Here is a 57,671-nt window from a genome sequence, read left to right on the forward strand (position 1 = left end):
ATCCACCTCAGGGAACACCGTCCGCAAACTCTCATGACGACCCACCACATCCGCCAGCGCACACACCAACGCATCACGGTCCAACACACCCGACAACCGCAGCGACAACGTCATGTTGTACTGCGCAGCACCACGCTCCAGACGGTTCAGGAACCACAAACGGCGCTGCGCGAACGACAACGGCACCACCTCAGGACGCACCACCGGCACCAACGCCGACCGCGCAACCCCACCCGACTCCCGCACCCACACCGACAACCCCGCCACCGACGGAGCCTCGAACAACGCCCGAACCGGCAACTCCACACCCAGCACCGAACGCACCCGACTCACCAGACGAGTCGCCGACAACGAATGCCCACCCAGCTCGAAGAACCCGTCGTCGATACCAACCCGCGAAACCCCCAGCACCTCCGCGAACAACCCGCACAAAATCTCCTCCTGCGGACTCCGCGGACCACGCCCCACCCCACCCACACCAAACTCCGGCACAGGCAACGCAGCACGATCGAGCTTGCCGGTGGGCAGCAGCGGGAGGACGTCCAGGCCCACCATCGCGGTCGGCACCATGTGACCGGGCAGTTCCGCGGCGGCCGCACGCCGCAGGGCGTGCACGTCGGTCCGGTGTCCGGGTCGGGGCACGACGTAGGCGGCCAGACGGGAGTCGCCGGTGGCTTCATCCTCGTGGACGACGACGGTGGCCTGGGCGAGGCCGCCCAGCCGGCAGAGCGCCGATTCGATCTCGCCCGGCTCGATCCGGTAACCACGCACCTTCACCTGATCATCCGCACGCCCCAGGAACTCCAGATTCCCGTCCGCACGCCACCGCACCACATCACCCGTCCGGTACATCCGGACACCACCACCACCGAACGGATCAGCCACAAACCGCTCCGCCGTCAACCCCGGCCGACCCACATACCCACGAGCCACACCCGAACCCGCGACATACAACTCACCCGGCGTCCCCACCGGCACCGGCCGCAACCCACCGTCCAACACATACACCCGCGTGTCGCCGACGGGACGGCCGATGACGGGCTGCTCGCTGTCGGCAACGGATGCCACGACGGAGTCGACGGTGGTCTCGGTGGGTCCGTAGAAGTTGTGGCTGAGCGGAGCGGAGGCCCGCAACTGGTCCCAGAGGGACTGGGGAACGGCTTCGCCGCCCACCATGACCGCGGCCGGGGTGGTGCCACCAGCCGGCCGGGGGTCATTGAGGAGGTCCTGGGCGAGCAGAAGCCGGCCGTAGGAGGGGGTCACGTCGACGAGGTCGATGCCGTGGCGGGTGACGTAGCCGACAAGGGCCTCGGCGTCGCGGCGCACCACGTCCTCGACGAGGTGCAGTTCGTGGCCGGCGAGCATCCACAGCAAGGGCGGCCAGAGTGCATCGGAGGACAGTGCGGCGGTGTGCGTGATGCGGATCCGGTCCTTGCCCAGGGCGTCGGCGGCCGGGACGTACACCTGGCTCCGGTGGCTGGCGAACAGGCTGGCGAGCCCCCGGTGCGGCACGGCGACGCCCTTGGGCGCGCCGGTGGAGCCGGAGGTGTAGTGCACGTAGGCGATGTGCTCGGGGAGCACCGGGCTGGTCCGGTCGGCGTCCGCCGGGTCCTTTGCAGGGCGCCGGGCCACGTCCCGTACGACGGCCGGGTCGTCCAGCATGATCGTGGGTATCCCGGTCGGAGGCAGGGTGGCGGCCCGGTCCCGGGCCGTGAGCATCAGGACGGGCCGGGCGTCGCCCAGGAGGGTGGCGATGCGGTCCGCAGGGTCGTCGGGATCGAGCGGCAGGTAGGCCGCGCCCGTCTTCAGTACCGCGAACAGGGCGGCCAGGGCCTGCGGGGACCGCGGCAGGGCGAGGGCGACCACGTCCTCGGCACCGATCCGGCGGTCGAGGAGATGGTGGGCCAGCCGGTTGGCCTCGGCGTTGAACTCGGCGAAGTCGGCGACGGTGTCCGCGAAGACGACGGCGGCGCGGTCGGGGGTACGGGCGGCCTGATCCTGGAGGATCCCGACGACGGTGGTGTCCGGTGTCTCCTGAGCCGTGTCGTTGAAGGTGTCGAGCAGCATTCGGCGCTCGGCGTCGCCGAGGACGTCGACCCGGCCGGTGGGCAGGCCGGGCTCGGTGGCGAAGGCTTCGAGGATCCGCCGGTAGCGGGTCAGTACGATGCCGGCGGCGGTGTGGTCGAAGCGGTCCGGACGGTGTTCGAGTCGCAGTTCCAGGCGGTCTCCGGAGGCTGCGGCGATCAGGCCGAGCGCGTAGTGCGTGGCATCGCGGCCTTCAGCCCCCGTGATCCGTACGCCGCGCACCGACGTGCCGAGGGTGTCCCGGTCGACTGGGTAGTTCTCGTAGACGACCGACGTATCGAAGAGCTCCCCTACGCCCACCAGGCTCTGGATGTCGGCCAGGCCGAGGTACTGGTGGTCCATCAGAGCGGTCTGCTCGACGCGCACCCGGGTCAGCAGCGAGCCCAGGGGCTCCCCCGCCCGTAGCCGGATCCGTACCGGGATGGTGTTGATGAAGAGGCCGATCATGCTGTCGATGCCGGGGATCTCGGGCGGGCGCACCGAGACGGTGGAGCCGAAGACGACGTCCTCACACCCGGTGATCTTGCTCAGCAGCATCGCCCAGGCCGCCTGGAGCACGGTGCTGACGGTGGTGCCGTGGGCCCGGGCCTGCCGGCGCAGATCCTCGGCCAGGCCGTCCGGGACGTCCAGGGTGATCTGTTCGGCGGGCGCCGCGACATCGCCGGGGCCGGTGGCCGGTGCCACGCGCGTGGGCTCGTCCACCCCGTCGAGCGCCTGTCGCCACGCCTCCAGCGAGGTGCGCCGGTCCTGCCGGGCCAGCCAGGTGAGGAAGGCACGGTAGGGGGTGGCGGGCGGCAGGACCTCGCTGTCGGCGCCGTGCTCGTACAGGGTGAAGAGTTCACGCAGGACGAGCGGGCCCGACCACCCGTCCATGAGGATGTGGTGGTTGGTCAGGACGAGCCGGTGCAAATCCCGCTCCAGCCGGACGAGCGCCAGCCGGATCAACGGGGGCTTGGCGAGGTCGAAGCCGGCCCGGCGCTCGCGCTCGGTGATCCGTTCCAGTTCCGCGTCGCGCTCGGCCGGGTCGAGGCCCGAGAGGTCCGCCTCCTGCCAGCCGGGTTCGGACTGCCGGGGAACGAACTGAACGGACTTGCCCGAGGCGGTCGTCCGAAAGCCGGCGCGCAGCTGCGGGTGGCGGCGCAGCAGACCGTGGACCGCCGCGTGGAGACGGCCTGCGTCGAGGGGGCCGGTGAGGTCGATGCCGAGCTGGACCGTGTAGACGTCGCGCTCGTGACCGTCGTAGTGCGCGTGGAAGAGCAGACCCTCTTGCAGCGGTGAGAGCGGCAGTACGTCTTCGATCCCGGTACGGAGGTTGCGCGGGCGGTCACTCGTGGTCATGTTCTGTCCTCGGTCGGCTTCGGTCGGCGGCCTCGTCCACAACGGGAGGCGGTCTAGTCGGACATCGCGACCAGCACGCGCCGGTTCCCGGTGTACGGGCGGCGACCGTGGCCGACCAGGATGTTGTCGATGAGGAGCAGGTCCCCGGCGTGCCAGTCCACGTCGACGGCGTGCCGGAGACCGGTTTCCTGGACGTGGGTGATGTGCTCGGCGGGGATCGGGGTGCCGTCCGCGTACGACGCCGCCTGCGGCATCTCGTCCTCGGACATCAGCTCCATCAACAGGGCCGCGTCCTCACCCAGTCCGGCTATGTGGAACTGGTCGGCCTGGTTGAACCACACCTCGGTACGGGTGACCGGGTGGCGCAGGGTCGCGGGGCCGACCTGGCTGATCCACAGAGTGCCGTCGGACTTCCACTTCCAGTCGGCGCCGGTGCCTGCGAGGAAGGCTTCCACCTCGCCCCGGTCATCGGTCTCGAAGGTGTCCTGCCAGCTCTTGCCCAGTCCATGTCCGCCGCGCAGGTTCTGGGTGTAGCGGACGCCACCGGCGAACGCCTTCCTGACCTCGGGGTCGATGGACTCCAGCCACAGCTGACCGTCGACGACAGGGGTGGCGCCGCCGGAGGACGGGGCCCGGTCGCAGTAGAACAGCAGGCGTCCGGGCCACTGGTGGGCGTACGACATCTCGTTGTGCAGGGAGATCTGATACTCGGGCGGGTACTCGGTGGACGTGTAGACGTTCTCGCCCACGGCGGCGACCTTGGTCCGGGGGGAGTTGCCGTGGACGTAGGCCAGCCGCCGCGGCAGCAGGGCGTCGGCGACGGTGTCGTAGGTTCCCGTGGAGACTCCGAAGCCCCGGAAGACCAATGCCTTCTCCCTGACGATGAGTTCGTCGAGCCCGGCTCGCGCGATGTACTCGACGAGCCCGGCCGGGGTCGCTTCGGCACCGGTGTCCCAGGGAGTGAGCTCCAGCGGCCGCCAGTTCTCGGCAGTGTTCAACGTGCTGTCCTTCCAAGCCTTCGATGGTGATCGTGGAGCACTGGACGATGCTAGGCAGGGCCTTCCCGAGGGAGCTGGACGCTGCCTGTACGGCGAAAACTGCCGCTGCTGCGGCGGTGGTTGGCAGGCGTGGGCGGTCCTTGTGGCGCCGTCCGGCCCGCCTCAGCGTCCGGTGAACCGGGGTGTTCGGCCTTCCCGGAAGGCGGACACGGCTTCGGCCACATCCGCCGACTTCGCGGTGAGCACCTGCGCGACCGACTCCCTCTTGAGGGCGTCGGCCAGGCAGGACGCACCGGCGTTGGCGTGTACGACTGATTTGGTGACGGCGACGGCGACCGGGCTGTTGGCGGCGATGACCTCGGCCAGCGCCAGCGCCTCGGTCAGCAGTGCGGCGTCGGGGACCACCCGGTTCACCAGCTGCAGGGTGAACGCCTCGTCCGCACCGACGGTCCGGCCGGTGAGCAGGAGGTCGAGGGCGGGTCCGAGGCCGACGATCCGGGGCAGCAGCCAGGAGGCGCCCAGGTCGCCCCCGGAGAGCCCGATCCGCACGAAGGCGGCGCGGCACCTGGCACGCGAGGTGGCGACCCGGATGTCGGCGGAGAGTGCGAGGGACAGGCCCGCGCCGACGCACGGGCCGTCGACGGCGGCGATGACCGCCTGGGGCAGCTCATACAGGGCGGTGACGGCCGCGGCCTGCCGTTCCACGCGCTGTTGCAGCCGCAGCGGGGGCAGTGCCGTCATGTCGTCCACGCCGTCCAGGTCGAAGCCGGAGCAGAACGCCTCGTCGGCGCCCGCCAGGACGACTGCCCTGACGGAGTCGTCCTCAGCCAGCTGGCGGCACAGGCTCTCCAGTGCCGCCAGCATCTCGTCGGTGAGCGCGTTCTTGCGGTGCGGGCGGTTGAGCGTCACGAGCATGACGCCCGGACCCCGACGCTCGGTCAGGACCACCGGACCGCTCATGCCGTCCGCTCCGGGTGTCCGATGTGGTCCAGCCGGGCGGCCAGGTCGGCCACGAGCTCCGGCGCCAGGTCGTTGAGGTAGAAGTGGCCGCCCGCGAAGGGCCGCGAGGTGAAGTCCGCCGTGGTGTGCTCGGACCAGGCCCTTACGTCCTCCGCCGCGACGCCGGCGTCGCGGTCACCGTGGTAGGCCGTGACGGGGACTCCGGTCCGGCTGCCGGGCTCCGCCCGGTAGGTCTCGGCGATCCGGATGTCGGTCCGCAGCGCCGGCAGGACCACTGCTCTGAGTCCGGGGTCGGCCAGCACTCCACCTTCCATGCCGCCCAATGCGCTCAGTTCCGCCAACAGGCCGTCGTCGTCGAGCCGGTGGAGGTCCTTGGACTGCCGCGGTCGCGAGGGGGCCGGGCGGCCGGAGACGAACAGGTGGGCGGGAGGTGTGTGGTGGGACCGTTCCAGGCGCAGCGTGGCCTCGTAGGCGACGGCGGCCCCCAGACTGTGGCCGAAGAATGCCATCGGGCGGTCCAGGAACGGCGTAAGCGCGGTGGCGACCGCGTCGGCCATGGGCTCCATCGAGTCCACGCACGGCTCGGTGAACCGGTCGTGCCGGCCGGGGTACTGCACCGCGAGCAGTTCCACGTCGTCCGGGAGCAGCCCCGGCCAGGAGCGGAACGCGGCGGCCGATCCCCCGGCATGCGCGAAGCACACGAGGCGCAGCCGAGGCGAGGGAACGTGCCGGTACCGGCGAATCCACCCGCCGCACGAGGTGACTACCGGAATCGAGGAAGACATGTGACGCCTCTGCATTGGATACCTGCCGAGCGAATATGATGCAGCGGTCCGCCGAGGCGGGGCCGCTGGAAAAACTTACCCCCGCCCATCCGGTATTCAAGAGGCAGTTTCGCATATAGGCCGCATCCAGCCGGGTCGGTCGGAGACGACGTACGATCGGGCCCGTCGATTTCACAATTAACGGTTGGCGCGATGACTGCCCCTCTGCGAATGCCACATATCAATGTCGAATTTCTTCCGCATCTAAGCCCGCTCGCCGATCGCGTGGAGGGGCACACCCGTCAATTCGTCCGCAGGTTCGGCCTGGTCCCGGACGAGGTCTCCCGGCGGCACCACGAGGTCTCCCGGCTCGGGACCCTGATGGCCCGGGCCTATCCCTATGCCGAGTTCACCGAACTGGCTCTGGTCACCGACTGGATCAGCTGCATGCTGGTGCTCGACGACCAGTTCGACGAGACGCGGCTGGGCACCGAACCGGATCGGTTACGGGAGGTTTGCACCATGGTGCTCGGATGGCTGCCGCCCGAGGGCGTGCCGCCGATTCCGCACCCGCCCAGCGAGGACTCGTTCACCGCAGCTTTCCGGCCAGCTTTCCACGACCTGTGGGAACGCACCTGCGCGGACACCACTCCGGCCTGGCGGAAAAGGTTCACGGCGCATATCGCTGATTTCTTCGAGACGTGTGTCTGGGAAGCCGCCAATCGCTCGACGGGCCGGATTCCCGAGCTCGACGAATACCTGCGAATGCGGGGCTGCGCCCTGATGCCGTATCTCGACCTGGTGGAAGTCGCGCGGCACTGGGTGGTTCCCGAGGCGGTCTACGGCCTGCCGGAATTCGCCGAGATGAATCAGGCCCTGTCGGATGCAGACCTGTGGACGAACGATCTCTTCTCCTGCGAAAAGGAAGCGTTGCTGGGAGACCCGCACAACCTGGTGCTGGTCCACCGGCGAGCGCACGGCACGGATCTCCAGACCGCCGCCGACGCGGTCGCCGGCATGATCCAGGCCCGCGTCGACCGCTTCACCGAACTCGCCTCGGGCTGTTACGAGAACGCCCGGCGGGCCGGCGCCGATGACCCGATGCGCCCAGCCCTGGAACGCCATGTCGAGGGACTGCGCACTTGGCTGAGCGGACAGTTGCAGTGGCGCTTCGAGACGGACCGGTTCAACCCGGCCCGTCCGGAGGTCGTCAACGCCTCCGGCATCACACCGCTCTGACGCGCTGGAGGCCTTGGGACATGCAGAACCGCTATGCGACGCTCCGCTATCTGCAGACGCTGGACCCCGCATCCGATCATGAGCTGATCCACCGGATCTCCTCCGACCGCGAGTTCCCCTGGGACTACGGGCGCGGCCTGGAAGTCGCCATCTGGCGGACCTGCTGCGTGCCGGTCATATCCGAAATGCTCGATGGCACCGGAGAGTTCGCGCAGCGGGCGCAGAAGCGCTACGACGACACTCGCATCCTGCTCGGCGAGATGGTCAACGGCGGCTACGACTCCGAGCGAGGTCGGCAGGCGCTGCGTCAGATCAACCGTGCCCACAGTCATTTCGACATCGCGAACGAGGACATGCTGTATGTGCTATCCACCTTCGTCTTCGAGCCGATCCGCTGGATCGACCGCTGGTCCTGGCGCCGGGTCAGCACCGTGGAGAAGCTCGCCGCCTTCCACTTCTTCGTGGCTACCGGGAAGCGCATGAACATCAAGGAACTCCCCACGGACTACGACAAGTTCGAGCTCTTCAACCGGGAGTACGAGCAACGGATGTTCCGGCCGACCGCCAGCAACCACCGGGTCGGCACGTCGCTGCTCAAGCTCTACTCATCCTGGTACCCGCGCCCGCTCGACTCCCTGGTGGCGGCCACGCTTCCGTGCCGGCTCGACGGGGAAGCGCGGCGGATGCTCGGCTTCGCGCATCCCCCGGCCTGGGCCCGTGCGTTGAACCGGCTTGGCCTTCGGGGTCACGCGCTGGCCGAGCGGATCGCGCCGAAACCGGTGGCCCGTCTGCTGGCCCGTCCGACGGCCAGGACCTATCCCGGCTACCCGGTGGGCTACGACCTGTCGCAGATCGGCCCCGGTACCGGTAAGACGCCGACCCGAGAGATGCCGTCCGCGTGAGCGGTGGTCTGGCGGCGCGCCGACGCGTCATAGGCGGCACCCCGCTGCTCTCCCTCCGGGTTCCGCTGCGCGGCCGTACCGTTCGGGTGCGGCTGAAGATGGAGGCCGAGAACTGCTTCGGCTCGATCAAGGCCCGTACCGCTCAGGCCCTCCTCGGGTCGCTGGAGTCGGCCGGCCGGCTCGGCCCCGGCAGCAGGGTCGTGGAGTCGACCTCGGGGAACCTCGGGGTGGCTCTTGCCGGTCTCTGTGCGGAGCGCGGGTACCGGTGCACCCTGGTGGTCGAGCCCAGCACCCCGCAGCACAGCCGCGAGGAGATGGCCGCCCACGGAGCCGACGTCGTGGTCGTTCCCGAGGTCGCCGGCGGCCGCACACTGGGCGCCCGGCTGGACGCCGTACGGGCGATCCTGGCGGACGACCCGGCCGCGGTGTGGACCGACCAGTACGAGAATCCGGCGAACCCACTGGTTCACCGGTGGAGCACCGCGGCCGAACTGACACGGGCCCTGCCTCCGGGAGAGCTCGACGCCGTCTGTGTCGCGGTGTCCACCGGCGGCACCCTGGCCGGCATCGCCGATCACTTCCGGGAGCATCGCCCGGAGACACGGCTGCTGGCCGTGGACGCCGTGGGGTCCGCGGCGCTGGGCGGAACGCCCGGCGACCGGCCCTTCAAGCTGCCGGGCTTCGGCTCGGGCCAGACGTCGAGGTTTCTCACCGGCGACCACTGGGACCGGGCCTTCACGCTGGACGACGTGCACGCGGCCATGGCGTGCCTCCAGGTCGCCTCCAGCACGCGGGTCCGGCTCGGCGGCTCGGGTGGTGCCGCCGTTCTCGCCGCACTCCTGTACGCACAGGACACGCCGAACGTCGCCCGGATCGCCTGTGTCTGCCCCGACGCCGGCGACAAGTACGAGCAGATCTACGCCCGTCCGCTTCCTGTGCCGCCGGAGCCGGGGCACGCAGTCCTGACCGCCCTGGAAGCCCTGGGAGCGGCCCGGCTGGAGAACGGAGAGCACCAGTGAACACCGACCTTGACACCACGATCCGGTACCTGACGGGTGACCAGGTCGACGAGCTGAGCCGCGGCCTGCCGATCGTCGACCTGGTCCGCGACACGCTCCTGGCCTTCCGACGCGGTACGGCGGGCCTGACTCCGGAGGCGGCGCTGCGCTGGACCACGCCCATGGGCGACTCGGCCCGCAGTCTGATCCTGCCCGGCTGGTCGGGAACCGGCTACGGGTGCAAGATCATCAACAGTTCACTCGGCAATCACGAGCGGGGGATCACCCGCGCGGCCGGACTGATCGTGCTGGCCGACCCGGAGACGGCGCACCCGAGCTGCGTGATGGAGGGTGCCCGTATCAGTGCCCTCCGGACCGCGGGCGTGTCCCTGGCCGCCGTCCAGGCGGCCCGCAGACTCACGTCCGTGACGAGCGTGGCCTTCCTCGGGTGCGGCCGCCAGGCTCGGGCACACCTGCAGCTGCTGATGGCGGAGTGCCCGGGGCTGGAGCGGGTGCTGCTGTACGACCGTGATCCCGCTGCGCGCGAGGAGCTGGCCGCGGAGTGCCGCGAGGCAGCCCCGGCCGTCGACGTCCGGGGGGTGGAGCAGGCCCGGCAGGCCGTCGCCGGCGCCGGACTCGTCATCGCGGCCACGACGACGACGGAGTCCTACGTCGAACTGGACTGGCTCCACGAAGGCGGAACCTTCGTCAACGTCTCGCTGGACGACGCGTCCGAGGGTCTGCTGACTGGCTGCGACCACCTGTTCGTCGACGACTGGGAGCTGGTGAGCGGCGACGACCACCGGCTCCTGGGCAGGCTCGCCGGCTCCGGCCGGGTGACCGGGCCGGGCAGTACTCCACCGGCCGGCTCGCGGGCCGTGGACGCCGAGCTGCCCGCACTGGTGGCCGGCGAGTACACCCGGCCGATCGAGGCCCGGGACCGGGTCGTGATCAACCCGTTCGGCATGGGTGTGCACGACATCGCGCTGGCGGACGTCATCCACGCCAGGGCCGTCGCCGGCGGGGTCGGTACGCGGCTGCCCAGGTAACGCTCTGCCGAAGTCCGGCGGGAGCACGCGCGGCTTCGGCGACCAGGCAGCGCTGGGCTGGGCTGGGCTGGGCTGGGCTGGGCTGACTAGCGGAGTGGACGTCATGTTGCCCACGTCATGCCGGAATTGACTATTCCCTTAATTAATCACTGGGCACCAATCCGCCACACCATGATCAACTTAGGGTCGATCGCATCTTCAGGGAGGGGGATTTCGTGGAGACAGAACCAGCCCCAAGTGGCCCCGCCACAGCATCACTGGGTCGACTCATACGCAATTTGAGGAATCAGGCGGGTATGAGCCAGCGCAAACTGGCAGAACAATCCGGACTCAGCATGCGAACTTTACGAGAGATCGAGCAGGACCGGGTCCTTCGTCCCCGTGCCGTGTCGCTCCAGCGTCTTGCCGAGGTACTGAACGAACCTCAGCTGAACACCTGCGGCCGTACCTGCCGATCGCGCCTCACCACCTCGCCCGAAGAGACCTCGGCGTTCAGAATCCAGCTCCTCGGCCCGTTCGCCGCGCTGCGCGGCTCCGCCGAGCTGGACATCGGTACCCCGCAGCAGCGGCATCTGCTGGCGCTGCTGGCGCTCAACGCCAACCAGGCCGTCCACCGTGACGAGATCACCGACGTGCTCTGGGGCGAGGATCCGCCGTACTCCTTCCTACAGCTCGTTCACACGCACGTCTCCCGCCTGCGCGGCTTCCTGGACCGCCACCGCTCCTCGGAGCCGGGAGCACCCTCGCTCATCCGCCGGGCCGAGGGCTACCAACTGTGCATCGACCAGGACAAGATCGACCTGCTCCAGTTCCAGGAAGCGTGCGGTGCGGCCGCGCTGGCCCGGCAGCAGGGTGACGTGCCCAGTGAGCACCGGGCCCTCTCCGAGGTCGTGCACACGTACACCGGCGAACTCCTGGAAGGCTTCGACGAACGTCTGAGGTCCTACCCGGCGGTCGCCGACTACTACCGCCAGCACTTGGCCGCGACCCTGCGCCTGGCCGATCTGGCCATCGGCGCCGGCCAGTACGACGAAGCCATCCCGTGGCTGCGGCAGGTCCAGCGAGGGCACCTGTTGCACGAGGGGTTACACGCGCGCCTGATGATCGCGCTCGCGGGCTCGGGGCAGCAGGTCGCCGCCCTGGCCCTCTACACCGAGCTGGAGTCCACGCTCCGCAAGGAGTTCGGCATCGAGCCCAGCGCCGAACTCCGCGCGGCACACCTGTCGGTCCTCGGGCAGGGCGCGCCGTCCTGGCCGGTCGGTCCCGCCCGGCCGACGCACCGCCCGGGGCCCGCGTCGCCGTCTCTCCTTCCGCGTGATCCGGAGGACTTCGTCGGCCGCAGCGAGCACCATCCCGTGCTCAGTCGGCTTACCACGAGCTGCTCCACCGCGGCGCTCGGACCCGCTTCCCTCGTATCGCTCTACGGACCGGCCGCTGCGGGCAAGTCGGTCCTCGCGGTGCGTACCGCCCACGCGAGCCGCCCACACTTCCCTGACGGCCAGTTCTACGTGGACCTGCGCGGACATACTCCGGAGCCCGTTCCGGCACTGGAGGCGCTCTCCCAGTTCCTCCAGGCACTCGGCGTCGCCGAGAAGGACGTACCCAGGTCGCTCTCCGGGCGCGTGGCGCTGTACCGCAGCCTGCTCGTCAACCGGCGCACGCTGGTGGTCCTGGACAACGTCGCGGACGAGGAGCAAGTGGGCCCGCTGCTGCCGGGCGGCTTCAACAGCGCGGTCCTGCTGACCAGTCGGGAGCCGCTGGCAGCCCTGGAGGGCGCCCGGCACTTCCGCATCCCCAGCTTCACCGCGGAGCAGGCGCGTGAGCTGCTGGCCAGGATCGTCGGCCTGCACCGGACGGCCGAGGAGCCGGCCGCAGCGGACGAGATCGTCGAGCTGTGCGAGGCCATGCCGCTCGCCATCCGGATAGCCGGCCTGCGCCTGGCCATGCGCCCCCACTGGACGCTGGCCCACATGGCGCGGCGGCTGCGATACGAGGACCACCGGCTCGACGCTCTCACCCAGGGGGCGCTGGCCGTACGTCCCCGCCTGGAGGGGAGCCTCGCCGTCCTCACCCCCGCCGACCGGCGGTCCCTGCACTCTCTCGCGCACGAGGTGGACGGAGCCTTCTCCGCCGGCACCGTGGCGACCGTGCTGCGCTGTCCGGCCCAGGACGTGGACAGCTTGCTGGAGCGTCTCACGGACCAGCAGCTGATCGAGCCGGCCGACACCCGTCCCGACACCTACCGTTTCGCCCCGCTCGTACGGCTCCATGCGGCCGAGCCCCAGCCCTGATCTTCTTTCCCCCTTCTCCGCCCCTCCCCCTCCCGCTTCCCTCTCCCTGCCGGAGGCGCGGTCCGCCGTGCGCTCCTCCCGACCCTCATGGAGTCATCATGACCTTGCAGATGCCGTCGAGGCCCCCCGGCCTCCTCGGCGACACTCGGGTGCTGACCGAATCGCACTGGACCGCCGACACCAGCAGCCCCCTCGCGTCCCACACGGTCGGCTCGCTGCTTCGCGAGGTCGCCGGGGCCCGGCCCGACCAGGTGGCCCTGGTGGCCGTACCGGAGGAGGGGCCGTCGCGCCGCTGGACGTACGCCGAGCTGCTCGGTGAGGCCGAGCGGGTCGCCGCCTGGATCAGCGAGCGCGTACCCACGAGCGGCCGGGTCGCCATCTGGGCTCCGAACGTCGCCGAGTGGCCCATCGTCGAGTACGCCGCCGCGCTGGCGGGTGTGACCCTCGTCGCGCTCAACCCCGCGCTGCGCGCACCGGAGCTGGTCCACGCGCTGCGCACGTCCGCGGCGACGATGCTGCTGTACTCCGAGCGCAGCCGCGCGTACGACATGGCGACCGTCGTCGAGAGCGTCCGCGGCGGGCTCCCGCTGCTGGAGCACGTGGTACCGCTGTCCGATTGGGAAGACCTGTACGGAAGTTCGCCGGTACCGGCCGAGCGCGAGCACGCGGCCTCGGCCGTGCCGGCGCAGATCCAGTTCACCTCGGGAACGACCGGGCTGCCCAAGGCGGTGCTGCTGTCCCACCAGGCCATCATCAATGTCTCGCGGTTCACCTTCGACGTGCTCGGGATCGACGACGGAGCGCCGGTCGTGTCCCCGCTGCCCATGTTCCACACGGCGGGCTGCGTCATCTCCTGCCTGGGCCCCCTGTGGTGCGGGGGCACCTTCATCCTGCTCGAGCGGTTCGAACCGCACCTGCTCCTGAAGGTGCTGCGGGAAACTCCCGACGCCGTCCTCACCAGTGTGCCCACCGTTTTGACGGCACTGGCCGAGGCCGCTCGGCAGGAGGACGCCGACGCCCCCCGCATCGGCGCGGTGCTCACCGGCGCGGCCCCGGTCCGCTCCCGGCTCATCGGCGAGGTGGAGCGGCTCTTCTCCACCACTGTCTTCAACCTGTACGGGCAGACCGAACTCGCGTCGGTGCTGACCCTGACGCGACCACAGGACAGCGCGGAGGAGAAGTCCGCCACGGTCGGCCGCCCCCTGCCGCACGTCGAGTGCCGCATCAGTCATCCGGAGTACGGCCACACGCTGCCGCTGGAGGTACCGGGCGAGATCTGTGCCCGCGGCTACCAGAAGATGCTCGGCTACTTCGGCGACCCCGAGGCAACCGCGGCCAAGACGGATGAGGTCGGCTGGCTCTATACGGGTGATCTCGGCTCGATGGACGCCACGGGGGCGGTGCGGATCATCGGCCGGTTGAGCGACGTGATCATCCGCGGCGGCGAGAACATCTCGGCGGCGGAGATCGAGGAGTGCCTGCTCCGCGAAAAGGCCGTCCAGGAGGCGGTCGTGGTGGGCATTCCCGACGAAGCCTGGGGGGAGATCGTCGCCGCCGCCGTGCTGGCGGCGCCGGGCCGGAACGTCGACATGGAGAAGCTCCGGGCCACCTGCCGGGAGCTGCTGTCCCCCTACAAGGTGCCCCAACTGTGGTACCTGCTCGACGAACTGCCCCTCACGTCCTCGGGAAAGGTGCAGAAGTTCCGGGTCAAGGAGCTCGTGGCCCTGACCCAGCCGGTCCTGCGGCCGTAGCCGCGACGATCCACGGAGGCCCCCATGCAGGTGTCCATGCAGATCCAGTACGACGGCGACGCGGTGGAGTCGGCCCGGCGGGTGAGCGCGCTCGAGCGGGCCGGCCTGGACCTGGTGTGGGTCCCGGAGGCCTACGGTTACGACGCGCCCAGCTTCATGGGTTACATCGCCGCGCGAACGGAACGCGTCCACATCGGGTCGGGCATCATGCCGCTCTACACCCGCACCCCGACCCTGCTCGCCATGACGGCGGCCGGGGTGGACGCCCTCTCCCACGGCCGCTGCCACGTGGGGCTGGGCACGTCCGGCCCCAAGGTGATCGAGGGCTGGCACGGGGTTCCCTTCACCGCCCCGCTCGGCCGCACGCGGGAAACCGTGGAGATCATGCGGAAGGTATGGCGCCGGAAGGGCCCGGCCCGTCACGACGGACGCGTCCACCGGCTGCCGCTGCCCGCCCCGGAAGGCAGCGGGCTGGGCACGGCGATGAGGCTGCTGACGCCGCCCCTGCGGGACTCGGTCCCCGTGTGGATCGCGGCGCTCGGCCCGCGCAACGTCCGGATGACCGCGGAGATCGCGGAGGGCTGGCTGCCCATGTTCTTCGTCCCCGAATGGTCCGACCGGGTGTGGGGCGAGGACTTGCGCGCGGGGCTGGCGAAGCGGGATCCCGCGCTGGGACCGCTGCGCATCTCGGCCGGCGGGCTACTGGCCATCGGGCCGTCGGCGCATCGTGCGCGCGAGCGGGCACGCCGGCAACTCGCCCTGTTCATCGGCGCGATGGGGGCGGGCGGCCACAACTTCTACGACGCCCTGATCCGCCGGTACGGGTTCGGCGAGGAGGCCGACAGGATCCAGCACCTGTACACCGCCGGCGACCGCGCCGGCGCCGAGGCGGCCGTACCCGAGCGGCTGCTGGAGGCGACCACCCTGTGCGGCACCGAGGACTACGTCAAGGACCGGCTGGCCGCCTACCGGGCGGCCGGGGTCACCCACATCCAGGTCACACCCGTCCCGGACGACGGGCAGACGGAGGCCGGCCTGATGTCGCGGCTCAAAGAACTTTGCAACTGAACCACCACTACCACCACTCACGAGGGAAGAACCGTGAAAGCAATCATCTATTCCAACCACGGCAGCCGCGGGGACATACAGCCGTACCTGGCACTGGCCTACGCCCTCAATCAGGCCGGCCACACCGCCGTCCTGGCGGGTCCGCAGCGGTTCGGCACCTTCGCGGCCGAATACGGCGTGGAATTCGCACCGCTCAACGACGAGATGATGGATCTCCACGCCCGGCGTGATGTTCAGGAGATCCTCATGAACAACGACGCGCCCACCCCCGAGCAGATGAAACTGCGCCAAACCCTCGCCGACGAGATGGTGCCCCGCCTCTACCCCATCATCCTGCGCGAAATGTGGGAGGCCGCCTCCGACGGCGCCGACATGATCGTCTATTCGCATTCCTCCCGCCAGGCGACCCACCAGATCGCCGAGCGGCTCGGCGTCCCCCACGTCCTGGCCCCGCTCTACCCCCACTTCGTTCCGTCCCGGGACTATCCGGCGGGCGTGGGTCTGGCCTCTGGGCCCGACAACCTCGCGGACCACGAGCGGGCCGCCCGCGAGCCCCTCGACGCCCGGACCCACGCCATGGTGACCTCCTGGCGCGCCGAGACGCTCGGACTGCCGCCCCGCGAGGACGAGATGGAGTGGCGCTACTACCCGGACGGCACACCGACCCCGGTCATCCACGGCTTCAGCCCCCACGTGCTGAAGCACTCCGAGGACTGGCCCGAGTGGGTCCACACCACCGGCTTCTGGTCGCTGCCCGCGCAGGCCTCCTGGCAGCCACCGGCGGAGCTGCTGCGGTTCCTCGACGACGGGGAGGCGCCGGTGTTCGTCGGCTTCGGCAGCATGCTGGGGCTCGACCCGGAAGGTGTTGGCAGCACCGTACTGGAGGCGGTACGGAACACCGGCAATCGCGCCATCGTCGTCGAGGGCTGGGGCGGAATCAAGATCACCGAGTCGGCGGACGACGTGTTCGTGGCGCATGATGTGCCCTACGACTGGCTGTTCCCGCGTGTCAGGGCAGCCGTCCACGCGGGTGGCACAGGCACCCACAACGCAGCCATCCTGGCCGGGATCCCCCAGGTCTCCTGCCCCTTCCACCGGGAGCAGCTGATGTGGGCCGAGTACCTGGAGGAGATCGGCGTCGCCCCCGCCCCCATCCAGCTGCGCGACCTCACCGCCGAGAACCTGACCGCCGCGATCCGCACCGCAACGACGGATCCCGCGATCGCGCGCCGAGTGGCGGAACTCGCGGAGAAGGTCGGCGACGACGACGGCTGCGGTACCGCGGTGCGCGTTCTGGAGAAGATTCACGCGAACCATGGCGGATCCACCTCCTGACCCGGGGGCAGATCACCGTACAGAACCTGTCCAGCCCGCCGACGGGCGGGCTGGATAGTGTCCTGGCGAAATCCGAAAGTGGTCGCTCGCCAGGGAATCCGCATCCGTTTCCCGAGTGGAAAGCACGGTGCGGGAGGCCCCCGCCCGATGTTCCGCACATCCGCAAGTGAAGTGAGTGGCGAGGAGCCATGGACCGATCTCAGTATTTCTCTGACGGCGAGCAGAACCTTCCTCTGACCGGCGCTCAGTCCGGGGTCTGGTTCGCCTCGCAGGTCGATCCGGACAGCCCTGTCTTCAGGGCCGCCGAATACCTGGAAATCCACGGACCCGTGGACCCCTCGCTCTTCGAGCAGGCCCTGCGGCAGGTGTTCGCCGAGGCGGACGCCCTCCACATCAGGCTCCTGGACACCGAGGACGGACCCCGCCAGTTCGTGGGACCGCCGCCGCCCTGGCGCCTGGAGACCGTCGACGTGTCCGGCACACCGGACCCCCGGCGCGCCGCCGAGGAGTGGATGGGGCGGGACCTGCGCCGGAGGATCGACCTCACCACTTCACCGCTGTTCACCTACGCCCTGTTCCGCGTCGGTGCCGAGCGCTGGTTCTGGTACCACGCCTACCACCACATCCTGCTCGACGGCGTGGGGGCGGCCCTCCTGGTCCGCAGGGTGGCGGACGTCTACAACGCCCTGTCGGCAGGCTCCGAGCCGGAGCCCAGTCCGTTCGCTTCGGTCCGCACGCTGCTCGCTTCCGACGCCGACTACCGCGGCTCGGAGGATTTCCGGCGCGACGGCGCGTACTGGCGGGAGCGGCTGGCCGACCGGCCGGACCCGATCGCCCTGTCGGCCCGGCCGCTCCGTGCGTCCGCCGAGTTCGTCCGGCACACCGCCCATCTCCCGCAGGACGTCCAGCGGGACCTCACGGCGGCGGCGGAGCGCCTCGGGGTCTCCAGGTCGCGCATCGTGATCGCCGCGACCGCGGCCTTCCTCCACCGGCTGACCGGAGTCACCGACGTGGTGCTGGGGCTGCCGGTCACCGCCCGGCACGACGCGCGGGCCCGCCTCGCACCCGGCATGGTGGCCAACGTCCTGCCGCTGCGCGTGAGCGTCACCCCGCGTACGACCGTGGCCGAACTGCTGACGGGAACCCGTGAGGCGCTGCGGGGCCTGCTGTCCCACCAGCGCTACCGCGGCGAGGACCTACGACGGGACCTCGGGCTGCCGCACGACCACCGCCGGTTCTTCGGACCGCTCGTCAACGTGGTGCCGTTCGACTACGACCTGCGCTTCGCCGGGAGCCCCATCGAAGCGCACAACATGTCGCTCAGGCTCATCGAGGACCTCACCATCTGCGTGTACGACCGGGCTGGAGACAGCCTGATCCGGGTGGACTTCGACGTCCACCCCGAGCTGTACGGCGACGGGGAGGCCACCGCCGTACAGCAGCGCTACCTGGAGTTCATCGGCCGCGTCGCGCGGGCCCTGGACGAACCGAGCACACCGGTCGGCCGACTCGGTCTGCTCGGTGCCGGCGAGATCGGAAAGCTGACCCCGGCGCCCGTCGAGGCGGACCGGGACCGGACCGGTCCGACCCTTCCCGAGCTCTTCGAGCGGCAGGTACGAAAGTCGCCGGCGGCCCCGGCCGTCGAGTACCTCGGCACCGTCCTGGACTACGCGGAGCTGAACCGGCGGGCCAACCGCCTCGCCCACGTGCTGATCTCCCGGGGCGTGGGGCCGGAGGCCCGCGTCGCGCTGCTGCTGTCGCGTTCACCGGAGTTCGTGGTCGCCGCCCTCGCGGTGGCCAAGACGGGCGCCGCCTACGTGCCCATCGACCCCGCGTATCCGGCGGCGCGCATCGACTACGTGCTGCGTGACGCCGCTCCCCTGTGCGTGCTCGTGGAGTCCGGCACCGCAGCCGTGGCCGAGGCCACGGGCTGCCGCCCGCTGCTGCTCGACGAGCCCGGAACCATGCGCGACCTGGCCGGCCGGCCGGACACCGACCCGGTGGACGCCGACCGGACAGCCGCGCTCACGGGCGCTCACCCGGCCTACGTCATCTACACCTCGGGCTCCACCGGACGTCCCAAGGGCGTTGTGGTCACGCACACGGGCATCCCCGACCTGGCCGAGACCTTCATCCGGCGGCTGGGAGTGGCGCCCGGCAGCCGCATCCTGCAATTCGCCGCCATGGGTTTCGACGCGATGGTGCCCGAACTGTGCATGGGCCTGCTCGCCGGGGCCACCTTCGTGCTGGCGCCCGGCGCCCGGCTGATGCCCGGCGACCCGCTCGCCTCGTTCACCCGGGAGGCGGGCATCACCCATGCGATCCTGCCGCCGTCCTCGCTGGCCGTCATGAACGCCGAGGGTGATCTGCCCCCGGACATGACAATCCTCGTGGCGGGTGAAGCGACCTCCGCGGAGCTGGCGTCGCGCTGGTCGCCCGGCCGGCTCTTCGTCAACGGCTACGGCCCCACCGAAACCACCGTGTGCGCCACGATGAGCGACGCGCTGGGCAGCGGTGAGGTGCCGCCGATCGGCGGTCCCATCGCCGGCACTCGGGTGTATGTGCTCGACGCCGCGTTGCTCCCGGTGCCTCCTGGTGTCACCGGTGAGCTGTACGTGGCGGGCGGCAGCCTGGCCCGCGGCTACCTGGGCCGCTTTGGGCTCACCGCGGAACGGTTCGTCGCCAACCCCTTCGGACTGCCCGGCGAACGCATGTACCGCACCGGGGACCTCGTGCGGCAGCGCTGCGACGGCCCGCTGGAGTTCGTCGGCCGCGCCGACGAGCAGGTCAAGATCCGCGGCTACCGGGTTGAGCTCGGAGAGGTCGAGGCCGCACTGACGCGCCTGCCCGGCGTCGGCCAGGCCGCCGCCGCGGTACACCGGGACGCGACGGGCGAACTCTCCCTGGCCGCCTACGTCGTGCCCGCCGACAGCGGGCTCGACCGGGCCGCGCTCCGCGACCAGGTCGCCGCGACCCTGCCCGGCCACCTCGTCCCCACGTCCTTCACCGTGCTGGACGCCGTACCGGTCACGGCGAACGGCAAGACCGACCGGGCCGCACTGCCGCGCCCCGGCGCCCCGACAGGCCCCCGGACCCGGCGCGAGCCACGCACGCCCCGCGAGCGGGTGCTGTGCGAGATCTTCGCCCGGGCCCTGGGCCTGGACTCCGTAGGAATCGACGACGACTTCTTCGCACTGGGCGGTCAATCCCTGCTGGCGGCCCGCACGAGTCGGCGCGTCCGCGCCGAGCTCGGCGTCGAGTGCGGGGTTGAAGCCCTGTTCTCGGCTCCGACCGTGGCCCGGCTGGCGGAGCTCCTCGTGGACCCGGCGGCCGCCGTCCCGGCGCTGTCCCCAGTGCCTCGGGACGGCATCCTCGAGCTTTCCCACGCCCAGCGGCGACTGTGGTTCCTGCACCAGCTGGAGGCATCCCGGGCCGCCTACCACATCCCGCTCGTCCTCACCCTCACCGGCGAACTCGACCGGACCGCACTGGAGTCGGCCCTCGGCGACCTCACCGACCGGCACGAGATCCTGCGCACCGTGTACCAGGACATCGCGGGCGTCCCCGTACAGCGGATCCTTCCGCCCGGCACGCGCCAGGCGTTCACCGCCATCGCGGTAACCGACGCGGAGCTGCCCGGCCGGCTGGCCTCGGCCGTGGAGCAGCCCTTCGATCTGTCTTGCGAACCTCCCCTGCGGCCCGCACTGTTCACCCTCGGACCGGGCCGGCACGTGCTGTTGCTGCTGCTCCACCACATCGGCGCCGACGGCGATTCGCTCGCGCCGCTGCTGCGCGACTTCGTCGCCGCCTACGAGGCCCGGCGCGATGGGCGATCCCTTGAACTCCCGCCGCTGAGCGTCCAGTACGCCGACTACGCCGCCTGGCAGCACCGGATGCTGGGTTCCGAGGACGACCCGCACAGCCGCGCCGCGCGGCAGCTCGGCCACTGGACCCGGCGACTGGACGGCCTGCCCGAGGGGCTCGACCTCCCCTTCGACCGTCCGCTGCCGAAGGCCGGGCCCACCGCCGCCGGTCTGGTCACCGTTGAACTCGGATCCGAACTCCACCAGCGTGTGGGCGAACTGGCCCGGTCCAGCGGCACCAGCGTGTTCATGGTCGTGCAGGCCGCGCTCGCGGCGCTGCTGACCCGGCTGGGCGCCGGCACCGACATCCCCGTCGGCGTCCCCGTGTCGGCACGCGGGGACGACGCCCTCGAGGACCTGGTCGGCTTCTTCACCAACACCCTCGTACTGCGGACGGACACCGGCGGCAACCCCACCTTCCGGGAGCTCCTGGCCCGGCTGCGGCAGGGAAACCTGGATGACTACGGGCACCAGGACCTGCCCTTCGAGCGGCTGGTGGACGTCCTCAACCCCACTCGGTCCACGGCCCGCCACCCCCTGTTCCAGGTCATGCTCTCGATGGACGGCACCCGGCGCCGGCTGCCCGAGCCCACCGGGCTGAGTCTGGGACTCCTCGACGTCGCGACCGGCAGCGCCAAGGTCGATCTCTCGTTCAACGTCCGGGAGGACCTCTCGGCACAGGACGCGGCGGGCGGCATCCTCATAGCCCTGGAGTACCGCTCCGACGTCTTCGAACGGGCCACCGCCGAGTCGATGCTCGCCCGGCTGGTCCGGATGATCGCGGTCGCCGCCGAGGCGCCCGGCACGCGCATCGCAAGCGCCCCGATCCTCTCCGCGCAGGAGAGGCGTCTCCTGCTGGAGGAGTGGAACGAGACCGCGGCACCTGAGTCCCTGACCGATGTCGTCGACCGGGTCCGTACGGTCGCAGCCGAACGCCCCGATGCCGTCGCGATCACAGACGACGACGGGGACGTCACTTACCGCGAACTGATGACCCGCGTCGACTCCCTGGCCCGGCGGCTCCGCTCGCGCGGGGTGGTCCCGGAATCGGTGGTCGCCGTGCTGGCCGAGCGCGGAACCCCCGCGGTCGTCGCCTTCCTCGGCATCCTTGCCGCCGGAGCGGCCTATCTCCCTCTGGACGGCCGCGCACCGGCCGCCCGTACGGCCGCCCTGCTGTCCGACGCCCGCGCACGCTGGCTGCTGGCCGGGCCCGGGTGCCACGGGGCGGCCGCCGAGGCCGCCCGGGCGGCGGACCCCGAACCGGAGGTGCTCCGGCTCGGCCCGGACTCCGGCGCACCCGGCGCCGACCCGGCGGCGCCCGCCCCGGGACAGCTCGCTTACGTCATCTTCACCTCGGGCTCCACCGGGCGCCCCAAGGGCGCGATGGTGCACCACCGGGGAATGAACAACCACCTGCTGGCCAAGGTCGACGGCCTCAGTCTGACCGCCCTGGACACGGTGGTCCAGAACGCCCCGCTGACCTTCGACGTGTCCGTCTGGCAGATGATCGCGCCGCTGGTGGTCGGCGGCCGCGTGCTCGCCGTCGGGGACGCCCTCGCGGCCGACGCCCCGGGCCTGTTCCGCCGGGCCGGGGACCAGGCCGTCACAGTGCTCGAGGTCGTGCCGTCCGTGCTGCGGGCGGCTCTGGATGCCTGGGACGACGGCACGCGGGTTCCGGCCCTTCCGGCCCTGCGGCTGCTGGTCGTCACCGGCGAAGAGCTGCCCGGAGAGCTCTGCCTGCGCTGGTTCGCCCGCTTCGACGGCATCCCGCTGGTCAACGCATACGGCCCGACCGAGTGCTCGGACGACGTCACCCATGCCCTGATCACGGCGGAGGGGTCCTGGGAGCCGGGGACCACGACGCCGATCGGCCGACCGGTCCGCAACACCCTGCTCTACGTGCTGAGCGACGAACTCCAGCCGGTGCCCGCGGGAATCACCGGCGACCTGTACGTCGCCGGTGCGGGTGTCGGCCGGGGGTACCTGGACGACCCGGGCAGGACCGCCGCCGCGTTCGTGCCCGATCCCTTCGCGGCCGACGGCAGCGTCATGTACCGCACTGGGGACCGGGTCCGGCACCGCCCCGACGGCCGGCTGGAGTTCCTCGGCCGCCGGGACACGCAGGTGAAGATCCGGGGCCGGCGGATCGAGCTGGGGGAGGTCGAGGCGCAGCTGCGGGCCTGTGAAGGGGTCTCCGACGCGGTGGCCGTCGTGGTCACGGCCCCCGGCGAGCACCGGCAGCTCGCCGGCTACGTGGTGGGCACCGCGGACGTCCGGTCCGTACGGGAGGCGCTGGCCGCCGTCCTGCCGGAGCACATGGTCCCCTCGGTCCTGGTCCCGCTGACCGCCCTGCCGCTGACTCTCAACGGGAAGGTGGACCGCAAGGCGCTGCCGATGCCGGACTTCGCGGCCGGCGACGTCCGTGAGCCCCGTACCGCGGTGGAGGAGATCCTCCGGGGAATGTTCGCCGACGTCCTGGAAGTCGACGGTGTCGGCATCGACGACAACTTCTTCTCCCTGGGCGGCCATTCGCTGCTGGCGACCCGGCTGATGGCCCGGGTGCGCTCCGCGCTCGGCACCGATCTCGGTGTCGCCGCGCTCTTCGCGGCGCCTACCGTCGCGGGCCTGGCCGCGCAGCTGCCCACCGCCGGACCTGCCGGTCGCGGCCCGGCCGCCCGCAGGGAGCGGCCGGAGAACCTCCCGCTGTCCTACGCCCAGCGCGGGCTGTGGTTCATCAACCGGCTGGACCCCGCCGCCGGCACCTACAACATCCCGCTGGCGGTGCGCCTTTCCGGGGATCTCGACACGGCCGCGCTGGCCACCGCGGTCGGCTCCGTGGCGGCCCGCCACGAGAGCCTGCGGACCGTCTTCCCGGAGCAGGACGGGGTCCCCCGTCAGGTCGTCCTCGATCCCGCCCGGGCCAGGCCCGCTCTCCCCCTGGTGGACGCGGCCGGGCAGGACCTGGACGCCTTGATCGCCCGGGAGGCCGGCCGGGGCTTCGACGTGACCTGCGAGCCCCCGTTGCGGTGCCGGCTCCTGGCGTTGGGGCCGCGGGAGCACGTGCTGGTCGTAGTGACCCACCACATCGCGAGCGACGGATGGTCCACGGCTCCGCTCGCCCGTGACCTGTCCGTCGCCTACGCGGCCGCCCTCGAGGGGCGGGAACCCGACTGGGCGCCGCTGCTCGTGCAGTACCCCGACCACACCCTCTGGCAGCGCGACATGCTGGGCGAGGAGACCGATCCGGGCAGCTCGATGTCACGGCAGCTCGCCTACTGGACGAAGGCGCTGGCGGGCCTCCCGGAGGAGATCGCGCTGCCCGCCGACCGGCCGCGCCCCGCTGTCCCCAGCGGGCGCGGAGGGCTCGTCCCGTTCGGGCTGACGGCCGAGGCACACCGTGCGGTGCTGCGACTGGCCCGTGCCCACGGTGTCACCGTGTTCATGGTGCTGCACGCCACGCTGACGGCCCTGCTGACCCGCCTCGGCGCCGGTACGGACATCCCCGTCGGCGGGTCGGTGACCGGCCGCACCGACGAGGCCCTCGACGACCTGGTCGGATTCTTCGTCAACTCGCTGGTGCTGCGGGTCGACACCGCGGGCGATCCGTCCTTCGGCGAGCTGCTGGAACGTACCCGCGAGGCGGACATCGCGGCCTTCGGCCACCAGGACCTGCCGTTCGAACGGCTGGTGGAGGCGCTCAACCCGCGCCGTTCACTCAGCCGCCATCCCCTCTTCCAGGTCAAGCTGATCCTCCAGAACCTGGCGCGGCCCGAGCTGGAGTTCCCGGGCCTGCGGGCCACGGTCGAGCAGTTCGACCCCGACATGGCCAAGTTCGACCTGCTCCTCAGTGTGGCCGAGCGGTTCGACGACCGGGGCGAGCCCGACGGCATGGTGGCCGCCGCGGGCTACTCGGCCGACCGCTTCGACCGGTCCACCGTGGAGGCGCTGACCGGCCGGTTCGTCCGGCTGCTCGAGGGCGCGCTGACGGATCCGGACCTGCCGATCAGCGCCCTGCCGGTGCTGGACGACCAGGAGCGCCGGGAACTGCTGGTCCTCCGTACCGACACCGCGCACGAGGTGTCCGACGCCACCCTGCCGCAGCTGTTCGAAGCACAGGCCTCCCGGACTCCCGGGGCCCCCGCGCTCGTGTGCGGGGAGCTGGAGCTGACGTACGAGCAGCTCAACTTCCGCGCCAACCAGCTGGCCCGGCTCCTGGTCGGCCACGGAGCCGGCGCCGGAACCCTGGTCGCGCTGGCCTTTCCCCGTTCGGCGGAGGCCGTCACGGCGATGCTGGCCGTGGGCAAGGCGGGCGCCGCGTACCTGCCGCTGGACCCCGAACACCCCGGCGACCGGGTCGCTCTCCTGCTGGCGGACGCCCGGCCCACCCTGCTGCTGACGACCGAGGCCGTGCTCGCCTCCGCTCCGCACCTGACCGGGAGCTCGGCGCAGGTGCTGGCGGTGGATCGCGCAGAGGTAGCGAACGCGTTGGCGGGCTGTCCCGGCACCGACCTCCGCGACAGCGACAGGGCCGCACCCGTCAGCCCGTCGGACGACGCCTACGTCGTCTACACCTCGGGCTCCACGGGCACCCCCAAGGGGGTCCTCGTGGAGCAGCGCTCCGTCGCCGGGTACGCGCTGCGAGCCGCCATGGAGTACCCGGGCCTGGCCGGCCGTACCCTGCTGCACTCGCCGCTCTCCTTCGACCTCGGACTCACCACGCTCTACGGCACCCTGCTGGCCGGTGGCTGCCTGTTCGTGGCGGACCTGGACGAGAGGCTGGCGGTGCCGGGCGGGCTGACCTTCCTGAAGGTCACCCCGAGCCATCTGCCGCTCCTCGACTCCCTGCCCGACGTCTGCTCGCCGACCGTCGAGCTGATGATCGGCGGCGAGGCGCTGCGCGGCGAGCAGCTCACCGCGTGGCGCGCCCGTCACCCCGATGTCGCGGTGATCAACCACTACGGCCCGACCGAGACCACCATCGGTGTCCTCGACCACCGGGTCCCGGCCGGACGCGCGCTGCCCGTGGGTCCCGTCCGGCTCGGCCGTCCGATGTGGAACACCCGCGCCTACGTGCTGGACGCGACGCTGCGGCCGGTTCCGGACGGCGTGGTGGGCGAGCTGTACGTCGCGGGCAACGGTCTGGCCCGTGGCTACCTGGGCAGGCCCGCCACCACGGCCGAGCGGTTCGTGGCCGACCCGTACGGGCCGGCCGGTGCGCGGATGTACCGCACCGGGGACCGGATGCGGTGGAACTCCGCCGGGACCCTGGAGTACGTGGGCCGCGCCGACCAACAGGTGAAGCTCCGCGGCTTCCGCATCGAGCCCGGGGAGGTCGAGGCGGCGCTGCTGTCCGCCCCCGGCGTGGCGCAGGTCCTCGTGCTGGTGCGCGGGGACGACCCGGGCGACCAGCGGCTGGTGGCGTACGTCGTCCCCGGGACCGGGGACGGTCCCGGGCTGGCACCCCAGGCGCTGGGCACGCACCTCGCGGAGATCCTCCCCGCGTACATGGTGCCGGACGCGGTCGTCCTCCTGGACCGGCTACCGCTGACCGCCAACGGCAAGGCCGACCGGACAGCGCTGCCCGTACCCGAGTTCGGCGCCTCGGCAGTGGCGCGGGCACCGCGTACCCCGGAGGAGGAGATCCTCTGCGGGCTGTTCGCCGACGTGCTCGGCAGGGACCGGGTGGGAATCGACGACGACTTCTTCGCCCTGGGCGGCCATTCGCTGCTCGCGATGCGGCTGCTCAGCCGGATCGCCTCCACTCTCGGTGTGCGGGTGGGCGTCAAGGCGATCTTCGACTCGCCGAGCGTCGCCGGGATCGCCGCTCGCCTCACCAGCCCGGACGAGGCCCGGCCCCTGCTGGTCCCGGCGGACCGGGGTGACACCGTTCCGCTGTCCTTCGCCCAGCGCCGTCTGTGGTTCCTCAACCGGCTGGAAGGCCCCAGCGCCACCTACAACGTCCCGCTCGTGCTGCGCGTCGAGGGCGAGATCGACCGCCCCGCACTGCGCGCGGCCCTGCGCGACGTCGTGGGCCGGCACGAGAGTCTGCGCACGGTCTTCCCCGAGCGTGACGGCAAGCCCAGCCAGCGCATCCTGGATCCCGACGCGGGCGCTCCGGCCCTGGAAGAGTCCGAGGTCGGCCCCGAGGGGCTGCCGGAGGCGATCGCCGAGACCGTCCTGCGCGGCTTCGACCTGGTCGGCCAGCCGCCGCTGCGGGCCCGGCTGCTCACTGCGGGCGACCGTGCGGTGCTCGTCGTGGTGATGCACCACATCGCCAGCGACGGCTGGTCCCTCACTCCCCTGCTACGCGACCTGTCCCAGGCATACGGCTCCCGCCGCCACGGCGGCGGCGCACCGGCGTGGACACCGCTGCCGGTGCAGTACGCGGACTACGCCCTGTGGCATCGCGAGCTGCTGGGCCACGCGGACGACCCGGACAGTCAGCTCTCCCGCCAGCTCGGCTACTGGACGGCCGCGCTCGACGGCCTGCCGGAAGAGCTGGACCTGCCCACCGACCGTCCGCGTCCCGAGGTCGCGACCTACCGTGGGGCCGGCGTGCCCCTGGCGCTCGACGCCGGAACCCACGCCGGGGTGATGGCACTGGCCAGAGCGAACGGTGTCAGCGCCTTCATGGTGCTCCAGGCCGGCCTCGCCACCCTGCTCACCCGGCTCGGCGCGGGCACCGACATCCCGCTCGGTACCCCGATCGCGGGCCGCACCGACGACGCCCTCGCCGAGCTGGTCGGCTTCTTCGTCAACACTCTGGTGCTACGGACCGATACGGCCGGCAACCCGACGTTCCGCGAACTGCTCGCCCGCGTCCGGGAGACCGACCTCGCCGCCTACACGCATCAGGACCTGCCGTTCGAGCGGCTGGTGGAGGAGCTGAACCCGGTGCGGTCGCTGAGCCGGCACCCGCTGTTCCAGATCATGCTCGTACTGCACAACACCGGGCGGCCCGAGGTCGGCCTCGCCGGGCTGGACGTGAGCGTCGAGGGCGCCGAGGCCCCCGTCGCCAAGTTCGACCTGTCGGTCAGCCTGTGGGAACGGTACGGCGGAGACGGCGCGGCGGACGGAATCCTCGGCCGGATCGAGTACGCCGAGGACCTGTTCGACCGGTCCACCGTCTCGATGCTCGCGGCCCGGTTCGAGCGGTTGCTGGCGGCGGCCGTCGCGGAACCCGACCTGCCCGTCGGCAGCCTCGACCTGCTCGGCGACGAGGAACGGCACGAGCTGCTGGTCGTCCGCAACGACACCGCGCACGCGGTCCCCCAGCTGTCACTGCCCGAGCTGTTCCGGCAGCAGGTGGCTCGCGCGCCCAAGGACCTGGCGCTGGTCTGCGGAGCGCTGGAGCTGACGTACGAGCAACTCGACGCCCTCAGCGACCGCGTGGCGCGGGCCCTGATCGACCGCGGTGTCCGCGCGGAGGACCGGGTGGCCCTGCTGCTGGGACAACGGGCCGACAACATCGTGGGGACGATCGCCGTCGCCAAGGCCGGCGCGGTCTACGTGCCGCTGGACGGCCGCAGTCCGCAGGCCAGGCTGCGCCACATCCTGGACGGCACCCGCAGCGTGGTCGTGCTGTCCGACCGCACGATGTCCGCGCTGATTCCCGAGACCTCCGCCACCGTCGTACTCTTCGACGAACTCGAGCCGGGGCCGGACGGCGAGGCCCCGGCCGGTCCAGCGGACCGTCCGCAGGTGACCATTCACCCCGACCAGCTCGCCTATATCATGTACACGTCAGGCTCCACGGGTGAGCCGAAGGGCGTCGCGGTGACCCACCGCAATGTCGTCGGCCTGGTCGAGGACCGCTGGTGGGAGCTCGAGGCGGGCGACCGGCAACTCATGCACCATCCCTCGTCGTTCGATGCCTCCACCTACGAACTGTGGGTGCCGCTGCTCAGCGGTGTGCGCATCGTCGCCCTGGAGGGCGAGTCCACGGACATCGCCGCCCTCGCCGCGACCGTGATCGAAGGCGGGGTGACCGTTGGCCCGTTCAACGAAGGGATCTTCCGGCTGCTCGCCGAGAACCATCCGGAGAGCTTCCGCGACCTGCGCCACGTCACCATCGGCGGCGACACCGTGTCGGCGGCGGCGGTCCGCAAGGTCCGCGAACACAACGCCGGAGCGCGGCTCACCAACAGTTACGGACCCACCGAGGCGACGCTGGCGGTCGTCCACCACGCGATCACCGACGAGGACATCGAACGGAACTCCTTCCCCATAGGCAGACCGCTCGACAACACCCGGGTGTACGTCCTCGACGAGGGCATGCGACCCGTACCCCCTGGCGTCACGGGCGAGCTGTACGTGGCGGGCGACGGGCTGGCCCGCGGTTACGTCGGCCGGCCGGCCCTGACGGCGGAGCGGTTCGTAGCCGACCCCTTCGGACCTGCCGCGACGCGCATGTACCGGACCGGCGACATGGTGCGCTGGCGCGCCGACGGCGTACTCGAGTTCGTCGGCCGCGCCGATGCCCAGGTCAAGGTGCGCGGCTTCCGCATCGAGCTGGGCGAGGTCGAGTCCGCGCTGGCGTCGTACCCTGGCACGGCCCAGACCGTCGTCGTGGTGCGCGAGGACCGCCCCGGCGAAAAGCGCCTCGTCGCCTACGTCGTGCCGGTGGCCGCCGGCATCCTCGACCCGGCCGCGCTGCGCAGTCACGTCGCCGCGGTCCTGCCGGACTACATGGTGCCTTCGGCCATCGTGGCGCTGGAGGCGCTGCCTCTGACCCTCACCGGCAAGCTGAACCGCTCCGCGCTGCCGGCGCCCGACTACTCGGGCGGCGGCGGCCGAGGCCCGCGCAACGACCGAGAGCGGGTGCTGTGCGCGTTGTTCGCGGAGCTGCTCGGGGTGCCGGAGGTCACTGTCGACGACAACTTCTTCGCAATGGGCGGCGACAGCATCGTCTCCATCCAGCTGGTGAGCCGGGCCCGGCGGGCCGGGCTGGTGCTGACGCCGCGGGACGTCTTCCAGCACCAGACCGTGGCGGGCCTCGCCCTGGTCGCGGCCGCACCGGACGACCGGTCCACGGCGCACGACCCCGGCAGCGGATCCGTGCCGCTCACCCCGATCATGGGATGGCTGCGGGAACTCGGCGGCCCGATAGACGGATTCAACCAAGCCGTGCTGCTGCGGGTACCCGCAGGCCTGACCCAGGACTCGCTCGTCACCGCCCTGCAGGCCGTGTTCGACCACCACGACGTGCTCCGCGCGCGCCTGGACCGGTCCGGCACGGACGGCTGGGCCCTGGACGTCCTGCCGGCCGGGACGACGGACGCGTCCCACTGCGTTCGCCGGGTCGACGTCTGCGCGCACACGGAACCCGAGCTGGAGGCCGCCTTGGCCGAGAACGCCGAGGCCGTGCGCCAGGAGCTGTCCCCCGAGGACGGCGCCATGGTCCGCGCGGTCTGGTTCGACGCAGGCGGCGACCGGTCCGGGCGGCTGCTGCTGATGCTGCACCACCTGGTGGTCGACGGGGTGTCGTGGCGGATCCTCGCCCCGGACCTGATGTCCGGCTGGCTCGACGCCGCAGCCGGACGCGAGATCGTCCTGGAGCCCGTCCGCACATCGTTCCGCACCTGGGCGAGCGGGCTCGCCGAGCAGGCCCGCGGCGAAGCCGTCGAGACCGAACTCCCCTTCTGGGAACGGATGACGTCGGCACCGGATCCCGTGCTCGCCGACCGCCCCCTGGACCCCGCCCGGGACACCAAGGCCACCGCCCGGCATCACCGGGCGGTGCTGCCGGCCGAGCTCACCGAAGCGCTCCTGACCACGGTACCCGCCGCGGCGGCCGCCCACGTGGACGAGGTACTGCTGACCGGGTTCGCGCTGGCCCTCGCGGAGTGGCGGCGGCGGCGCGGGAACGGGGGCGGCAGTCAGGTACTGCTGACCCTGGAGGGACACGGCCGGGACGAGACCGGCGAGTTGGACCTGTCGCGCACGGTCGGCTGGTTCACCGCCGCACACCCTTTCCGGACGGACCCGGGCGTCAGGTGGCACGAGGTCCGGGACGGCGGTCCCGCCGCGGGCACCGCGCTCGACCGGGTACGGGAGCAGATTCGCGCCCTGCCCGGCAAGGGCAGGGGGTACGGCCTGCTCCGCCATCTGAACCCGCGGACCGCCGCCGTGCTCCGCCACGCACCCGCCCCGCAGATCGCGTTCAATTTCCTGGGACGGGTACGTACGGACCCCGCCGGCCCGGCCGACTGGGGCGCGGCGCCGGAGGACGTGCGCATCGCCCCCACGGATCCGGGCATGCCGTTCTCCCACTCCCTGGAGCTGAATGCGGTCGTCCACGACCGGCCGGGGGGAGCGGAGTTGAGCATGACCTGGTCCTGGCCGGACGGACTCTTCGAGGAACCGGAGATCCGGTCTCTGACCGACCTTTGGTCCGAGGCCCTGCAGGCGCTGACGAAGTACGCCCTCACCTCCCCGGACACGCGCGGACTCATGCCGTCCGACCTGTCACTGGTGGATCTGCTCCAGGACGAGATCGATGAGATCGAAGCCGAATGGGAGATCTGAGGTGACGCCGCCACGTGAGACACCCTTCGACTGGCTCTGACAAAAGCAGTTGATCATTTGACTGTCGGCCTGGTGGATCGTCTCGGATGAACTGCGGTCGCTCATCGAGCCGTTGCTGCCAGAGCCTGGGCCGAAGCAGGTCGAGGGTCGGCCGAGGGTGCCGGACCGGCAGGCGTTGTGCGGGATCCTGTTCGTGCTGCATACCGGCATCCAGTGGGAGTACCAGCCCCAGGAGCTGGGCTTCGGCTCGGTGATGACCTGCTGGCGGCGTCTGGCGGCCTGGAACGGAGCGGGCGTCTGGGACCATCTGCACGTGCTGCTACTGCAGAAACTGCGGTCGAAGGACAAGCTCGACTGGTCGCGGGCGGTGAGCGACTCCTCCCACGTCCGGGCCGCACGCCGGGGCCCAAAAGCGGTCCCAGCCCGGTCGACCGCGCACGGCCGGGCAGCAAGCACCACGTCATCACCGACGGCCAGGGCATCCCGCTCGCGGTGCCCCTGACCGGCGGGAACCGCAACGACGCCACCCGACTCCTGCCCCTGCTCGACAAGATCCCATCCGTGGCCGGCACCGTCGACGACCCCGGCGACGACCCGACACCCTTTTCGCGGACCGAGGTTACGACCACGACAAGTACCGGCGTCTCCTACGCGAGCGAGGCATTCGCCCGGCGATCGCCGAACGCGGCCAGCCACTCGGCACCGGCCTGGGCATCTTCCGCTGGGTTGTCGAATGCACCATCTCGTGGCTGCACGGCTTCCGACGCCTGCGCATCCGCTGGGAACGACGCGACGACATCCACGAAGCCTTCCTCGGCCTCGCCGTCTGCCTGATCACCCACCGCCACGTCCAACGCTTTTGTCAGAACCTCTTAGTACGGCGATCGGTACCGGACCGGAGCCGGTCGGGGTTGTCTCCGGCGGTGATCAGCAGCCGGCCGGCCGTCTCGATGCCGACTCCGGGCAGGGCGACGAGCCTCGGGGCCGCGCAGGTCACGAGGGGGCGAGGGCGGCGTCGGTACACGCAGCGGCATCACCCGCGGGCCAACGATTGACGATCACCATGAAGAGCTTCGCCCTCACCTGGACCGACGCCGACGGGATACCGCGCGCCTCAACCGTCGCCTACGACTAGAAGAAGTCGAGGAATTGTCAAGACTTGTGGATGAGGAGTGGTTGCCTGCTGGCAGGCGACGGGACTTGAGTCTCCAGTAGGGGGAGACACAAAGGTGGGGGCATGGACGGCGACACGCTTTACTCGATCGGCGAACTCGCTCAACGGACCGGTCTCACGGTCAAGACCATTCGGTTCTACTCCGATCGCGCAATCGTGGCGCCGACGGACCGCAGCCCGGCCGGCTACCGCCTCTACAACATCGACGCCGTCGCACGCCTGGACCTCGTACGGACCCTGCGCGAGCTGGGACTGGACCTTCCCACGATCCGCAAAGTCGTGGACCGCGAGCTCTCGCTTCCCGAGGTCGCCGCGGCACACGCCGAAGCACTGGCAGTGCAGATCCGGGTCCTGCGCCTGCGACGCGCGGTCCTGACGGCGGTGGCCGAGCGCGGGTCCACACCCGAGGAGACGGAACTCATGCACCGGCTGGCCCAACTTTCCGAGGACGAACGCCGACGTCTGAACGGCGACTTCCTCGACGCCGTCTTCGGTGGTCTTGACGCCGCCCCCGCATTCGCGGGGGTCATGCGCACGATGACCCCCGAGCTGCCCGACAACCCGGAGGCAGAACAGGTCCAGGCGTGGGTGGAGTTGGCGGAAATGTCCCTGGACCCGAATTTCCGCACCATGGTGCGGCGGATGGTCGAGGACCAGGCAGCCGAGCAGACCCGAGGCGCCACGATGGTCCCGCGCCGCGACATCACCGCAGCCGTCCGTGACCAGGCCGGCCCGGCCCTGACCGCCGGCATCGACCCGGCCTCGCCCGAGGCCGATCCGATCGTCGCGGCGTTCACGGCGCACTACGCGCACCTCCTCGGCCGCCCCGACGACATCGAGCTTTGCCGCCGGCTGGCGACTCGGCTGGAGAGCGTGAACGACCCCCGCAGAGAGCGATACCTCCAGCTGCTCGCAGTCGTCAACGGCTGGCCGGCCCCGGAGAGTCTGGCTCCAGTATTCGACTGGTCCGTCCAGGCTCTGCGCGTCCGGACACAGCAGTGACGGAGCCGCAAGGCGGCATGGGCCGGACGCGGCTGGCATCGGGTGAAAACGCCGCCGCAAATGATCGGTTGATGAGTGCCCCGGTCGTACTTCAGGTGGCCGCGTCGCCGGTCTCCCCCGCTCTCGTTCTTCGTCCCTGACGCTTGGAGGACGTTGCCACATTGGTCGAGGTGAGCCGGGATCCGGGGTGGTGAACTCGTGGGCATGCGCCCCGCGCATGCCCCTTCGCGCGCGCCCCGTGTGAACTCTTCACACACGCCGGTGTCACACACGCGCTCCCGGCGCACATGGTTGCGCAGTCAACTGGAAGCAGCCCCGCACAGGATGACGGCTCCTGCGCGGTATGGGCCGCCGGTCTTTCATCCCCGCCCTCGACCGGCGGCCCGGCGCCCTGTCTGAAGACAGTTCACAAAAATGCAACACCCGTTCCCAATATGCGGACAATTGGCGTCGTGACCTCGACAAACGGGACAGTGGACTGTCACTCTCCCGCCATGCACCCTGCCCCCCGCGCACTGCGCAGCGCCGTCGCCGCGGCATCCATTGCCCTGCTCGCCACCGCCGTCGGCTGTGCTCCGCAGCCTGACGACGACGCGACCGCCAAGGCCTCGGGGTCGACCGGAACCACCTGCGCCCCGGGCAAGCTGGCCACCCAGACCTCCGGCAAGCTGACGATCGCGACCGACGAGCCGGCGTACGAGCCGTGGTTCAAGGACGACAAGCCCGCGAACGGCAAGGGCTTCGAGTCGGCGGTCGCGTACGCGGTGGCGAAGCAGCTCGGCTACGACAAGAGCGCCGTCGTCTGGCAGAGCGTCCCCTTCAACAAGGCCTTCGCACCCGGGGAGAAGACCTTCGACTTCGACATCAACCAGGTGTCGATCAGCGCCGAGCGCAGGAAGGCCGTGGACTTCTCCTCCGGCTACTACGACGTGCGCCAGGCCGTCATCGCGCTCAAGGGCACCACGGCCGCCAAGGCGACGAGCATCGCCGACCTGAAGGGCCTCAAGCTGGGCGCCCAGGTCGGCACCACGAGCCTCAACTACATCGAGGACGTGGTGAAGCCGACGCAGCAGGCCGCCGCGTACGCCAAGAACGACCAGGCCAAGTCCGCGCTGGAGAACAAGCAGGTGGACGCCATCGTCGTCGACCTTCCGACCGCCTTCTACATCACCGCGGCCGAGGTGACCGACGGCACGATCGTCGGGCAGTTCGAGAACCAGGGCGGCACGCCGGAGCAGTTCGGGCTCGTGCTCGACAAGGGCAGCGCCCTCACCTCCTGCGTGACCGGCGCCGTGGACGCCCTGCGCAAGGACGGCACGCTCGCCGAGCTGGAGCAGGAGTGGCTGTCGGACGCCGTCGACGCACCGGTGCTCAAGTGACGCTCACTAAGGACGAGGCCGGCCAGGAAGGCGCCGGTGGCTCCTACGCGCCGTCGCAGCGGCGGATCGAGCGGGAGCGCCTCAAGCGCACCCGCGCCCGCCGCGCGACGGCGATCGCCGCGGTCTCGACGCTGGTCACCGCCGTCGTCCTCTACCTGGTCGTCGTCAACGCGCCGGGCTGGCCGCGCACCAAGGAGACGTTCTTCAGCGGGCAGTACGCGCGCGAGGCGTTCCCCAAGGTCCTCGAAGGGCTGTGGCTGAACGTCCGGCTGCTGCTGATCTGCGGTGTCGCCGTGCTGGTGCTCGGCATGCTGATCGCCATCGCGCGCACACTGCGCGGCCCGGTGTTCTTCCCGCTGCGCTTCCTGGCCGCCGCCTACACGGACTTCTTCCGCGGGCTTCCGCTCATCATCAACCTCATGATCGTCGTCCTGGGCGTCCCGGCGCTGCGGCTCCAGGGGGTCACGGTCGACCCGGTGCTGCTGGGCGGTACGGCCCTCACGTTGACGTATTCGGCGTACGTGGCCGAGGTGTTCCGCGCCGGCATCGAGTCCGTGCACCCCTCGCAGCGCGCCGCGGCCCGTTCGCTCGGGCTCTCCAACCGGCAGGCCCTGCGGTACGTGGTGCTGCCGCAGGCGGTGCGCCGCCAGGTGCCGCCCCTGCTGAACGACCTGGTGTCCCTCCAGAAGGACACCGGTCTGGTGTCGATCGGGGGCGCCATCGACGCCGTACGGGCCGCCGACATCATCGTCGGCCGGAGCCTCAACTACACGCCGTACATCGTCGCGGGCCTGGTGTTCGTGGCGCTGACCATCCCGATGACCCGCTTCACGGACTGGGTGACGGCACGGATGGACCGTCAGCGGGCCCAGGGAGGTACCACATGAGCGACGCACCGGTGCTGCGGATGGAGTCCGTCCGCAAGACCTTCGGTGACACGGTCGTGCTGCGGGACGTCGACCTGGAGGTCGCCCCGCACACGGTGACCGCGCTGATCGGTGCCTCCGGCTCCGGCAAGTCGACGCTGCTGCGCTGCGCCAACCTCCTGGAGGAGATCGACGACGGCGCCATCTGGTTGGACGGCGAGGAGATCACCGATCCGCGTGCCGACCAGGACGCGGTACGGCGCCGTATCGGCGTGGTGTTCCAGGCGTACAACCTCTTTCCGCACATGACGGTGCTGGAGAACATCACGCTGGCCCCGCGCCGGGTGCACGGGGTGGCCCGGGCGGAGGCCGAGGAGCACGCCCGTGAGCTCCTGGAGCGGCTCGGGCTGGCCGGCAGGGCCGGCGAGTACCCGGACCGGCTCAGCGGTGGTCAGCAGCAGCGGGTGGCGATCGTGCGGGCCCTCGCCGTACGTCCGCGTCTGCTCCTGCTCGACGAGATCACCGCGGCCCTCGACCCGGAGCTGGTGGGCGAGGTCCTGAACGTCGTGCGCGACCTGAAGGGCGACGGGATGACCATGATGCTGGCCACGCACGAGATGGGCTTCGCGCGCGAGGTCGCCGACCAGGTGTGTTTTCTGGACTCGGGTGTGGTGCTCGAGCGCGGGACCGCCGCGCAGATCTTCGGCGACCCACAGCAGGAGCGCACCCAGCGCTTCCTGCGGCGGATCGTGGAGGCGGGGCGGTTGTAAGGGGTGCCCGCCATTGCGAGCGGGTCTTACAGCCCCCTATGCCTGGGCCCGTGCCGGTCCCACCAGTGCCGCGACCCGCTCCACGCCGAACACGTATCCCTGCACCCCGCATCCTGCGATGACCCCGTCCGCCCGCAGCGAGACGTAGGAGTGGTGCCGGAAGGACTCGCGCTGGTGGATGTTGGAGATGTGCACCTCCAGCACCGGCAGCCCGTCACAGGTGTTGAGCGCGTCCAGGATCGCGACCGACGTGTGCGAGTAGGCGCCGGGGTTGATGACGATCCCGCAGTGGTTCAGGCGCGCCTCGTGGATCCAGTCGACCAGTTCGCCCTCATGGTTGGACTGCCGGAAGTCCACCGTGCCGCCGTGCGCGGCCGCCGCCTTGGCGCACAGGGCCTCGACGTCGGCGAGGGTGTCCTTGCCGTAGATCTCCGGCTGACGCTGGCCCAGCAGGTTCAGGTTGGGGCCGTTGAGGACCATGATCGGGGCGTTGGCCAGGGTGCGGGGCACGGTTCCTCCGGTCGGTGACAGCGGGCTGCTCGGACCCGGTTTATCACGGTGCGCCGCGTGCGGTGCGGCCCGTAGCCTCCGGGCATGACGACGATCTCGTATCCGCCCAAGCCCGTACCCGGCGACCGCATAGCCGTCATCTCCCCGGGCGCAGGTCTGCCGGGGCTCTTCCCGCGCCCCTACGAGCTCGGGCTCGAGCGGCTGCGCGAGGAGTACGGGCTGGAGCCGGTCGAGTATCCGTCGACCCGCAGGATGGGCTCGACGCCCCAGGAGCGCGCCGCCGACATCCATGCCGCGTTCGCCGACCCGAGCGTCAAGGCGGTCATGGCGTCCATCGGCGGTGACGACCAGATCACCGTACTGCCGTACCTGGACCGGGAGTTGATCCGGGCCAACCCGAAGCCGTTCTTCGGGATGAGCGACAACACCAACCTGCTCGCCTATCTGTACAACACCGGCATCGTCGGCTACCACGGCGCGACCGTGATGACCGCGCTCGGACGGCCGGTCGCCATGAGCGCGCTGACCGCCGACTCCCTGCGGGCGGCCCTGTTCACTTCGGGCGCGTACGAACTGAGTCCCGCCGCCCACTGGCGGGACGTCGACCGTGACTGGGCAGACCCCGCCACCTTCGACTCCGAACCGGAGACCCGTCCCGGCAACGGCTGGACCTGGGTGAACGCCGACCGGGTGGTGGAGGGCCGGGCCTGGGGCGGTTGCCTGGAGATCCTGGGCTGGCTGCTGATGGCCGACCGCGAGATCGCGCGTGACCTGAGTCGGTACGACGGCGGAGTGCTGCTCCTGGAGACCTCGGAGGAGATGCCGAGCGACGTCGAGGTCTTCCGCACCCTGCGCAACATGGGCGAGCGCGGGCACCTCCAGCGGTTCTCCGCACTGCTGTGGGGCCGCCCCAAGACGTGGTCCTTCGAGCGCCCCAACAGCCCGGAGGAGGCGAGCGTTACGCCGCCGACCAGCGCGAGGCCGTACTGAGGGCCATGCGCAGCTATGCCCCGCACACCACCGTCGTCTTCGATGTGGACTACGGCCACACCGATCCCCAACTCGTCATCCCCTACGGCGGTCTCGTGCGCGTCGACGGTCCCGCCCGGCGCATCACCGTCACGTACTGATCAGGCGAGCCTGCTCCGGATTGACCCGCTACGGGTTGACCGCGAGTTCGAGGTAGGCCGCGAACACCACCAGATGGACGCCGCCCTGGAGCGGTGTGGCCCGCCCCGGAACCACGGTCAGGGAGCTCACCACCACCGTCAGGGCCAGCAGCACCATGTGGGTGGAGCCGAGGCCGAGGACGAGCGGGCCGGAGAGCCAGACGGACGCGAGGGCGACCGCGGGGATGGTCAGGCCGATGCTGGCCATGGCGGAGCCCAGGGCGAGGTTGAGGCTGGTCTGCACGCGGTCGCGGCGCGCGGAGCGCAGGGCGGCGATGGTTTCGGGGAGCAGTACCAGCAGGGCGATGATCACGCCGACGGCGGCATGCGGGAGACCTGCCCTGGCCACCCCGGACTCGATGGTCGGCGAGACGCTCTTGGCCAGACCGACCACCCCGATCAGGGCCAGGCCCAGCAGACCCAGACTGATGAGTGCGGCGCGGGCGGTGGGCGCGTCGGCGTGGTCGTCGGAGGTGATCACCTCGCCCTGGCGGGTGATCGGGAGGAAGTAGTCGCGGTGCCGGACGGTCTGGGTCGCCACGAACAGGCCGTACAGGATCAGCGAGGACAGCGCGGCGAAGGTCAGCTGGGTGGGGGAGAACTCCGGGCCGGGCTTGCTCGTCGTGAACGTCGGCAGCACCAGACTCAGCGTGGCCAGGGTCGCGACCGTGGCGAGGGCGGCACCGGTGCCCTCGGGGTTGAAGACCGCGGTGCCGTGGCGCAGTGAGGCCACGAGGAGGCTGATGCCGACGATGCCGTTGCAGGTGATCATCACGGCCGCGAAGACCGTGTCCCTGGCCAGGGTCGAACTCTTGTCACCGCCGTCCGCCATCAGGGTGACGATCAGGGCCACCTCGATGATCGTGACGGCGACGGCGAGGACGAGCGAGCCGAACGGTTCGCCGACCCGGTGGGCGACCACCTCGGCATGGTGCACGGCGGCCAGCACGGCCCCGGCGAGCACCAGGGTCACGAGCGCGACGACCGCTGCGGGCAGGTCGCGGCCCCAGGTGAACGCCAGCAGGACGACCGCGAGCACCGGCACGACGGACGTCCAGCTCGTGGTGAGCGACCTGAGCCGAGCGATCATGCTGCGATCGTCGCAGAGGCCGCCCGGCACCGCACCACTCCGCTGCTACTTGATGTCACCCGACTCCAGGACGTCGCAGTTGGTGTAGACGCGCTCGCCGATGCTCAGCGCGCTCAGTTGCTCCGCGAGTTTGTTCGTCTCGGGATCGTCGCTGTTACGCATGGCCTCGTCGTACGAGTCGAACTCGATCACGGCCAGATAGTGGTTGGGCTTGTCCCGGTCCTTGAGGAGCATGCTGTGGGTCGGGCCGCCCGTCCGGCCGGCGCTGCGCTGCCCCGCCTCCTGCAGCACCTGCCGCATCTCCTCCAGGCGCTCGGTCTCGAAGCCGATGATCTGCACGAACGTCATGGGTGTCTCCAACCGGCCACGGCGCCCCCGGGCCGGGGGACGCGCACTGGAACCAAACAAGCACCGGGAGCGGTACCCGGCAATTCGCCGCACATCGCTCCCGGTGGTGATATTTCCTACGTCGGCCGCGGTCAGGCCTCGATGCTGTCCTTCGGAGCGCCTTCGTCCTCCGCCTGCGCCGCCTCGGCCGCCGCCTGCTTCCTGGTGGCCATCAGACTGGTGATCGTGGTGACGATCAGGACCGAGCAGATCACGCCGAGCGAGACCGGGATGCTGATCTCGGGGACGTGGACCCCCGACTCGTGCAGGGCATGCAGCACCAGCTTGACGCCGATGAAGCCCAGGATGATCGACAGGCCGTAGCTGAGGTGGACCAGCTTCTTCAGCAGGCCGCCGATGAGGAAGTACAGCTGGCGCAGGCCCATCAGGGCGAAGGCATTGGCGGTGAAGACGATGTACGGGTCCTGGGTCAGCCCGAAGATCGCGGGGATCGAGTCGAGCGCGAAGAGCACGTCGGTCGAGCCGATGGCGAGCATCACGACGAGCATCGGGGTCATGACCCGCTTGCCGTTCTCCACGATCCACAGCTTGGTGCCGTGGTAGCGGTCCGCCACACCGAACCTGCGCTCGACGGCCTTGAGCAGCTTGTTCTCCTCGAACTCCTCTTCCTCCTCGTCCGCCCGGGCCTCCTGGATGAGCTTCCAGGCGGTCCAGATGAGGAAGGCGCCGAAGATGTAGAACACCCAGGCGAAGCTGGCGATGATCGCGGCTCCGGCGGCGATGAAGATCGCGCGCAGCACCAGGGCTATGAGGACCCCGACGAGAAGCACCCGCTGCTGGTACTGCGAGGGCACCGCGAACTTCGCCATGATCAGGACGAAGACGAAGAGGTTGTCCACGCTCAGGGACTTCTCGGTGATGAAGCCCGCGAAGAACTCTCCGCCGGCCTGGCCCCCGCCGAAGACGAGCAGACCGAGCCCGAAGAGGCCGGCCAGGGCGATCCAGACAACCGTCCAGATGCCCGCTTCCTTGAGGGACACGTCGTGCGGCTTGCGGCCGATGAAGAAGTCGACCGCGATGAGGGCGGCGAGGCCCACGATCGTCAGGACCCACAGGGTCATGGAAACGTCCACAGTTCCTCCGGCAATACGTAACGGCAAGTAACCAGCGTCGTCGCGCTGCCGGAGGTCTCTTCCACCCACGGTGGGCCGGCGCCCCGGGATCAGGCCTGATCCGTATTGACGGGTACGCCGCGGTCGACAGGGAGTACTCCCCTCCGTGCCACCAACCGTACCCAATCACCAAGGAAAGGTAAAGCGATTGGCAAAAGAAAGGTCAAAATCCCTGATGGGCGGCCTTTACGTGTACTTGGTGCGGGCCTGCGCGACCTGGTTCAGGACCTGCTGGAGGACCTGGCTGCCGGGCGGGACGAGCGCGGGCTCGTAGGTCCAGGCATGCCCGACCCACGGGTCGGCGAGGTGGTCGTCGGGCACGGGAGTCAGCCGCATGAGCGAGCGCCACAGGGGGTCGAGGAGGGGGCCGTAGGCGGAGGCCTCCTCACGGTCCGCGACCATCATCAGATGGACGCCGACGGACGGCCCCTCGTCCGCGAGGTAGCGCAGCTGGGTGACCGCCCGGTCGTCGAAGCCGTGCGGGAAGTCGTTGACGATCAGGAGCTGTTCGGAGGTGTCGAGGCCGGGCGGGAGGGAGTCGGCCGCGCCGCCGCGCACCGCCATCTGTACGAGGTCGACGCGCTCGGTGAGACGGGCCAGGACGTCCGCCACGCCCGCGGCGCCGACGGCGGGCGGGGCCGCGAGCACGCCGGTCCCCACCAGCGGGGCGAGCGCCTGCGCCCCCGAGCCGGCCGGGTCGATGACGTGCAGGGTGTAGTCCCCGGCGGGATGGACCGCGAGGAGCCGGGCCGCGAGCGCCACGGCCGTGTCCATGGCGAGGCGGTGCAGTTCGTGGGCGTCGAGGAACGAGCCGTCGAGCGATCCGGCGGCTCCGCTGTCGATCCACAGGCCGCGTTCCAGCGGCAGCCGGACCAGCAACGGAATGCGCAGCTCGGCGCACTCGGGCAGATGCAGGTCGCCCAGGCGCACGGCCATGGGCACCTCGAACGGCACCCGGTAGCCGTGCCAGACGGGGTTGTCCCAGCGGGCGTACGACGGCGGCAGCGCGGGTTCGACGACCTCGGACTCGGCCGTGAGCTGGCCGAGATCGCGATCGTAGACCGCACGGGCCTGTTCGACGAGCTGGGTGTACTTGGTGCGGGCGGCCTCACGTGCTGCCTCGCCCTGTCCGCCGATCCGGTTGCGCGGATCGGCGAGGGCGGCGTCCAGCTCCTTCTCCATGCGGGAGTCGGCGAAGTCGACGGCACTGCGGTACGCGGCCGTGGAGCGGGCCAGGTCCTCGAACATGCCCCACACCTGGTTGTAGAGCCGCTCCTCCATGGACCAGCCGGTCGCGTCCCCGGCGACGGGCCGCGCGGGCTGCCCCGGCTGGGCGGGGGGCGCGGCGGGCGGAGGAGGAGGCGGGGCGGTGTTCTGCCGTCGGGGGTGGCTGTAGTCGATGGGACCGCCCACGGTGGGCGGCTGGGCGGTGGTGTCCGCGGGTCCCTGGACATACCCGGGCTGCGATGCGCCGGTCACGGGGGTGCCCTGCGTGCCGTAGGCAGAGGCGGGCTGCGGTGTGCCGGCGGCCGGGCCGTCCTGCGGGGACATCGGCTGCGGTGGGGTGCCGGGTGGCTGGGTGCCGTACGGCGACGGCGGCTGCTGCGGTACGGCACCGGGGGCGCCCTGGGCCGCGGGCGAACCCTGGTCCGGGCCCGGCGTCGGCGTGGCCGTCTGCCGGGGGCGGTCGCCGTCCGCCGTGAGCGGCGGTGGCATCGGCACCGCGCGGGACAGGCCCCGGGCCACCGCCTCGTGGATGTCGTGGGCGAGCTGCCGGGCCTGGGGAAGGCCCTGGTCGGCGAGGAGTTCGGGGAGGCCGCCCGCATAGCCCTGCCCCACGGCGCGCACCTTCCAGGCGCCCTGGCGGCGGTAGAGCTCCAGCGCGACGACCGCGGACTCGGCGTCCAGGCCGGTGATGGTGTAGCCGGCGAGCTGGGTGCCGTCCAGGCCAGTGACCGCGACGAAGGGGGCGGCGACGGCGCCGAAGCGCACAGGGCCGCCCGCCCCGGGCAGCGCGAGCAGCACATGGACCCGGTGGACGGCCTCGGGCACCGCGCCCAGATCGACCGCGAGGCGGTGGTCTGCGGCCGCCTGCCGGGAGACCTCCAGACCCGGCAGGGTGGGCGCGCCCGGATGGACGACCCACTCCACGCCGTGCACTGTGCCGCGCTCGTCGCCGAGCGTGGCTCCGGCCACGACCAGCGTACCGGCCGTGATCCGGATCTCGAGTCGGGCCTGGGAGAGCGGATGGTTCTGCCCCCGCACCAGCTCGGCCGTCATCGCCTTCTCCCCCTGTGTCGTGGTGTCGGTCCGGTGCCGCTCGGCGCGGGCTACAGGTGCGGCAGGATCGCCGGCATCAGGTCCTGGAAGGTCCGGCCGTTGGCCGGGGTGCCGAGGGCCGTCATCGTCCAGCCCGGACCCGTCCGGTGCACCTTCGCCATGATCTGGGCGGTGTAGGCGCCGCCGCCGGCGAGGGTGTAGCGGGCCAGCTCCTGGCCGTTGGTCTCGTCGACCAGGCGGCAGAAGGCGTCCTGGACCTCCTGGAAGGTCTGGCCCGTGAAGGAGTTCACGGTGAAGACGATCTGGTCGACATGGACCGGGACGCGGGCCAGGTCGACGAGGATCGCCTCGTCGTCCCCGCCCTGCCCGACGCCGCCGACGAGGTTGTCACCGGTGTGCTTGACCGAGCCGTCGTCGCTCACCAGGTGACGGAAGAAGACGACGTCGACGGGCTGCTTGTCCGCGAACAGGACGGCGGAGGCGTCGAGGTCGATCTCCCGCGTGCGCGAGCCGAACAGGCCGCGCCGGGGAGCCGCCTGCCAGCCGAGGCCCATGCGCACCGCGGTCAGGCTGCCTCCGTCGCTCTTCTGCAGACTGATGGCCTGACCCTTGGTCATGTTGACGGTCACGCGCCGAACCCCTCTCGCTGCTGTCCCCTGTTGCCGCGGCCCCCGCGGTTGTTCCAGAACCCTACGCAGGGCCGCTGACGGTGACGCACTCTGAAGCGCACTTTGTGTCGGTCTTGCAACACAGTGCGAGGCGGTCAGGCCAGGCCCGCCTCCTTCATCTGGCGGAGCTCCTTCTTCATCTCGGAGACCTCGTCGCGCAGCCGGGCCGCGATCTCGAACTGGAGGTCGGCGGCGGCGGCACGCATGCGTGCCGTCATCTCCTCGATCTGCCCGGCGAGTTCGGCCGCGGGACGGTCGGTCGGGACGGTCTCCTTGGCCTTGCCCTTGGCGGCCTTGGTACCGGCCGCCTTGCCGCCGAGGGCGGGCACGGGCGCCTTGGCCGCCTTGCCGTCCTTGCCCTTGCGGTAGCCGGAACCGAGCAGCTGCTCGGTGTCCACGTCCTCGCGGGCGATCTGCGCGACGATGTCGTTGATCTTCTTGCGCAGCGGCTGGGGGTCGATGCCCCGCTCCTTGTTGTACGCGACCTGCTTCTCCCGGCGGCGGTTGGTCTCGTCGATGGCCTTCTCCATCGCCGGGGTGATCTTGTCGGCGTACATGTGGACCTGGCCGGAGACATTGCGCGCGGCGCGGCCGATGGTCTGGATCAGGGAGGTGCCGGAGCGCAGGAAGCCCTCCTTGTCGGCGTCGAGGATGGCCACCAGGGACACCTCGGGCAGGTCGAGGCCCTCCCTCAGGAGGTTGATGCCGACCAGGACGTCGAACTCCCCGGAGCGCAGCTCGCGCAGCAGCTCCACGCGGCGCAGGGTGTCGACGTCGCTGTGCAGATAGCGGACCTGGATGCCGAGCTCCAGGAAGTAGTCGGTGAGGTCCTCGGCCATCTTCTTGGTGAGCGTGGTGACCAGGACACGCTCGTCCTTCTCGGTGCGGGTGCGGATCTCGTGCACCAGGTCGTCGATCTGGCCCTCGGTGGGTTTGACGACGACCTCGGGGTCGATCAGGCCGGTGGGGCGGATGATCTGCTCGACGACGCCGTCCCCGCGCGAGAGCTCGTACTTGCCGGGGGTCGCCGACAGGTAGACGGTCTGGCCGATGCGCTCCGTGAACTCCTCCCACTTCAGGGGGCGGTTGTCCAGGGCCGACGGGAGGCGGAAGCCGTGGTCGACGAGGGTGCGCTTGCGGGAGGCGTCGCCCTCGTACATCGCGCCGATCTGGGGCACGGTCACATGCGACTCGTCGATGACGAGGAGGAAGTCGTCCGGGAAGTAGTCGATCAGCGTGTGCGGCGGGGAACCGGGCGAGCGGCCGTCGAAGTGCATCGAGTAGTTCTCGACGCCCGAGCAGGAGCCGATCTGGCGGAGCATCTCCAGGTCGTACGTCGTGCGCATCCTCAGGCGCTGGGCCTCCAGGAGCTTGCCCTGCTTCTCGAGTTCGGACAGGCGCTCCCCGAGCTCCTTCTCGATGTCGTTGACGGCCCGCTCCATGCGCTCGGGTCCCGCGACGTAGTGCGAGGCAGGGAAGACGTACAGATGGTCGTCGTCGCTGATGATCTCGCCGGTGAGCGGGTGGAGCGTGGACAGTGCCTCGATCTCGTCGCCGAACATCTCGATGCGGACGGCGAGCTCCTCGTAGACCGGGAAGATCTCGATGGTGTCGCCGCGGACCCGGAAGGTGCCCCGGGTGAAGGCCAGGTCGTTGCGCGTGTACTGGATGTCCACGAAGCGGCGCAGCAGCTGGTCGCGGTCGATCTCGTCGCCGACCTTGAGCGCCACCATGCGGTCCACGTACTCCTGCGGGGTACCGAGGCCGTAGATGCAGGAGACCGAGGCGACCACGATGACGTCCCGGCGGGTGAGCAGCGAGTTGGTCGCCGAGTGGCGCAGGCGCTCGACCTCCTCGTTGATCGAGGAGTCCTTCTCGATGTAGGTGTCCGACTGCGGGACGTAGGCCTCGGGCTGGTAGTAGTCGTAGTACGAGACGAAGTACTCGACGGCGTTGTTCGGCAGGAGCTCGCGGAACTCGTTCGCCAGCTGGGCGGCCAGCGTCTTGTTCGGGGCCATCACCAGGGTGGGCCGCTGGAGCTTCTCGATCATCCAGGCGGTGGTGGCGGACTTTCCGGTACCGGTCGCGCCGAGCAGGACGACGTCCTTCTCACCTGCCTCGACGCGCTTGGCCAGCTCGGCGATCGCCGCCGGCTGGTCACCGCTGGGCTGGTAGGAGCTGACGACCTCGAAGGGCGCCACCGTACGTTCGATGTGGGAAACGGGCCGCATGGTGTCCACCGTACGACTCCCCACTGACAACGCGGCCCGATCAGGGGTTCCGGGCGCCCGCGGCCACGGTCGGTCAGCGGTTCTGCGGGGTGCGGACGTCGTGGTGGGTCACGTCCCGGTGGGGGCGGAGCGAGGGGCGCCGGGCGGGCGGGTGGTCGACGAGTTCGCGGGCCGGGACGCCGGGCTTGTGCTCGGCGGGCGACCAGACGGGCTTGCCCATGACCATCAGCGGATCGAACAGCACGACGACCCCCGCGAGCAGCAGGAAGGACAGCGGGCCGACCATCATCGGCGCGAGCAGGGAGGCGGGCGAGTCACCGGAGACGGGCGCGGAAGTGCCGTGCAGATGGACGCTGAGGGCGGCCATGCCGGTGTAGTGCATGCCCGTGACGGCCAGGCCCATGATCAGGCTCGCGCCCACGCTCCACAGGAACCCTCTGACCTGGCCGGCGGCCCACAGGGCGGCGGTGGCCGCGACGACGGCTATGACCACGGAGATCGCGACGGTGACCGTGTTGTACTCCAGCTGCCCGTTCAGGCGCATGCCGGCCATGCCCAGGTAGTGCATCGAGGCGATGCCCAGGCCGGTGACGGCACCGCCGGTCATCAGGGGCGTTCCGGTCGCACCCCGGTAGCCGACGATGAAGACCCCGATGCCCACCATGACGATGGCGACGCCCAGGCTCGCGAAGGTGATGGCCCTGTCGTAGTGGATCGGCGCCTCCCGGACCGTGAACCCCATCATCGCGACGAAGTGCATGGTCCAGATGCCGGAGCCGATCGCCGCCGAGCCGAGGGCCAGCCAGCCGGGCCGCCAGGACCGGCTGACCAGCATGGATCTGGTGGTGCAGCGCAGGCCGAGGGCACCGCCGAGGCAGGCCATGAGGTAGGCCACCAGCGGTGTGACGAGTCCGTAGCTGAATCCGTCGACCGTGCCTTGCATGCGCGGCTGCCCTTCCGCCCTCTTACGTCCTGGAATTCCCTGAAATGTGCCCCTTCCCAGCACCGCGCGAGCGGTCAGGGTCGAGGCAGAGAGTATGACCGCCACCGGAATGGTCGAACGATTTTCCGGCAAAGAATCACGCCCTTGCCCCAGTTGTGCGGCACCGGTGAGCGGACTTGGGACACGCCCATTCAGGATGTGTCCATTCTGCACCCCGGTGCCGTTGACGCGGTGCTGTCACAGTTGTGCTGTACGTGATCGCTCGACGCGAGGAGTACGTATGCACGCGCGCGCCGTGACCGCCCTGACCACCGCGCTCCTGGGGACCGTCGCCCTCCTGCTTCCCGCAACCGACGTCCGGGCCGTCGAGGACGGCACGCCACCGGTGGTCATCGCCCACCGGGCCGGCTCCGCCCACGCCCCCGAGAACACCCTGGCCGCCGTCGACAAGGCCGCCCGGCTCGGCGCCCTCTGGGTCGAGAACGACGTCCAGCGCACCAGGGACGGCGAACTCGTCGTCCTGCACGACGACAGCCTCCAGCGCACCACCGACGTGGAGCAGGTCTTCCCCGGCCGGGCGCCCTGGAAGGTGAAGGACTTCACCGCTGCCGAGATCGCGCGCCTGGACGCGGGCGGCTGGTTCTCCGCCGCCTACGCGGGCGCGCGCGTGCCGACGCTGAAGCAGTATGTGCGCCGTGTCGATCTTCACCATCAGAAGCTGCTTCTCGAACTCAAGAACCCGGAGCTGTACCCGGGCATCGAGCGGGAGACCCTCAAGCTCCTCGGGAACGAGGGGTGGCTCGGACGGGAGCACCGCAGCCGGCTGATCGTGCAGAGCTTCAGCGCGGACAGTCTGCGGACCGTCCACGATCTCGAGCCCGCCGTGAAGACCGGCCTCCTCGGAACGCCGTCCGTGAGTCACCTGCCCGCGTACGCGGCCTTCGCCGACCAGATCAACCCGTCGTACACCTCCGTCTCCAGGGCCTATGTCTCCGCGGTCCAGGCCTTCACCGGTCCGCACGACAAGCCTCTGGAGGTGTTCACCTGGACCGTCGACACCGCGGACGCCGCACGCAGGGTCGCCGGGTACGGCGTCGACGGCATCATCACCGACAAGCCGGACGTGGTGCGGGAGGCGCTGCGCGAGTAGCGGGCTGTTCGCGCAGGTCGCCGCGTGTTGTCAGTGGCGGCTCGTACGGTGGTCGCATGAACAGCGATGGGCAGGACGCGCAGCGGATCGTGTGGACCGTCGTCGGCACGGACATCGGCCCGCTGCTGCTGGCCGCGACCGACGAGGGTCTGGTCAACGTGGTCTTCCACGCCACCGACGCGGTCCGCGTCAAGGCGCTGGAGCGGCTCGCATCCCGGCTGGGCACCGAGCCCGTCGAGGCGCCCGGCTCTCCGCTGCTGGCCGAGGCGATACGCCAGGTCGAGGCGTACTTCGCGCGCGAACGGCACGACTTCGAGCTGCCCCTGGACTGGTCGCTGATCTCGGGATTCAACCGGCAGGTGCTGCGCGAGCTGGCGTCCGGCGTGCGGTTCGGCCAGGTCGTCGGATACGGCGATCTGGCCGGGCGGGTCGGCCAGCCGGGTGCCGCGCAGGCCGTGGGGGTGGCCATGGGCTCCAACCCGCTGCCGGTCGTCGTGCCCTGCCACCGGGTCGTCGAGAGCCACGGCGGCATCGGCGGGTTCGGCGGCGGTCTGGAGACCAAGCGGAAGCTGCTCGCGCTGGAGGGCGTACTGCCGGAGCCGCTGTTCTGACAGACCCCGCCGTGCGCACAGTCACCGTCATCCGGGGCCTCGGAGCCGAAGGGACGGCGATCGGACAACCAGAGACGATGGCGATCCTGCACGGCCTTGTGCACATCACCAAGGCGGTCAAGCCGGTCCGAGACACCGCACGCGAGGTCAGTCGTAGTGGCGTGCCTCGAACACGTTCCCGTCCGGGTCGCGGAAGTAGAAGCTGCGCCGGGCCATTCCGCGGGCTCCGAAGGAGTCGTGGGAGAAGTCCGAGACGGGCACGGACCGTTCCTCGAGGCGGGTGCGGAGAGTCTCGAAATCGTCGGCGGGCAGGGCCAGGCAGACATGATTGACGGGGTGTCCCGCGCTCTCCGCGGCGCCGGGGACCATTTTCATGCCGTCCGCCAGGGTGAGCGGCATGAGGTCGAAGACGGTCTCGTCGTTGAGCCGTACGGAGGGGAAGGACACCACCCCCGCGGCGAAGTCGGTGAGCCTCACGGGCTCCATGCCCAGGGTCTTCTCGTAGAAGTCGGCCGATGCCACCGGGTCGCGCACCCAGAGGACGACATGGTCAAGACGTGTCGAGTTGTCCGTCATGCACCCAGGCTGGTGTCGTCCTCCACAGCCCGCAAGGGTTTGACCGGACGTGCCGCCCGCCAGACATGAGGGAAGACCGATCGACAGGAGGCAGGCCCGTGGTGCTGGTGGTGTCCGAAGAGGTGCGCGAGGCGATCGACGCGCGTCGACCCGTGGTGGCCCTGGAGTCCACGATCATCGCGCACGGGCTGCCGCGTCCGCGCAATCTGCAGGTGGCGCTGGAGCTGGAGGACGTCGTACGGCAGGAGGGGGCCGTACCGGCGACGATCGCCGTACTGGACGGGCGCCCCCGGGTCGGCCTGGACAAGGAACAGTTGGAGCGGGTCGCCAACGAGGACGGGATCCGCAAGCTGGGCCACCGGGATCTGCCGCTCGCGGTGGCCGCGGGGGTGAGCGGGGCCACCACCGTGTCGGCGACGGCGCAGCTGGCGGCCCTGGCCGGCGTGGAGGTGTTCGCGACGGGCGGGCTCGGCGGGGTGCACCGGGAGTGGACGACGACCCAGGACGAGTCGGCCGACCTCGGCCTGCTGGCGCGCACCGCGATCACCGTGGTGTGCGCGGGCGTGAAGTCCATCCTGGACGTGCCCGCGACGCTCCAGCGACTGGAGACACTGGGAGTCGCGGTCGCCGGATACGGCACTGACCGCTTCCCCGGCTTCTATCTGTCCGACTCCGGCCACCCCGTGGAGTGGCGGCTGGACTCCCCCGAGCAGGTGGCGGAGGTCATGCGGGCGCGGCAGGCGCTGGGCGCGCCCGGCTCCGCGCTGATCGTGGCCAACCCCGTGCCCGAGGAGGAGCAACTGGATCCCGGGCTGCACGCGCGTGTGCTCGCCGAAGCGCTCCAGGCCTGCGAGGAGGCGGGAGTCACCGGCCAGGGGGTCACGCCGTTCCTGCTGGGCTACCTGGTGCGGCACACCGACGGCGCCTCGCTGAGCGCCAACCTGGCGGCGGTGCGGGGCAACGTGCGGCTGGCGGCCCGGATCGCCGCTGCCCGGGCCGGGACGTGACGACGGACGGGCACGGTGGTGCCGCGGCCGTCCGGGGCGGTGCCCTCCTGGTCGTCGGGGACGTCATCACGGATGTCGTCGCCCGGCATCGGGGACCGCTCGCCGCCGGTACGGACACCGCTGCCGCGATCCGTACGGTGCCGGGCGGAGCGGGGGCGAACGTGGCCTGCTGGGCCGCCCGAGGGGGCGGTGCGCAGGTACGGCTGCTGGGCCGGGTGGGCGCGGACGCGGCCGCGTGGCACGAGCGGGAACTGGCCGCCTGCGGAGTACGGCCGCAGCTGGTCGTCGATCCGCAGGCGCCGACCGGGACGGTGATCTGCCTCGTGGACACGGGGGAGGCCGGCGAGCGGACGTTCCTCACCGACAGCGGCGCGTCACTGCGGCTGGAGCCGGACGACTGGTCGGACGCCCTGCTCGACGGCGTGGCGAGACTGCATCTGTCGGGCTATCTCCTGTTCTCGAAGCCGAGCCGGGCACTGGTGGCGGTGGCCCTGGAGTCGGCACGCGCGCGTGGTGTTCCGGTGAGCGTCGACCCGGCGTCGGCGGGCTTCCTCCGGGAGCTCGGGGTGAACCGTTTCCTCTCACTGGTCGAGGGGGTGGACGTCCTGCTGCCGAGCCGGGGCGAGGCGTGCCTGCTCACCGGGTTGCCCGATGTGGCGGACGCGGCGGCCAAGTTGAGCCGCCACATCCCGCTGGTGGTGGCCAAGCAGGGGGCACGGGGAGCCCTGATCGCCCGCTCGGGCACCGTGTACGCCCACGTGCCCGCCGTAGCGGCGACGCCCCGGGACACCACCGGGGCGGGTGACGCCTTCACCGGCGCGTTCCTCGCGGCCCTGCTGACAGGCGCCGCACCCGAGGACGCGGCGACGGAAGGATGCCGGGCGGGCGCGCTGGCGGTCGAGCGGGTGGGCGGAAGGCCGCCGGTGCCGGACTGACGGCCGGTCGCAAGCACTCCGACTGAACGGTCGCAAGCACTCCGACCGGACGGGATCGACGGCCGTCACGCACACGCGTCACGCACACCCGGGGCGGCCGTTGACGGCGGGCGCCTCTCCGGGCTCCCGACCGGCCACCGGCGCCCCGACTTCCGCTCCTCTGCCACTGCTACGCCTTGCGCCCCCACGCCGAGATCAGCGGGGCCGTGGCCAGGTCCATGGTGCCGGTGGCGACGTTGGCGAGGTGGCGGTCGATGTCCTCGTCCGTGGCGAGGCCCGCCGTGACCAGCCGGCCGCGGATCTGGCGGATCGTGGCGGACTCGAGGGCGGCGCAGGCCGTCGAGGCGAGCGGGAAGTAGGCGTCGGCGGCGACCTGACGCAGGCCGGCCTCGCGGAGCAGGCGCGGGAGGGTGCGGCCGTAGGAGAGGTCGGCACCGCGGTCGGCGAGCAGCCGGCGAAAGCCCTGGCGCAGCCGGTTCGCCAGTTGCTGCTCGGGGCCGTACTCGTCGGGGCAGGTCAGGGGTTGCAGGGCGGGGTCGCCGTCCTCCAGCAGGAGCCGGCCGCCGGGACGCAGGGAGTTGATCATCGACTGCAAGGCCCGTTCCCGGTCCGGCACATGGACCAGGACGAGCCGGGCGTGCACCAGGTCGAAGCCCTCCCCGGGGGGTTCCTCGGCGCTCACGTCGTGGACCAGTACGTCCACCGGCGGACGGGCGGCCGCTGTGAGAAGCGTGGTGTCGATGTCCGTCGCGACGACCTTTCCGGTCGGGCCGACCTTCTTCGCCAGCCAGGACACCACGGACGTGCCGCCCGCGCCGACCTCCCAGCAGCGCCAGCCGGATCCGATGCCGAATCCTTCGATGTGCCGGAAGGTGGTGGGGTCGAAGAGGGTGGCGAAGGCGTCGAAGCGCTCCCTCGCCTCCGCCTGCTGGTTGTCGAGGAGATACCCGTCGGGTCGTGTCATGGCGCGATGATCCCAGTCGTCGGGCGGTCCGAAGCGGACGACGCGATTCCTACGAAGACAGATACGAAGACAGACACGAAGACAGAGATGCCGTCCGTCGGTCGGGTGACCGGCACCGAAGCCGGTCCGGACCGGTTATCCACAGGCGGGAACCGGGCGGGACCTCCCCTGTCCACAGGCTCACCCGGCGCTTGCGTCGACCTGGCAAACTGGCGCGCCAGGACGCAGAAGCGCGTCGCACGGAGATCCACACGAGGAGATCCAGATGTCCATGGCAGGGAATCTGCGAAAGGTCACGAGCCTCGGCAGGGTCGGCGGCCTGCGCAAGGTGGCCCGGCTGGCCCGGCGGCGCCCGCGCGTCGACCTGAGCCACCACGCCCGCTCCCCGCTGGGCACCTCCGTCGTCAACTGCGTGACCTACAAGGAGGGGGCCCGCGTCCCGGTCGACGGTGATCTGGTCGACACCGTGGAGCGGGTGCGCAGCAGCCGCGACGGTTTCGTCTGGCTCGGCCTGCACGAGCCGTCGGACCATGAGTTCGAGGGCATCGCGGACCTCTTCGACCTGCACCCGCTGGCCGTCGAGGACGCGGTCGAGGCCCATCAGCGCCCGAAGGTGGAGCGCTACGGCGAGACGCTGTTCGCCGTGTTCAAGACGGTCTGCTACGTCGAGCACGAAGAACTCACGGCGACGAGCGAGGTGGTCAACACCGGCGAGATCATGGTCTTTGTCGGCGAGGACTTCGTGATCACGGTGCGGCACGGCAGCCACGGGTCACTGGGCCCGCTGCGCGAGGAGCTGGAGTCCGACCCCGGGCAGCTCGCCAAGGGACCGGCCGCGGTGCTGCACGCGATCGCGGACCATGTGGTCGACGACTACCTGGACGTCACCGATTCCATACAGTCGGACATCGACCTGGTCGAGACGGCCGTCTTCGCGGACAACGGCGCGCGGGTCGACCCGGGCCGCATCTACCAGCTCAAGCGTGAACTCCTGGAGCTGAAGCGCGCGGTGGCCCCGCTCAGCCGCCCGCTGGAAGAGCTCTCCACCCGGCCGATCCAGGTCGTCGCCCCGGAGATACAGGCGTACTTCCGCGACGTCTCCGACCATCTGCTGCGCGCCAAGGAGCAGATCGCCGCCTTCGACGAGCTGCTCAACTCGATCCTTCAGGCCCACCTCGCGCAGGTGACGGTCGCGCAGAACGAGGACATGCGGAAGATCACGGCCTGGGCCGCGGTGATCGCCGTGCCGACGATGGTCTGCGGTGTGTACGGCATGAACTTCGACCACATGCCCGAGCTGCACTGGACCTTCGGCTACCCGTTGGTCATGGGCGTGATAGTCGTCGCCTGCGGTGTGCTGTACCGCGGCTTCCGGCGCAACGGCTGGCTGTGACCGGGTCCGTCCGCGGGAAGGGTCAGTGGGTGGTGGAGGAGCGCGCGTAGACGCTCTCGGCCCAGCCGGCGATCTGCTCGTCCGTCAGGTGCCGGGCCAGGTCGGACTCGCTGATCATGCCCACCAGGCGCTTGTTCTCGATGACGGGGAGCCTGCGGATCCGGTGCGCCTGCATCTCGTGCAGGACGTCGGTGACGTCGGCGCCCGCGTCGATCCAGCGGGGCGTGCCCTGGGCCATCTCACCGGCGGTGACCTCGGCCGGGTCGCGGCCCACGGCCACACAGCCGATGACGATGTCGCGGTCGGTGAGGATGCCGCACAGCCGTTCGTTCGCGTCGCTGATGGGCAGGGCACCGACGCCGAGTTCACGCATCAGCTGGGCGGCGCGGTCGAGGGTCTCGTGGGCGGGGATCCACTGGGCCCCCCGGTGCATGATGTCTCCGGCGGTCGTCATGGAGTACCTCCCGGTGCCGGACGGCCGGCGCGGCGCGGACGGCACCGCAAGTCCCGGCGCCCTACATTCTCGCCGCGCCACCGGGGGCCCGCACCCGGAACCCCGCGGTGCCGGCGGCCGGGCCCGGGCAGCGACGCCACCGTGCCCCGATCGGCCGGGTCAGCCGTTCCACGCCGGGTGGCGGGGGTCGTCGGCGCGGACCAGGACGTCGGCCGTGCCGGCCGGGTCGGTCTCGTCGGCGTAGCGCTCGTAGGCGGGAAGGGTCCAGTGGCCGGACTCGGGAGTACGGCGACGGAGGGCGCCCTCGGAGAGGAGGACGTGGACGGTCAGGTCGAAGGGGAACCAGTGGCGCAGCAGGAGGGGGCCGTGGAGCAACAGGACGCCGCCGGGCGGGAGATGGACGTAGGGACTGCGGGTGGCGCGGTCGGTGGCCGGGTCCCACAGATCGGGCAGGACTCGGCCGTCGCCGCCGGGTTCGAGGGGGCCGAAGACCTCGCGCCACAGGGCACCGGTGTCGAACCAGCCGTCGTAGTAGGCCTCCAGGTCGTGGTGGCCGTATTCCAGACGGAGGGAGGCGGGGCGCAGGAAGCCCTCCATGCCGACGACGAGCGAAGGCCGGCCACGTATCCGCAGGGCCTCCTCGATCCGTTGGGCGAGTTCGCCCGGGCGGGCAGCCGGGGCACCGTCGAGGGCGACGCGGGGCCAGGGGCTGCCGTCGGCCGGCTTCAGGTCGAGGAGTCGGTCGGCCAGCCGCTCGCCGAGCCGGTCCCAGGTGATCGCTTCGAGTCGCACACGGCCATGATGCGTCAGCCGACGTCGAGGACGCGGTGCACGCGGGTGGCGGAGAGGGGTGTGGTCGGGGAATGAACCCCTCATGACAGGCCTCGCGACTCCCCCGAACCGTGGCGGACTTGTCGTCGTCCAGCCGTTGCGGAGGCGGCACTGTGCGGAGTGCCGGGGCGGGCCGTTGCCACTGCTCGTCGTGGAGGGCGGGGCGCCGCGGTGTCTCGACTGCGCCGACCTCGGACACCTGGTGTTCCTGCCGCGTGGGGACACGGCGCTCACGCGTCGGTCGCGGGAGGAGAGCGCGCTGTCGGCGGTCGTCGTGCGGTTCAACCGGCGCAAGGGGCGTTACGAGCGGCAGGGTGTCCTCGTCGAGGAGGCGGGGCTGGCGCGGGCCGAGGAGCGGTGCCTTGCCGACGCGGAGGCACGACGGAGACGGCGGGTACGGGACGCGCGGCGGCGGGCCGTGGAGGACGTGCGGTTCGCGGAGGCGTTCGCTGCGGAGATAGCGCGGCTGTTTCCGGGGTGTCCGGAGGAGCGGGCGCGGGCCATCGCCTCGCATGCGTCCCTGCGAGGCAGTGGGCGGGTGGGGCGGAGTGCGGCGGGGCAGGCCTTGTCGGAGGGGGCGGTGGTGTCGGCGGTGGTGGCGTCCGTGCGGCATGTGGACACGCCGTATGACGCGTTGCTGATGGACGGGGTCGCACGGCACGAGGCGCGGCGGCGGATCTCGGGGCGGGTGGAGGCGGTACTGAGGGGGTGGCGGGGGCTGGGGACGGTGGTGCGGGAGGAGGCGGGCTGACGCCCCGGCTCACAGGATGGACGGTTGCTTATGAGGGTGCGCGCAATGGCCATGGTCGGAGGGGTGGGGGCGGGATTCACTGGTGGGGACGGGTGGTGCTGGGCCGCAGGCGGGAGCTGGTGTGGAGATGATCGATGGGCCTTACTTCGTGCTGGTCGTGCTCGGGGTGCTCGGGACCGGGCTGGCGGCCGGGGTGTTCTGCGCGTTCTCGACGTTCGTGATGAGGGCGCTCGCCGCGTTGCCGCCCGCGCAGGGCGTCGCCGCGATGAACGCGATCAACGTGAGCGCGGTGCGGCCGCCGTTCATGGCCTTGTTCGCGGGCTCCGCGGTGCTGTCCGCGGTGATCGCGGTGGTGACGTTCGTGCTGTGGCCGGACGAGGGGACCGTGGAGCTCCTGGTGGGCAGCGCGCTGTATCTGTTCGGCACGTTCGGGCTGACGATGGTGGCGAACGTGCCCCGCAACGACGCCCTGCTCAGGCTGGACCCGGGCACCCCGGAGGCGACGGCGTACTGGCCGACGTACGTGCGCGAGTGGACGGTGTGGAACCACGTCCGCGCGCTCGCCTCGGGCGCGGCGGCCCTGGCGTACGTACTGGCCCTCACGTGAGCGCGGGAAATGAGCGCGGGAAATGAGCGCGGGAAACTGGTGAAAGCGCTGTCCCGGCGGATCACCAGGCACTCTGCACGAGTGGCCGAGGAGTCGTATCGTGGCCGAAAGAAGTTCCGCAGGAGTGCCGCCCGATGACGCTCGGCCATGTCGGACGCGTCAGCGTCACCAGCGTGAGCGAGGAAGACGGCCATGGCCGATCCCAAGGGTTTCATGACCACCCCGCGCCAGGACTGGCCCCGTCGGCCGGTCGAGGAGCGGGTCCGGGACTGGGACGAGGTGTACGTCCCCGGGGCGCTGCTGCCCATCATCACCAAGCAGGCGGACCGCTGCATGGATTGCGGGATCCCGTTCTGCCACGAGGCGTGTCCGCTGGGGAATCTCATCCCCGAGTGGAACGACCTGGTCTCGCGGGAGGACTGGCGGCAGGCCGCCGACCGGCTGCACGCGACGAACAACTTCCCCGAGTTCACGGGGAAGTTGTGTCCGGCGCCCTGCGAGGCGGGGTGTGTGCTCGCCATCAACCAGCCGGCGGTCACCATCAAGAACGTCGAGGCGGCCGTCGCGGACCGGGCCTGGGAGCTCGGGTTCACGCCGCCGCGACCGCCGGACCGGCTCTCGGGACGGACCGTCGCGGTGATCGGGTCGGGGCCGACCGGGCTCGCCGCGGCACAGCAGTTGACGCGGGCGGGGCACACCGTCGCCGTCTACGAGAAGGACGACCGGATCGGCGGGCTGATGCGGTACGGCATCCCCGAGTTCAAGATGGAGAAACGCCATCTGGAGCGGCGGATCGAGCAGATGCGGGCCGAGGGGACGAAGTTCCGTACGTCCACGGCGGTCGGGCGGGATGTAGGGGCGGCGGAGTTGCGGACGCGGTACGACGCGGTGGTGATCGCCACGGGGGCCACCGCGTGGCGCGAACTGGACGTGCCGGGGAGGGAGTTGGCAGGGGTCCAGCAGGCCATGGAGTATCTGCCGTTGGCCAACCGGGTGTGCGAGGGGGAACTGGCGGTGTCCCCCATGTCGGCCGCCGGGAAGCATGTCGTGATCGTGGGTGGGGGTGACACGGGGGCCGACTGTCTGGGAACCGCGGTGCGTGAAGGGGCCGCCTCCGTGACCCAGTTGGACATCTACGCCCAGCCGGGGGGCGAGCGGGACGAGGATGTCGAGCCGTGGCCCACCTACCCGAAGATCTACCGCTTGTCGGCGGCGCACGAGGAAGCCCGTGATCTGGAGACGTCGCCCTCGGCCGATGCGGACGCGCGGTTGTTCGCGGCGTCCACGCTGCGCTTCACCGGGGACGAGGACGGGCAGGTGCGGTCGCTGCATCTCGTCGAGGTGGACGCGGCGCGGCGCCCGGTGCAGGGCTCGGAGCGGACGCTTCCCGCCGACCTCGTCCTGCTGGCGCTCGGTTTCTCCGGGCCGGATCGGGGCGACGGGCTCGTGGAGCAGCTGGGCCTGGCGATGGAGCCTCGGGGGACGGTCGCGCGGGATGCGGGCTTCGCCACGAACGTGCCGGGGGTGTTCGCCGCGGGGGACGCCGCTCGGGGACAGTCGCTGATCGTGTGGGCGATCGCGGAGGGGCGGGCGGTCGCGGCGGCGGTCGACCGTTACCTGAC

The 57,671-nt window shown here is 70.9% G+C and carries 37 protein-coding genes and 2 pseudogenes (1 of these 39 running past the window's edge); 23 read left to right on the forward strand and 16 right to left on the reverse strand.

Annotated elements, in window-relative coordinates:
- The 4 genes from ACGFWE_RS09000 to ACGFWE_RS09015 form a co-directional block, all read right to left on the reverse strand.
- The coding region (locus ACGFWE_RS09000) for an amino acid adenylation domain-containing protein (RefSeq protein WP_393598990.1) at nucleotides 1–3,423 on the reverse strand (3,423 nt) is incomplete at its 3' end.
- 53 nt (nucleotides 3,424–3,476) lie between these two features.
- Nucleotides 3,477–4,421 carry a TauD/TfdA family dioxygenase gene (locus tag ACGFWE_RS09005; RefSeq protein ID WP_352382590.1) on the reverse strand — a complete coding sequence of 315 codons (945 nt, stop codon included), beginning with the start codon at nucleotides 4,419–4,421 and terminating at the stop codon, nucleotides 3,477–3,479.
- 162 nt (nucleotides 4,422–4,583) lie between these two features.
- Entirely contained in the window at nucleotides 4,584–5,381 is a 798-nt protein-coding gene (locus ACGFWE_RS09010) for an enoyl-CoA hydratase-related protein (RefSeq protein ID WP_352382592.1), read from the reverse strand.
- Nucleotides 5,378–6,082 (reverse strand): thioesterase domain-containing protein, encoded by a 705-nt coding sequence (locus ACGFWE_RS09015; protein WP_352382593.1) that lies wholly within the window; start codon nucleotides 6,080–6,082, stop codon nucleotides 5,378–5,380. The genes ACGFWE_RS09010 and ACGFWE_RS09015 overlap by 4 nt, the downstream gene beginning before the upstream one ends.
- A 276-nt stretch (nucleotides 6,083–6,358) precedes the next feature.
- Between ACGFWE_RS09015 and ACGFWE_RS09020 the strand changes: the two genes are divergently transcribed.
- The 14 genes and pseudogenes from ACGFWE_RS09020 to ACGFWE_RS09085 all read left to right on the forward strand — a co-directional run bounded on the left by ACGFWE_RS09020 (nucleotide 6,359) and on the right by ACGFWE_RS09085 (nucleotide 36,359).
- On the forward strand, nucleotides 6,359–7,384 hold the full coding sequence (locus ACGFWE_RS09020; protein WP_352382594.1) for a hypothetical protein: 1,026 nt from the start codon (nucleotides 6,359–6,361) through the stop codon (nucleotides 7,382–7,384).
- A gap of 20 nt (nucleotides 7,385–7,404) precedes the next feature.
- Nucleotides 7,405–8,286, forward strand: a complete 882-nt coding sequence (locus ACGFWE_RS09025) for an oxygenase MpaB family protein (RefSeq protein WP_352382596.1) — start codon at nucleotides 7,405–7,407, stop codon at nucleotides 8,284–8,286.
- On the forward strand, nucleotides 8,283–9,305 hold the full coding sequence (locus ACGFWE_RS09030; protein WP_393598994.1) for a cysteine synthase family protein: 1,023 nt from the start codon (nucleotides 8,283–8,285) through the stop codon (nucleotides 9,303–9,305). The genes ACGFWE_RS09025 and ACGFWE_RS09030 overlap by 4 nt, the downstream gene beginning before the upstream one ends.
- A complete protein-coding gene (locus ACGFWE_RS09035) occupies nucleotides 9,302–10,333 on the forward strand; it encodes an ornithine cyclodeaminase (protein WP_393598996.1) in 1,032 nt (343 codons plus the stop codon). Before ACGFWE_RS09030 ends, ACGFWE_RS09035 begins: the two co-directional genes overlap by 4 nt.
- Before the next feature lie 215 nt (nucleotides 10,334–10,548).
- The gene (locus ACGFWE_RS09040; protein ID WP_393598998.1) at nucleotides 10,549–12,624 is read left to right on the forward strand and encodes a BTAD domain-containing putative transcriptional regulator; all 2,076 of its coding nucleotides are present in this window, start codon (nucleotides 10,549–10,551) and stop codon (nucleotides 12,622–12,624) included.
- Nucleotides 12,625–12,722: 98 nt separating this feature from the next.
- Entirely contained in the window at nucleotides 12,723–14,375 is a 1,653-nt protein-coding gene (locus tag ACGFWE_RS09045) for a class I adenylate-forming enzyme family protein (protein WP_393599000.1), read from the forward strand.
- Nucleotides 14,376–14,399: 24 nt separating this feature from the next.
- Nucleotides 14,400–15,443: an LLM class F420-dependent oxidoreductase gene (locus tag ACGFWE_RS09050; protein WP_352382605.1), complete on the forward strand. Its 1,044-nt coding sequence runs from the start codon at nucleotides 14,400–14,402 to the stop codon at nucleotides 15,441–15,443.
- 33 nt (nucleotides 15,444–15,476) lie between these two features.
- Nucleotides 15,477–16,778, forward strand: a complete 1,302-nt coding sequence (locus ACGFWE_RS09055) for a glycosyltransferase (protein WP_393599002.1) — start codon at nucleotides 15,477–15,479, stop codon at nucleotides 16,776–16,778.
- Between the two features lie 188 nt (nucleotides 16,779–16,966).
- Complete coding sequence (locus ACGFWE_RS09060) at nucleotides 16,967–31,168, forward strand: amino acid adenylation domain-containing protein (RefSeq protein ID WP_393599004.1); 14,202 nt, start codon at nucleotides 16,967–16,969, stop codon at nucleotides 31,166–31,168.
- Nucleotides 31,169–31,229: 61 nt separating this feature from the next.
- Nucleotides 31,230–32,013, forward strand: a pseudogene (locus ACGFWE_RS09065) (IS5 family transposase); the annotation flags it as partial.
- Between the two features lie 392 nt (nucleotides 32,014–32,405).
- On the forward strand, nucleotides 32,406–33,344 hold the full coding sequence (locus ACGFWE_RS09070) for a MerR family transcriptional regulator (RefSeq protein ID WP_393599006.1): 939 nt from the start codon (nucleotides 32,406–32,408) through the stop codon (nucleotides 33,342–33,344).
- 494 nt (nucleotides 33,345–33,838) lie between these two features.
- The gene (locus ACGFWE_RS09075; protein WP_393599008.1) at nucleotides 33,839–34,723 is read left to right on the forward strand and encodes an ABC transporter substrate-binding protein; all 885 of its coding nucleotides are present in this window, start codon (nucleotides 33,839–33,841) and stop codon (nucleotides 34,721–34,723) included.
- Nucleotides 34,720–35,610 carry an amino acid ABC transporter permease gene (locus ACGFWE_RS09080; protein ID WP_393599010.1) on the forward strand — a complete coding sequence of 297 codons (891 nt, stop codon included), beginning with the start codon at nucleotides 34,720–34,722 and terminating at the stop codon, nucleotides 35,608–35,610. The genes ACGFWE_RS09075 and ACGFWE_RS09080 overlap by 4 nt, the downstream gene beginning before the upstream one ends.
- Nucleotides 35,607–36,359: an amino acid ABC transporter ATP-binding protein gene (locus ACGFWE_RS09085; RefSeq protein ID WP_352382615.1), complete on the forward strand. Its 753-nt coding sequence runs from the start codon at nucleotides 35,607–35,609 to the stop codon at nucleotides 36,357–36,359. The genes ACGFWE_RS09080 and ACGFWE_RS09085 overlap by 4 nt, the downstream gene beginning before the upstream one ends.
- Nucleotides 36,360–36,395: 36 nt before the next feature.
- Here ACGFWE_RS09085 and aroQ read toward each other — a convergent pair whose 3' ends face one another.
- On the reverse strand, nucleotides 36,396–36,869 hold the full coding sequence (gene aroQ / locus ACGFWE_RS09090; protein ID WP_352382617.1) for a type II 3-dehydroquinate dehydratase: 474 nt from the start codon (nucleotides 36,867–36,869) through the stop codon (nucleotides 36,396–36,398).
- An 84-nt stretch (nucleotides 36,870–36,953) separates the two neighbouring features.
- Here aroQ and ACGFWE_RS09095 point away from each other — a divergent pair.
- Nucleotides 36,954–37,999, forward strand: a pseudogene (locus ACGFWE_RS09095) (S66 peptidase family protein).
- A gap of 28 nt (nucleotides 38,000–38,027) precedes the next feature.
- Here ACGFWE_RS09095 and ACGFWE_RS09100 read toward each other — a convergent pair.
- The 7 genes from ACGFWE_RS09100 to ACGFWE_RS09130 all read right to left on the reverse strand — a co-directional run bounded on the left by ACGFWE_RS09100 (nucleotide 38,028) and on the right by ACGFWE_RS09130 (nucleotide 46,770).
- Nucleotides 38,028–39,128 carry a calcium:proton antiporter gene (locus tag ACGFWE_RS09100; RefSeq protein WP_393599012.1) on the reverse strand — a complete coding sequence of 367 codons (1,101 nt, stop codon included), beginning with the start codon at nucleotides 39,126–39,128 and terminating at the stop codon, nucleotides 38,028–38,030.
- A 45-nt stretch (nucleotides 39,129–39,173) separates the two neighbouring features.
- Nucleotides 39,174–39,476, reverse strand: coding sequence for a hypothetical protein (locus ACGFWE_RS09105; protein ID WP_352382623.1), 303 nt, complete (start codon nucleotides 39,474–39,476; stop codon nucleotides 39,174–39,176).
- A gap of 131 nt (nucleotides 39,477–39,607) precedes the next feature.
- A complete protein-coding gene (locus tag ACGFWE_RS09110) occupies nucleotides 39,608–40,597 on the reverse strand; it encodes a TerC/Alx family metal homeostasis membrane protein (protein ID WP_352382625.1) in 990 nt (329 codons plus the stop codon).
- A gap of 237 nt (nucleotides 40,598–40,834) precedes the next feature.
- Nucleotides 40,835–42,928, reverse strand: a complete 2,094-nt coding sequence (locus ACGFWE_RS09115) for a TerD family protein (RefSeq protein WP_393599015.1) — start codon at nucleotides 42,926–42,928, stop codon at nucleotides 40,835–40,837.
- 50 nt (nucleotides 42,929–42,978) lie between these two features.
- Nucleotides 42,979–43,557 (reverse strand): TerD family protein, encoded by a 579-nt coding sequence (locus ACGFWE_RS09120; protein ID WP_352382630.1) that lies wholly within the window; start codon nucleotides 43,555–43,557, stop codon nucleotides 42,979–42,981.
- A 134-nt stretch (nucleotides 43,558–43,691) separates the two neighbouring features.
- The gene (uvrB, locus tag ACGFWE_RS09125) at nucleotides 43,692–45,827 is read right to left on the reverse strand and encodes an excinuclease ABC subunit UvrB (protein ID WP_352382632.1); all 2,136 of its coding nucleotides are present in this window, start codon (nucleotides 45,825–45,827) and stop codon (nucleotides 43,692–43,694) included.
- A gap of 73 nt (nucleotides 45,828–45,900) precedes the next feature.
- On the reverse strand, nucleotides 45,901–46,770 hold the full coding sequence (locus ACGFWE_RS09130; RefSeq protein WP_393599017.1) for an MHYT domain-containing protein: 870 nt from the start codon (nucleotides 46,768–46,770) through the stop codon (nucleotides 45,901–45,903).
- 280 nt (nucleotides 46,771–47,050) lie between these two features.
- On the opposite strand from ACGFWE_RS09130, the gene ACGFWE_RS09135 reads away from it, so the two are divergent.
- Both ACGFWE_RS09135 and ACGFWE_RS09140 read left to right on the forward strand, forming a co-directional pair.
- A complete protein-coding gene (locus ACGFWE_RS09135) occupies nucleotides 47,051–47,920 on the forward strand; it encodes a glycerophosphodiester phosphodiesterase (RefSeq protein WP_393599019.1) in 870 nt (289 codons plus the stop codon).
- 56 nt (nucleotides 47,921–47,976) lie between these two features.
- A complete protein-coding gene (locus ACGFWE_RS09140; RefSeq protein WP_352382638.1) occupies nucleotides 47,977–48,531 on the forward strand; it encodes a methylated-DNA--[protein]-cysteine S-methyltransferase in 555 nt (184 codons plus the stop codon).
- A gap of 147 nt (nucleotides 48,532–48,678) precedes the next feature.
- On the opposite strand, the gene ACGFWE_RS09145 is transcribed toward ACGFWE_RS09140, so the two are convergent.
- The gene (locus ACGFWE_RS09145) at nucleotides 48,679–49,107 is read right to left on the reverse strand and encodes a VOC family protein (RefSeq protein WP_352382640.1); all 429 of its coding nucleotides are present in this window, start codon (nucleotides 49,105–49,107) and stop codon (nucleotides 48,679–48,681) included.
- Between the two features lie 98 nt (nucleotides 49,108–49,205).
- Between ACGFWE_RS09145 and ACGFWE_RS09150 the strand changes: the two genes are divergently transcribed.
- The gene (locus tag ACGFWE_RS09150) at nucleotides 49,206–50,114 is read left to right on the forward strand and encodes a pseudouridine-5'-phosphate glycosidase (protein ID WP_352382642.1); all 909 of its coding nucleotides are present in this window, start codon (nucleotides 49,206–49,208) and stop codon (nucleotides 50,112–50,114) included.
- A complete protein-coding gene (locus tag ACGFWE_RS09155) occupies nucleotides 50,111–51,049 on the forward strand; it encodes a carbohydrate kinase family protein (RefSeq protein WP_393599022.1) in 939 nt (312 codons plus the stop codon). The genes ACGFWE_RS09150 and ACGFWE_RS09155 overlap by 4 nt, the downstream gene beginning before the upstream one ends.
- Nucleotides 51,050–51,218: 169 nt before the next feature.
- On the opposite strand, the gene ACGFWE_RS09160 is transcribed toward ACGFWE_RS09155, so the two are convergent.
- Nucleotides 51,219–52,013, reverse strand: a complete 795-nt coding sequence (locus tag ACGFWE_RS09160; RefSeq protein ID WP_352382645.1) for a methyltransferase domain-containing protein — start codon at nucleotides 52,011–52,013, stop codon at nucleotides 51,219–51,221.
- A 265-nt stretch (nucleotides 52,014–52,278) separates the two neighbouring features.
- Between ACGFWE_RS09160 and ACGFWE_RS09165 the strand changes: the two genes are divergently transcribed.
- Nucleotides 52,279–53,406, forward strand: coding sequence for a magnesium and cobalt transport protein CorA (locus ACGFWE_RS09165; protein ID WP_352382647.1), 1,128 nt, complete (start codon nucleotides 52,279–52,281; stop codon nucleotides 53,404–53,406).
- A gap of 22 nt (nucleotides 53,407–53,428) precedes the next feature.
- On the opposite strand, the gene ACGFWE_RS09170 is transcribed toward ACGFWE_RS09165, so the two are convergent.
- Together ACGFWE_RS09170 and ACGFWE_RS09175 are read right to left on the reverse strand one after the other, a co-directional pair.
- Complete coding sequence (locus tag ACGFWE_RS09170) at nucleotides 53,429–53,860, reverse strand: CBS domain-containing protein (protein WP_352382649.1); 432 nt, start codon at nucleotides 53,858–53,860, stop codon at nucleotides 53,429–53,431.
- 159 nt (nucleotides 53,861–54,019) lie between these two features.
- A complete protein-coding gene (locus tag ACGFWE_RS09175; RefSeq protein WP_393599025.1) occupies nucleotides 54,020–54,652 on the reverse strand; it encodes a uridine kinase in 633 nt (210 codons plus the stop codon).
- Between the two features lie 82 nt (nucleotides 54,653–54,734).
- Between ACGFWE_RS09175 and ACGFWE_RS09180 the strand changes: the two genes are divergently transcribed.
- The 3 genes from ACGFWE_RS09180 to ACGFWE_RS09190 all read left to right on the forward strand — a co-directional run.
- The gene (locus ACGFWE_RS09180; RefSeq protein WP_393599027.1) at nucleotides 54,735–55,442 is read left to right on the forward strand and encodes a DUF2293 domain-containing protein; all 708 of its coding nucleotides are present in this window, start codon (nucleotides 54,735–54,737) and stop codon (nucleotides 55,440–55,442) included.
- 127 nt (nucleotides 55,443–55,569) lie between these two features.
- Nucleotides 55,570–56,049: an anthrone oxygenase family protein gene (locus tag ACGFWE_RS09185; protein WP_352382655.1), complete on the forward strand. Its 480-nt coding sequence runs from the start codon at nucleotides 55,570–55,572 to the stop codon at nucleotides 56,047–56,049.
- Nucleotides 56,050–56,241: 192 nt separating this feature from the next.
- Nucleotides 56,242–57,671 carry the 5' portion of a glutamate synthase subunit beta gene (locus ACGFWE_RS09190; RefSeq protein ID WP_393599029.1) on the forward strand. 58 nt of this gene lie beyond the right edge of the window, so the window shows 1,430 of its 1,488 coding nt (coding positions 1–1,430); its start codon is at nucleotides 56,242–56,244; its stop codon lies beyond the right edge, outside the window.

The organism is Streptomyces sp. NPDC048523, from assembly GCF_043199815.1.
In the GTDB taxonomy this organism is placed as follows: Bacteria; Actinomycetota; Actinomycetes; order Streptomycetales; family Streptomycetaceae; genus Streptomyces.

What these genes read in the sequence shown, in the direction of transcription:
- ACGFWE_RS09010 (WP_352382592.1), bottom strand. Translation starts at nt 5,381, where the DNA reads ATGAGCGGTCCGGTGGTCCTGACCGAGCGTCGGGGTCCGGGCGTCATG.
- ACGFWE_RS09020 (WP_352382594.1), top strand. Translation starts at nt 6,359, where the DNA reads ATGACTGCCCCTCTGCGAATGCCACATATCAATGTCGAATTTCTTCCG.
- ACGFWE_RS09025 (WP_352382596.1), top strand. Translation starts at nt 7,405, where the DNA reads ATGCAGAACCGCTATGCGACGCTCCGCTATCTGCAGACGCTGGACCCC.
- ACGFWE_RS09045 (WP_393599000.1), top strand. Translation starts at nt 12,723, where the DNA reads ATGACCTTGCAGATGCCGTCGAGGCCCCCCGGCCTCCTCGGCGACACT.
- ACGFWE_RS09050 (WP_352382605.1), top strand. Translation starts at nt 14,400, where the DNA reads ATGCAGGTGTCCATGCAGATCCAGTACGACGGCGACGCGGTGGAGTCG.
- ACGFWE_RS09060 (WP_393599004.1), top strand. Translation starts at nt 16,967, where the DNA reads ATGGACCGATCTCAGTATTTCTCTGACGGCGAGCAGAACCTTCCTCTG.
- ACGFWE_RS09070 (WP_393599006.1), top strand. Translation starts at nt 32,406, where the DNA reads ATGGACGGCGACACGCTTTACTCGATCGGCGAACTCGCTCAACGGACC.
- ACGFWE_RS09075 (WP_393599008.1), top strand. Translation starts at nt 33,839, where the DNA reads ATGCACCCTGCCCCCCGCGCACTGCGCAGCGCCGTCGCCGCGGCATCC.
- ACGFWE_RS09085 (WP_352382615.1), top strand. Translation starts at nt 35,607, where the DNA reads ATGAGCGACGCACCGGTGCTGCGGATGGAGTCCGTCCGCAAGACCTTC.
- ACGFWE_RS09100 (WP_393599012.1), bottom strand. Translation starts at nt 39,128, where the DNA reads ATGATCGCTCGGCTCAGGTCGCTCACCACGAGCTGGACGTCCGTCGTG.
- ACGFWE_RS09105 (WP_352382623.1), bottom strand. Translation starts at nt 39,476, where the DNA reads ATGACGTTCGTGCAGATCATCGGCTTCGAGACCGAGCGCCTGGAGGAG.
- ACGFWE_RS09110 (WP_352382625.1), bottom strand. Translation starts at nt 40,597, where the DNA reads ATGACCCTGTGGGTCCTGACGATCGTGGGCCTCGCCGCCCTCATCGCG.
- ACGFWE_RS09115 (WP_393599015.1), bottom strand. Translation starts at nt 42,928, where the DNA reads ATGACGGCCGAGCTGGTGCGGGGGCAGAACCATCCGCTCTCCCAGGCC.
- uvrB (WP_352382632.1), bottom strand. Translation starts at nt 45,827, where the DNA reads ATGCGGCCCGTTTCCCACATCGAACGTACGGTGGCGCCCTTCGAGGTC.
- ACGFWE_RS09130 (WP_393599017.1), bottom strand. Translation starts at nt 46,770, where the DNA reads ATGCAAGGCACGGTCGACGGATTCAGCTACGGACTCGTCACACCGCTG.
- ACGFWE_RS09135 (WP_393599019.1), top strand. Translation starts at nt 47,051, where the DNA reads ATGCACGCGCGCGCCGTGACCGCCCTGACCACCGCGCTCCTGGGGACC.
- ACGFWE_RS09140 (WP_352382638.1), top strand. Translation starts at nt 47,977, where the DNA reads ATGAACAGCGATGGGCAGGACGCGCAGCGGATCGTGTGGACCGTCGTC.
- ACGFWE_RS09145 (WP_352382640.1), bottom strand. Translation starts at nt 49,107, where the DNA reads ATGACGGACAACTCGACACGTCTTGACCATGTCGTCCTCTGGGTGCGC.
- ACGFWE_RS09160 (WP_352382645.1), bottom strand. Translation starts at nt 52,013, where the DNA reads ATGACACGACCCGACGGGTATCTCCTCGACAACCAGCAGGCGGAGGCG.
- ACGFWE_RS09165 (WP_352382647.1), top strand. Translation starts at nt 52,279, where the DNA reads ATGTCCATGGCAGGGAATCTGCGAAAGGTCACGAGCCTCGGCAGGGTC.
- ACGFWE_RS09170 (WP_352382649.1), bottom strand. Translation starts at nt 53,860, where the DNA reads ATGACGACCGCCGGAGACATCATGCACCGGGGGGCCCAGTGGATCCCC.
- ACGFWE_RS09180 (WP_393599027.1), top strand. Translation starts at nt 54,735, where the DNA reads ATGACAGGCCTCGCGACTCCCCCGAACCGTGGCGGACTTGTCGTCGTC.
- ACGFWE_RS09185 (WP_352382655.1), top strand. Translation starts at nt 55,570, where the DNA reads ATGATCGATGGGCCTTACTTCGTGCTGGTCGTGCTCGGGGTGCTCGGG.